The sequence below is a fragment of the Legionella sp. D16C41 genome (assembly GCF_048541585.1).
Lineage (GTDB): Bacteria > Pseudomonadota > Gammaproteobacteria > Legionellales > Legionellaceae > Legionella_C.
The window spans coordinates 2,905,001-2,962,671 of sequence record NZ_CP183303.1 but is presented as its reverse complement, the minus strand read 5'-3'; the positions used below and the strand labels follow the sequence as shown (position 1 = coordinate 2,962,671).

Genomic DNA, 57,671 nt, shown 5'->3' with positions numbered 1-57,671 from the left:
GTTGGGAACTTACCTTTTAGCAGTAAATTTAGCAGGAGCTTATACTGAGTGGTATCATGGTTCTGCAATAACTAATTTCGCAATCAATATGTATTGGCTTTTTGCAAAGCAAGGTATTCTTATGTTTATATTTGCTTTTGCTGGATTACCTTTGCTGTGGTTTGGTTTTTATGATTATATTCCTCTAAAATATCGCCCTATTCGTTATCTTACTTTTTTATATTTCTTAGGGTTACTTGGGGTAGGTTTGGTAGCAGAGGCTCGTATCTTTGCAGAAATTGTTGCTCTAATTTATTTGCCAGTATGCCTTGCTATAACTAATTGGTTGCAAGGTAAACAAATTGTTGAAACACAACCGAAAAGATTTATGTATTACTTAAATCGCTATCTCATTGTTTTATTATTAATTTTAATTCCAATGAGTAGTAAGTTTATTGATTATACGATAAAACAATGGATACCCGTATCTAGCGAGTAATAACTGCTATTTAGCGCGGGAATTTATCCTGGTTTTAATTTAAGGATTTACTTTTAAAACATTAGGGATTTATGACTAGAAATCAAAAAAAACTATTATTTGTCTCAAGCTTAGGTGGCGTTTTAGAATTTTATGATTTTATTATTTACGCCTTATTTGCTAGCTATCTCAGTGAAGCTTTCTTTCCGACGGTACATCCCTTAGTAAGCTTAATGATTACGTTCGCTACTTTTGCAATTGGCTATGTTGTAAGGCCGCTTGGCGGAATTATATTTGGCCATTTTGGTGATCGTCTAGGACGAAAAAGTATGTTTGTTCTTTCAATTTTATTGATGGCTATCGCAACTTTAGGAATTGGTTGTATTCCTTCTTATAACCAAATAGGTCTAAGTGCGCCAATCTTAGTATTAGCTTGTCGAATTTTACAAGGCTTATCGATTGGCGGTGAAATTCCAGGGGCTATTACTTATGTAAGTGAGTCCATCCCAGAGCAAAGAGGACTTGCCTGTGGAATAATTTTTTGTGCCCTAACTTTAGGTATCGTTATAGGCTCCGTTATGCATGCAGTTATTGTTAGCACGCTTACTAATGACCAAATACATACTTATGGCTTTAGATTGCCTTTTATTATCGGAGGAATTATGGGCCTATTTAGTTATAAATTGCGGCTTAAATTAAAGGAATCAGCACAATTTCAGGCCATTGAAAGTCACTTAGAAAAGTTTCCAGTTTTAACGGTTATAAAAGAACAAGGCAGAAATACGTTAAGTGGTATGCTAATCACAGCTTTATGTGCTGCAATTATTACCGCGCTTTTTTTGTTTATTCCTTCTTATTTTACTCAAATATTAAATTTACCGGCCACATCCTACATTTGGGAGCGCACAGGTGCTGTAGCACTAGGATCTTTTCTTGCTATTCCTTTTGGTTTTCTTAGTGATAAATTAAATCTTAAAAAAATGATTTTAATTCTTTGTTGCTTAGTTATCTTATTGGCTTATCCTATTTTTGTTATATATGCTTATTTTCCAAAATACTACCTTATCGCATTAGGATTAAGTTCACTTTTAATGGGAATGTCAGCTGGTATAATCCCCAGTTTCTTAAGCACATTATTTCCAACTTCTATTCGCTTTAGTGGTATTGCGGTAAGTTACAACTTAGGTTTTGCTTTGTTTGGAGGCTTTACTCCATTTATTTCATTTTCTCTCATTTACTATACCGGTATTAATACCGCTTCTGCTTTCTATTTACTTATAGTGGCTGTTCTTACTGGCCTATCATTAATTTTAGTAAAGCCACCAGCAAAAATTACCAGTGGCGAGAGAGTCATTAGTTGTTAAGCGAGGCCATATCAATGACGAACCGATAACGAACATCACTTTTAAGTACACGTTCATAGGCGTCATTGACCTCTTGAATAGGAATAAGTTCAATATCGGCTGCTATCTTATGTTGGCTACAAAAATCTAACATTTCTTGAGTTTCTGCAATGCCACCGACTAAGGAGCCAGCTAGGCTACGTCGGTTAGCAATAAGCGTCCCAGCACTAATTGGAATGTCTTTTTCTGGAATACCAACGACTACCATCGCACCATCTAATTTTAATAGTTGTAAATATTTATTCCAATTAATAGGGGCAGAAACTGTATTAATTAGAAGATCAAAGGAATTGTGTAGATGACGAAAATCTTGCTCACTATTTAAAACATAAAAATGATTAGCACCAAGACGTTTGGCATCTTCTTCTTTAGATGAGGAATGACTTAAAACAGATACCTCAGCGCCCATAGCTTGTGCTAGTTTAACACCGATATGTCCTAAACCGCCGAAGCCAACTATGGCGACCTTCTTATTAGGTCCTGCCTGCCAGTGACGCAATGGTGAATATAAAGTAATTCCGGCGCACAATAAGGGTGCTACTTCTGCCATAGGTAGATTATTAGGAATAGTTAGCACAAAATTTTCATCAACTACTATACAATTTGAATAGCCGCCTTGGGTAAGTCTACTGCCATCGCGTTCCATGCAATTATAAGTGGCTGTTGGTGATTCTATACAAAATTGTTCCAGCTGGTCTTTGCAAGGTTCACAACGTCTGCAAGAATCGACAAAACAGCCAACGCCAACCTTATCGCCTTCTTTAAATTTTGTAACTTCAGCACCAACTTGAGCGATAATCCCTACAATTTCATGCCCAGGCACCATAGGAAATAAAGCAGCTCCCCATTCTTCACGAGCTTGATGGATATCAGAGTGACAAATGCCGCAATAATGAATATTAATTAACACATCATGACTGCCAACCTCACGGCGCTCAAAAGAAAAAGGAGTTAAAGGGGCTTTTGCCGTTTGTGCAGCATAGCCTTTTGCTTTTATCATATGTCTTCCTATGCAATATCAATATGTTAATCAAGTATAAGGATTAACTTTCTACATTTAAAGGTCTAGCTTTTTAACTTGTCTATGACAGTCTAATAAATTTGGTAGTATGCAAAGTTTTATATTAAATTTGAATCGTGCTATTACATTTTGGTTATCTTTTGTAATCTAAACAATAATAGTATATATTGCGAGTCTATTTAAGCTGTAATTTTAAAGATGTTTATGCAAAAGATTATAGGTTTCTTAAGCCTAACTTTATTAATAATAGTTCTTCCTACTTTCGCTGCGGATAAACTTAGTGTCCCTGTTAATTTAACTATTAATATTAATGAAAAAGCTATTTCATTAGCGGAGCTAAAGAAAAGAATTAAGCCCGTTCGTGTTGTAATATACAATCCTACTTATAAAGCAGAAAAAGCATATTATGTTTTTCCTCTAAAAGAAATTTTAAGTGAGCTTTTAAACGTTGATTTCTCGAAAAATATTGCTAATCAGTTATTGTTAGTTGAAACCAAGGATCGTTATTTAGGCAAAATTCCTCTTTCTTATTTTAATTCAAAAGATAATGCTTATTTGGCCTATAGTGAAGACCCTAAAAATATTGCACCGGCGCTAAAGACTCCTGATGGAAATTGGAGCTACCTTTTTGCCCATCAAGAAAAAATTCACCCTGGCCCTTTCTATATTGTTTGGGATACTACAAAAACTTATCCGGTAGGCTGGCCATTTCAAGTTATATCCTTAAAAATAGCTGATCAAAAACAATTTATAGTTGATTTTTTAAGCCCTGATTCTGATGCAAAAAGCCTAAAACATGGACACGATCTCTTTCAAAACGTATGCTCTAGTTGCCATTCTCTTTACTACCATGGCAATATAGGCAGAGCTCCTGATTTAGGTATGGTGACAAACTATTTAACTGTTACTGATATTGCTAAGATTATAACGCATGGCCGAGGTTATATGCCCGCTATTGGCAGCCATTTCAGCGAGCAAGATATTAAAGATACCATTAGTTATTTATCCTGGGTAAGCAAGAAGGGTCCAAGCCTACACAATACACTTAAACCCTAAGTTAAACTTAAAGAATTTTAGGTAGAATTAGTTGCTTTTAATCCAACAATAGCCAAAAGGATAAGTAAAATGCAACTCATCCGCAACAAAGTTGTAGGCTCGCCAAAAAAATAAATACCGTAGATAACCGTGCCTACAGCACCAATACCTGTCCAAATTGCATAGGCTGTTCCAATAGGAAGCGATTTTAACGATTGGGCAAGCAATAAAAAGCTTAGCAGCATAGCTCCAAGCGTCATTAAGGAGGGATATAGTTTCGTAAAGCCTGCGCTATGTTTTAATCCTACTGCCCAAACTACTTCAAAAACACCAGCTAGCAGTAAGTATATCCATGCCATAATGGGTTCCTTCTTTAAAAATGCTAAACATTAGAGGTCTATTAAATAGAGTTGCTAATAAAAAGCATTGATTTCTTGTTCAAAAAAGATACCAAATTTATTGATGATTTGCTATAATGCGGAGCAATTTTTTGCAGACCATGCGAAGGAGCAGTTATTGTCTAGTTCAGTGACGATTGACACGAGTGTCGTTGTACCTCGTGGTGGTATAACGGCATGGCTTGTTTGTTTATCAGCCGGTCTATTTTTCTTTTATGAGTTCTTTCAACTTAATATCTTTGATGTAATCAATCAGCCTTTGCGGCAGGATTTTCAATTAGATGCAACGCAACTTAGTTGGATGTCTAGTGCTTATTTATGGGCTGATATTCTCTTTTTACTACCAGCCGGCTTGATCCTTGACCGATTCGCCACACGGACTGTTATTCTAATTGCTATGTTTTTATGTGTGATAGGCACTATTGGTTTTGCTATCACCCAATCTTTCTTAGGCGCTTGCTTTTTTCATTTTTTGTCTGGAATAGGTAACGCTTTTTGTTTTTTATCTTGTGTGGTTTTAGTCTCAAATTGGTTTCCACCGCGCAGACAAGCTTTTGTTATTGGCCTATTAGTTACTATGGCTTTTTTAGGTGGAATGATGGCTCATACGCCGTTTGCCCACTTAAATGATTTATATGGTTGGCGTAATTCATTATTGATTGATGGCGTTATAGGGATATTATTATTAGGTTGGATTGCTGTTACAGTTAAAGATAAACCTCATGCCGGGCTTCCAATAGCAAGCAAAAAACAAGAAAATATTTTAATAAGTTTTCTATTGGCTTTTAAAAATCCACAAAATTGGCTGGCAGGACTTTATACGTCTTTCCTTAACTTACCTATTATGGTTCTATGTGCACTTTGGGGAGCTAGCTATTTAGAAGTCGTTCATCATATAAAAGAGATTGCTGCAAGCAATATCATCAGCTTGATATTTATTGGCAGTATTATTGGCTGTCCACTTGCAGGGTGGTTATCTGATAAGCAAGGTAGGAGAAAACCACTGATGATTTTCGGTGCAATAGCTACCTTAATAACCGTATTACCTCTTTTCCTTGAATTTAAGCTTAATCAATGGCAATTAAGTGGCTTATTTTTCGCTTTAGGTTTTTTTACCAGTACACAGGTGATTAGCTATCCTTTAATTGCTGAAAGTAATAGAAAAGATAATACAGGTGCTGCGACAGGAATTTCTTCTGTATTGATTATGGGTGGAGCAGGTATTGGCCAAGTATTATTTGGTATGTTAATACAATATCATGCTGGTGGGTCTGGTAATCATTATACTAGTGCTGATTTTCAGTATGCTATGTGGATGTTTCCGTTAACAGCTATCGCGGCTTTAATAGCGGTTTTATTAGCTAAGGAAACCAATTGTAGAAGTAATATTTGATGTTTTTTAAAAGTACTTTTTAAGAAGTAAATAGATCAAAACTAATAAATTAGCAACGATAGAGGAAAATGCAATGCATGTCGTACAAGAATCTAAGCAAATAACTAATTTTGCGAGCAAGTTATTGCCCTGGATTGTTTGTTTTAGTGCCTCATTATTTTTCTTTTACGAATGTATTCAAGGTAATATGTTTGCGTCAATTGCTGACAATATTATGCAGGATTTTCATATTCAAGCTGATAAAATGGCTTACTTATCAAGTATTTATTATGTATCAAACGTCGTTTTTCTTCTCGTTGCTGGTATTGTATTAGATAAGTATTCTGCTAAATATACTATTTTAGTCGCAATGCTACTTTGCATCCTAAGCACTTTTATTCTGGCCCATGCCCATTCTTTTTATTTAGCGTTACTTTGTCGTTTTATAACCGGAATTGGTAGCGCTTTTTGCTTTCTTGGCCCTGTTCGCTTAGCATCCCGTTGGTTCCCACCGAGACGAATGGCAATGATTACTGGCGTTATTGTGACGATGGCTATGACTGGTGGTATGTTAGCTCAATATCCTTTAGCAAAATTAGTAGGTCAGATTGGTTGGCGAGAGGCGCTAATGCAAGTTGGTTGGTTGGGAGTAGCGATGCTCTTTATAATGTATTTTGGTATTGTTGATAAAAAGGAAGTTAATCACCCTGAAATAATTAAAAACAAAAAATCATTACTTGAAGTTGCTAAGCGAGCTTATTTAAACAGCCAAAATATTCGGGCGGCCCTTTATGCAAGCCTAATGAATATGGCTATTGCTGTTTTTGGGGCTATGATGGGCTCTTTATATTTAATGCAGCGTTTGCATATTACGAAGGAAGAAGCTGCTGTTATTAATTCAATGCTATTTTTAGGCGCAATTATTGGGGGCCCTTTAATTGGTTGGCTTTCTGATAAGTTGGGCTTAAGAATTTTACCTATGAAAGTATCAGCGCTTTTATCGTTATTGGCTCTTTGTTTAATATTGTATGTTCCTTTAAACCTTGAAGCGATGAAAATTCTTTTTCTATTGTTAGGATTTTTTACAGCAGCTCAAATTATCAGCTATGCAGTCGTAGCGGAAAGTAGCCCAAGCAGTATGACAGCTACGGCGGTGAGCTCTGTTTCTATTTTAGTGCAAGGCGGTTATATTCTTTATCAAAATTTATATAGCTATTTGTTAATTCAGCACGGCGAAGTTCAGTTTTTAAAAAATATTCCTATCTATTCTTTGGGTGACTATCAATTTGCAGCTCGCATTTTACCTATTGGCCTTATTGTTGCTATATTTTGTTTATTTGGCTTACAAGAAACGCATGGTAAGCATATGGAAGACTAATTCATGACAGAAAGACGAGTATGTATTTTATTAATGGATTCTTTTGGTATTGGGGCAAGCTTAGATGCCTCTCGTTATGGTGATAGCGGTGCAAATACCTTTGGTCATATCCATCTGGCTTGTGAGCGGGGCGAAGCTAATAATGACCTTCGCAAGGGACCACTTGTTATTCCTAATTTAACTAAATTAGGCTTATATCATGCGGCTTTAGCCAGCACAGGTCTTAAATTATTGTCGTTAGAAGAATTAGCAGAGCCTAAGGGCCACTATGGTTATGCAGTAGAGCAGAGCTTAGGTAAAGATACACCAAGTGGCCATTGGGAGCTCGCAGGTGTCCCGGTCACTTTTGAGTGGGGCTATTTTCCAGAAACTATCCCTTGTTTTCCAACAAAGCTTATTGATAATTTTTTAGCTGAGACGGGGCTGTCCGGCGTACTTGGCCAGAAACATGCGTCCGGTACTGTTATTATTGAAGAGCTTGGTGAAGAACATATTAAAACAGGTAAACCTATTGTTTATACTTCTGCTGATAGCGTTTTTCAAATTGCAGCGCATGAAGAACATTTTGGTTTAGAGAAACTTTACAAGGTTTGTGAAATCGCTCGTAAATTAGTAGATGAATATAATATCGGGCGGGTTATTGCGCGGCCATTTGTGGGCACGCCAGGCTCATTTAAACGTACTGGTAATCGTCATGATTATGCAACGTTACCTCCTGCACCAACCTTGCTTGACTTCTTAAAAAAGCAAGGCCGAGAAGTCATTGCTATTGGGAAAATAGCGGATATTTTTGCGCATCAAGGTTTAACAGAAACTATAAAAGCTGATGGCAATATGGCTTTATTTGATGCAACCTTAGAGGCCTTAGATAAAGCCCCCGGTGGCAGCTTAATTTTTACTAATTTCGTAGATTTTGATTCTTCTTATGGTCATCGAAGAGATATTGCAGGTTATGCTTATGCTTTAGAAAAATTTGATGAACGACTTCCTGAGTTATTGGCTAAGTTAAAATCTAATGATTTAGTTATCATTGCAGCTGATCATGGTTGTGATCCTACATTTCCTGGTTCAGATCATACACGTGAGCATATTCCTGTTTTAGCTTTTGGCCCAGAAATAGAAGGTAAATTTATTGGCCGGCGCGAGACATTCGCTGATATAGGCCAAAGCCTAGCTCAATATCTAGAAATTGAGCCCTTATTACATGGGGTATCATTTCTTGATGATTTAAAAAGTAATTCAATTGAAAAAGATAGTTAGTATTAATTAAATAGACTTCTTCGGAAATGCTTAGCGCTAAATTAAATTTAAGCAGGCCTGCGATGATAGTTTCCGAAGAATGCTAATATAAACTATCCTTAAAGAATGACTATAGCCTTAAGCTTACTGTGCAAATAGTGAAAATTTTTATCATACCTATTGAATTTTTATAATAAGCCCCCACTTGATGAATTTAACTTAATTAGAGGTAATAGTTTTGGAACAATATCGCGGTACAACTATCTTGTCTGTCAGGCGAGGGAATAAAGTAGTTATTGGAGGCGACGGCCAAGTTACCATGGGTAATACCGTTATGAAAGGAAATGCCCGAAAGGTAAGACGATTATATAAAGACAAGGTTATTGCAGGATTTGCAGGCGGTACTGCAGATGCTTTTACACTTTTTGAGCGTTTTGAACGAAAACTTGAAATGCATCAAGGCCATTTAGTTCGTGCTGCCGTCGAATTAGCTAAGGATTGGCGTACTGATAAAATGTTACGACGATTAGAGGCGCTCTTAGCTGTAGCAGATAATAAAGCCTCCTTAATTATCACCGGAAATGGTGATGTAATTGAGCCAGAAGAAGGTGGTTTAATAGCCATTGGTTCAGGCGGGCCTTTTGCGCAGGCAGCGGCAAGAGCGTTATTAAGAAATACAGATTTAACAGCCAGAGAAATAGTTGAAAGAAGCTTAAATATAGCAGGCGAAATTTGTATTTACACAAACGATCATTTAACTATTGAAGAATTGGAAAGTGACAGTGAATAATTTAATTACTACGATGACAATGACTCCGCGTGAAATTGTCGCAGAGTTAAACAAACATATAATTGGGCAGGACGAAGCAAAACGTGCTGTAGCTATTGCTTTACGTAATCGATGGCGTCGTATGCAAATTAAAGATGACGATTTACGTAATGAAATAATGCCTAAAAATATCTTAATGATTGGCCCCACAGGTGTAGGTAAAACTGAAATTGCTAGGCGGTTAGCCAAATTAGCCGAAGCCCCCTTTCTTAAAGTAGAAGCTACTAAATTTACTGAGGTTGGCTATGTAGGGCGTGATGTTGATTCAATTATGCGTGATTTAGTGGATATTTCCATTAAACAAGAAAGGCAAATGGCCATGAAGAAAGTGGAGCATTTATCAGAAGATGCTGCCGAAAATCGAGTTCTTGATGCGCTTCTCCCTCCACCACGCGGTGGCTTAACACCAGCTGAAAAAGACAGCACCACCAGACAAGTTTTTCGTAAACAATTACGAGAAGGCTTGCTAGACGATAATGAAATCGAAATTGATTTAGCTGTAAATCCTGTGGGAATAGAAATTATGGCTCCTCCAGGCATGGAAGAAATGACTAGTCAACTACAAGCCATGTTTCACCAGGTCGGTAGTAATCGCACTAAAACACGTAAATTAACTATTGCCAAAGCGATGAAATTATTACGCGAAGAAGAAGCAGCAAAGTTAATTAACGAAGAAGATATTAAATCCAGAGCTATCGAAAGCGTTGAGCAAAATGGTATTGTCTTTATTGATGAATTAGATAAGGTAGCTAAACGCGCTGAACATGGTAGCGGTGGGGATGTATCACGGGAAGGTGTACAACGTGATTTATTACCTTTAGTTGAAGGTACTACTATTTCTACTAAATATGGCCCAGTTAAATCGGATCACGTGTTATTTATAGCTTCAGGAGCTTTTCATGTCGCAAAGCCTTCCGATTTAATTGCTGAATTACAAGGACGATTACCTATTCGTGTGGAATTAAATGCACTTAGTGTAGATGATTTTGTACGTATCTTAACCGAGCCTAGTAATTCTCTAACAGAGCAATATATTGCTTTAATGGCTACCGAAGGATTGAGCTTAAGCTTTGACGAAACAGGAGTCAAACGCATTGCTGAAGTGGCTTGGCGAGTTAATGAGCGTACAGAAAATATTGGTGCTCGCCGGCTTTATACTGTGATGGAGCGGCTTTTAGAAGTAGTCTCCTTTGAGGCAACTGATAAAGCTGGTGAAACTGTTCACGTTGATAAAGCTTACGTTGATGCTCATTTAGGTAAACTAGTGGAAGATGAAGATCTAGCAAGATATATTCTATAATATCACCACTAAACTTCACCCTAGGTTTGTAAGCTCGCAAGGTTTAAGTTATATATTTCTATGTATACTCCTTTGCCTAACGAGCTTGCATCTTGGCTAAAACCTAGGGCGTGAGGCTTTCTAAACTAGGTTTCCAATTAGGTAGTTAATTTATCTTAATCATTCCAACGTATTTACTGTTTATCTATTGCCAGATGAATTAATTCTAACAATATCTTTATTGGCAGGAATACCGCTACTAAATAATTTAGCAAGACTGATAGATAAGGTTTGTTGCAGCAGCTTATCATTTTCTTTAAAAATTGTTTCCCAGGGATATATTGTAGCTGTACCTTCAAAATCATATTGATCAGGTAAGTTATACGGTAAATGTTTACTTAGCCAATATAAAGAAATTTCATTTAAATCTCGACTTAATAAGTAGCGCCCATCAGCACCTATATGAACTAAATTAATTTTTTGCAACTCACTAATCATATGATCACTGTCAATTTCAAAAGGTTGGGCGCTCGCCTGAATGAGTTCATCTAGACACAAGCCTTGTCCATCTTTTTGTTTTAGCCATAATAACTGGAGCCAAAGTAGCGCATGGGAACAGCCGTCTATTGGCTTACCGCTTCGCCTTTTATGGTGTACAGACAGAGCATAACTTACTTCAGCACCTAATAAAGTAATAAGCCAAACCCAATAAACCCAAATAAAGAAAATAGGCAAGATAGCAAAAGCGCCATAAAGTAATTGGTAAGTATTATAGTGTGATAAATAATAAGCAAAGCCTTGCTTAGCTGACTCAAATAAGATAGTTGCAAATAATCCACCGATAAATCCATGCTCAAACTGCACTGGGCGATTAGGGACAATCACATATAGGAAAGTAAACCCAGTCAACGAGAGTATAAAAGGCAATAAATTTAAAATAAAAGAGGGTGCTTGTTCATCTTTTAAAAAAGGAATAGAAACTAAATACGAACTTGCTGCTAGACTTAAGCCTAGCAAAATAGGACCAAGCGATAAAATTGCCCAATAAAGCAAAAATGCAGCAACTCCCTTTCTTGCACTAGATACACGCCATATTTTATTCATAGCGCGTTCAATAGTAACCATAACAAGTATGGCCGTTACAAATAAGAAAGTGACTCCCCATACTGGGAGTTTTACCACTTGGGTAGCAAAGTCTTGCACATAATTTTGTACGACTTTTCCAGTGGCAGGTACAAAATTTTCAAAAATAAAATCTTGTATAGGCCCACTAAAATTATGAAAAACTGGAAAAGAAGAAAGAATAGAGAAGCCTACTGTCATTAGTGGAACAAGGGCTAATAAAGTTGTAAAAGCCAGGGCGGAAGCACGATAAGCGCAGTCGTCTTCAATAAAGTGGTTAATGACAAAACGAATAAATCGCTCTATCTTTCCCCATCTTAAATTGACTTCTTTCTTCCAATCCATAGCGCTTTCCATGTTGAGAATAAATTAAAAATTTATTCTCTATTCGAATAAGTTCCTAATAAATCTATTAAATCTTACAAAGATTTAAAGCTTATTTGTTTTTAGAATAGTTTATAGCTACATTTTCTTCCTATGTGCTTCCTTGCGCTATAGGTTTACGCTTTTAAGCTGCTGGTGCAGAAAGGGATAGCTCTTCTTTCGACTGTAGCGATAGCGCAAAAACAATGACTAAGCCTAGTAGATATATTAATCCAATTATTGCACAGTATAAGCCAAAATAATTATTATTGTGATTAGCATAGATATGATTGGCTGTTTCTACACCTATAGCTTGTGCCACCATACTAATTAAACTAATCATAGCGTATGCTGTTCCTTTACTTACGGAAGTTGAGAATAAAACATATCTATTTAACGGCGCCGCCGTTACTCCTAAACCAAAGCCATATAAGGTTAAACCAGGTAAAAGCCATTCAAAATTGGTATTAATTAAACTAGGCAATAAAAAAGTAATAAGTAGGCCTGCTGTGGCTAAAATTGAGCCGAAGAAAATGATAAATTTGAGTCCTCTTTGGCGTGTCAAGCGATGTAAATACCAATTGCCTAATAAACCTGCACCAAAAATAGGTAATTGCCAAAGCGCATAAGCAATAACACTTAGTTTTGCATCAGCAACGATAATAATGGGAGAAATAGCAATCCAGGCAACACATGGCACGCCAACCAAACCAGCAACCCATGCCCCTACCATAAAACCAGGATTGGTGAGGAGCTTTAAATAATTTTTAAAGACAACTTTTGGTGCTAATGAAGTGCGTGGAATAACTTGGCCATCTTTTTTTTGTGCGCCTACAGGCTCTGGCATAAAACGCCATAAACCCCATAATGCTAACAAAGCAAACGCTCCAATAAGAACAAAAATACCACGCCAATTAAAATAAAGTATAAAGGTGGCACCTGCCAGTGGGCCCAATAAAGGCGCTAATGAAGCAACATTAGCCAAAGTTGCTACCAGGCGGACAGCATCCATCTCAGCAAAAAAATTTCCTGCAGTGTTGCATAACCAATCACACCAATGAAACAAAGGCCCATACCTTCAAAGTAGCGAGCTAATAAAAATTGGCCGATTGAATTAGAACAAGCAATAAACGCGGTAAAGACGAAGAATAATATAGCACCAGCCAGCATAACTGGTCGGCGGCCAATGCGATCTGAAATAGGGCCTAAAAATAACTGCAGACTTGCACCACCTAAAATATATGCTGTAAGTGAAGTAGCAATGGCTGATTCTGGTCCTTGAAAAGAAGTAACAACCTGAATCATGCCAGGCATAATCATGTCATTGGCAATATAAGTTAAAAATTGATAAAGCACGAGAAAGCTTGCAAAAGATAACGCTTGCTTGCGCGAAATATTAATCAACGGATGCGCCATGCTATTACTCCAATACAGCAAGGTGAAAAAAATAGAACTTTTATTGTACAGAAGGTTCTGTTAAATGTCATTAGCTTAATGAGAAAAATTATTAATACACAAGGCGTGTTAATTAGTATTTTTACCTATAGTTCAAACAAATTATTGCAATGTCACAGCAAAAAACTAATCGATAACCTGCATATAGGCAATAAAATTTTCTAAAAAGATTAAGGGTTTGACAGAATGATTATTTATACTCCTTTAATAGTAAGGAAGCAACTACTTATAAGTCTTAATGTGATATATATAAGGCTTAATGAACTAGCAGGCTTTTAAAGCTTTAAAACGAGGGAATTTAACTATTATGATGAATCCTTATATTCTTGTTTTATTTTACTCAAGATACGGTGCCACAGCTCAATTAGCAAACTATATAGCACGTGGTGTAGAAAGTGTTGCAGGAATTGAAGCTCGTATTCGAACTGTTCCACCAGTATCAACAGTTTGTGAATCAACGGAAAAAGAGGTGCCTGATGAAGGAGCCCCTTATGTGACCTTAGATGATTTACGTCATTGTAGTGGGCTTGCTTTAGGCAGTCCTACTCGATTTGGGAATATGGCAGCTCCGCTTAAATATTTTCTAGATACTACAACCTCGTTATGGTTAGCTGGCGATTTAGCTAATAAACCTGCTTGTGTGTTTACATCTACTGCTTCAACGCATGGTGGCCAAGAAACAACGCTAACCAGTATGATGTTGCCCTTAATGCATCATGGCATGATTCTCTTAGGTATTCCTTATACGCAGCCTTTATTAAACACAACTAAAACAGGTGGTAGCCCGTATGGTATGTCACATGTAGCTGGAATGACTAATGATAATCCAATTAGTGAAGATGAAATGACATTAGCAAAACAATTAGGTAAACGGCTTGGCACTATTGCTATGAAGTTATTAGAAAAATAGACACTGTTTTCTGCTATCTTGCTATCTTAAAGGTACATAAAATAGGTTGGGCCACTCGGTCCAACAACTATTTTGGTCATTTGTCGTGAAATTACAAAGAAAAGCTGCTTATCGTTAGCCTAACATCTTACGGTATTCATTAGCTTAGCTAGATTATTGAATTTTTTAAAAAAATAAAGCGTTAAGTATTTTAGTGTGCAGATTTGTGACTAATTTCAATCAGTTGCCCAATCGCTTTTCTTTTATGTTAAACTGTTTGAACTTTAATTAACATGCTAATTAAGCTGGTAGTATTATTATGGCAGGCGTTAATTTAGAAGATTTAAACATTATTGAGCTTGAAATTCTTTTAGGACATTTGCGCTTAGGAGCTGCTCATCTTAAAAAAAATTTAAGTAAAAGACAATTTAAAAATTTACTGCACTTAGGTTCATTAAATATTACCCAACATACTAATATTCAATCAGATGGTAAAGAAAAATCAGGTAATGTCGCTTTAGTTCTTAATTGTATTATTACGAGTACCTTTGGCGCATGGATGGGTTTCTCAGGCTTTATGGATCTTCGTCTAGGCTCTTTTATTACACTCGCAGGTATTACCTTTATTGCGCTTATTACAAGTAGTCTAGTTGGTTATTTTAGTTTTAAATTAACTGCTGAAAATGCCCAATCAGCTATCAATACTCAAAAAATACTTAATGTTCAGCTGCATGTTACTAAGTTAATTTTCAATAAAAAGCAGGAACAAATTGAGTCCTCGATTAAATATTTAAACCATTCACTGCATTATCTTTACAAAAATACGCCTAGTGTAGGCCGCATGCCTTCTACTGAATATTGTGATTTTAATGAAAATTGTGACTTTATTAAATGGATTAATGACTTATGTTTTGTAATTGGTAAAAAATGTGAGGAAGTAAAAATAGAAAAAATTTATGAATTTTATGCTGATAGGCTAAATGAAATTATAAATAGCTTAAACAGCTTATTAACTACTCATTGGATTACCAATACAGAAGGTGATATCACAGTTTGTGATTTGATGGAAAAAAAAGGTTGGAATTTATCATTGCCTGATGAAAATAGTTCCTTTATTCAAGTACTGTCTAATCCTGTTAATAAAAGTGGCTCCTTTATTAAGCAAAAATCTTGGGTTAGTAAAAATTTACTAGCATTAATCGCAGGTGTCATTCCCACGATAATGGGGGGATTTGCTTCGATGTTTGTATTTCTTGCTGGTGGACCTAACTTAGCAAGAGAATTAGGATTACATTCATTGGCGCAAGCATTAAGAAATCCGAGTGCTCGTTTAGTAGAATTTAGTATTGCAGTCTCTTTAACAATTTATTATGCCGTGTCCTATGCTTATAGTAATTACAAACTTTTTTTACGGGATGAAGAGGCTAAAAAAACTAAGGAGAAAATAGTTAAAAAAGAACAAGCCATTATTGATTTAACAACAAAATTAAATGTTTTAGAAAAAATGAAAGATCAAATGATGCGCATTATTAATATTTACACGGCGCTTGAAAAGATAGCTAATATCTGGGTTATTAAGAAAAAAGAACTTAATAGCTATATGAATTTAATAAAAATTAAAAAAATCAAAGAAGATAGTGAGAAATTTGAAAAGGAAGCTAATTTAAAAAATTAAAATTATAACAAGCTCAAGGAAATGAGTTATTAGCTATAACCTAATAGGTAGTTATTAAAGGACCATCATGAAGATAATTATGTCGCTTTTACTATTGGGGTTAAGCAATATAGCTTCCGCTATAGCGGGTAATTCATTGTTTCTTTTAACCTCTTCGGAAGCGACTATAGCGCCTTTACATAAAAATAACTATATCTTAAATTTAAGTCAGCCTGTTAAATATATTAGTTATTATACGCAGACGCCAAATGGTGTAGCAGGGGCTGCTTTATTTCCCTTAGAGAACTTTATATCGCTTTGGCGTAATCAAACAGTAAAAAATAATTTTTCTAATAATCCGCCGCAAGCGTTGCTTGCTACAGTGAACGAAGAAGGCGAAGGGCAGAAAACCGTATTAGTAATTGTCACGAATCCAAGTATGGTTAATGGAACACTAAGTTATCAAGTTTCTGTATTAAACGGCGAAAGCTTAATCACTGGTAAGTTAAAATTTGTAACGCTTATTTTTGACAAGATTGCTGATGATAATACTTTTTTAAATGCATTATCAGTTAATTCTAATTAAATAAAGCTCATTTACTCCCTAATCAGATATTGTTATAGTTCCTCTGCTTATAAATCACCTTCATCAATTTAAGACTTAAGAGCAAATTGTGCGAGTAATTACTTTTAATGCTAATGGTATACGATCAGCAGTTCGTAAAGGATTTTGTAATTGGTTAGAATCACAAGACGCTGATTTCATTTGTATTCAAGAAACAAAAGCACAAGTTCATCAATTATCTGAGGCAAGTTATTACCCTTGTGGTTACCACTGCGATTACTATGACGCTCAAAAAAAGGGCTATAGTGGCGTGGCCATTTATGCACGCCATAAACCACAGCAAGTTATAAAAGGGTTAGGCTTTGCTTTTTGTGATGAAGAAGGTCGTTATTTGCAATTTGATTATCCTAAATTAAGTGTAATCTCTCTTTATTTACCTTCAGGAACAAGTGGTCCACTACGTCAAGAAGTTAAATTTGATTTTCTTAAACGGCTTAGAGACCATTTAATAGAGCTAAAACAACAAGGCCGAGAATTAATTATTTGTGGTGATTATAATATTGCTCACAAGGCAATTGACCTTAAAAATTGGCGTGGCAACCAAAAAAATTCTGGTTTCTTACCTGAAGAAAGAGCTTGGATGGATGATTTATTTGATATTTTAGGGTTTGTTGACGCTTTCCGACTACTTAACCAAGAACAAGAACAATATACTTGGTGGTCTAATAGAGGTCGGGCTTGGGAGAAAAATGTGGGCTGGCGGATTGATTATCAAGTTATTACACCAGGTTTAACAGCTAGTGTAGCGGCTGTTGCCATTCATCGGGAAAATCGTTGGTCAGATCATGCTCCTTTAATTATTGATTACCATGGAGATTGGTGTGCTTAAATTAGCTACTTGGAATGTAAATTCACTTAAAATTCGCTTAGAGCAGGTATTAATGTGGTTTGAAGACAATCAAATCGATATTCTTGCACTGCAAGAAACTAAGCTTCCTGATGAAAAATTTCCGCTAAATGTTTTTACGGAGCGTGGTTATCATACAGTTTATGCAGGCCAGAAAACTTACAATGGTGTTGCTGTCATAAGTCGCGAACCTCTTAGTACAGCTTTAACTGATATTCCTAATTTAATTGATCCACAACGTCGTATTTTAATTACAACTATTGGCCAATTAAGATTAATTAATCTTTATGTGCCCAATGGGGCTGCTGTAGGATGTGATAAATATTTTTATAAATTAGATTGGCTGTCTAAAGTTAAAGAACATATTAAGCAAGAATTGGAAAGCTATCCAAAGTTAGCTGTAGTTGGCGATTTTAATATTGCACCTGAAGACCAAGATGTTCATGACCCAATTGAGTGGGAAGGAAGCGTTTTAGTTAGCCCAGAGGAGAGGCAGGCATTTGCTCAGTTATTAGATTTAGGCCTACATGATAGTTTTAGAATTTTTCCACAGGAAGAGAAATTATATAGTTGGTGGGACTACCGAGCAGCAGGTTTTAGACGCAATCGCGGTTTACGTATTGATCACATTTTATTAAGTACTGATTTAAAAGATTCATGTGTCGCTGCACGTATCGATAAGCAACCTCGGTCTGTAGAGCGCCCTTCTGATCATACGCCTGTAATTGTTGAATTAGATATAACTTAATTGCAAATATATATATAAACTATAGAGCAAATGGATTTTTTAAATTGCAATTTTTTAACCTCTTCAATACTAACTTCTAGTAAGTTAAGTTGTACTTCCTTCGAACATAAGCAGTTTGGACATATTATGAAGGTCTATCTTATCGCCTCAATAAACGCATTAAAGAATAAAATTTTAGTCTAAACTAAAAATAAGCTTAATTAATTAGATAAAGATTGGGCTTATTTATTATTGCTAGACTATGGTTAGTTAAATGTTGGTCGATATAAGTCAAGCTAAGATTATTGAAAAGTTAAATGCTTATTTAACTTATAACAATTCCTCTCTTAAGCTAAACCCCACCGGGGTGTGTAATGGCTTAGCGTATGTATACGCTAAATATGTTTTCGAAAATAAAGAGCAAGAATTTTTTAAAATTTTAGAACATATTTCTCAAGGTAGTAAGAGCAAGGACTTTAGTGATGATGAAATTAACTATTTTATTATGCAAGTTATGCTTGCTTATCTTCCGCAGGAATATGATCAAAAGCTTAGCCAGCAGTCTTCAGGACAGATATTAAAGGTTAATGATAAGCCACTAAATTCAATATTTAATTTTTCATTAGTAACCACAGATCAAAATTGGGCCGAGATTTTTAAAAGTATTGCTTTAGAAAAAGACGAGGTAATGATAATTACTGGGGTAGGTCATGCTGTTGCTGTTAGGAAAGTAAATGATCATTATCTACTTTATGATTCTAACAATCCTTCTGGCCTTAAAGAATTGTTTAATGAAGAGAAGTTAGCTATAGAACTACATAAACAATCGTTAAGATATACAAGCCAAAATATGGCATTAAATATCCATATTTTACCTCATCCTGAAAAGCAAGTAAAAAGAAGTCATCCATTCCCTGAGCCTATCCATTTATACGATTCTCATATTAAAAGTAATGAAGAGGCAACGGCTACTGCTACTAGTAGTACTGGTAAAATAGTTAATACATTATATTATGCAGCTCATAGTGGAGATAAAGATACTTTAGAGTATTTACTGCATTTTAAATGGACTTCAGATAATATAAAACAGGCCACTATAGTCGCTATTGAGGCAAATAATATTAACGCAATTAAGCCACTAGTGAAACAAGTAGAGCAAAGAGGATTTCCAGATTTTCATCCTTGGTTGTTAAGATTGGCACTTATAAGCGGACGTTATGAAGTATGTGACACGTTATTAGAAGATCCAGCATTTAAACACTATTATACAGACCGCTTGAATCTAAATATCTCTTCAACAAACATTTCTTTTAGAAAGGATTTACCATTTGCTATACAAGCAATTGATTTTGCAGCTCAAGGGGGTAATGAGAAATTACTTAAAGAGGTGCTAAATAATGCTAAAAACTTCTCTCAACTGCAGAACTTTTTAAATGCAGGGTCCGTAGATAAAACTAATTGCCTATACAGTGTTATTGATAGCACTATTAAAAATACTATTAATAGTGGTAGTGGAGAGTGTATGACATTATTAATGGAAGAAATAAAACCTTTGCAATTCTCAGCAGAAGATAAATTAGATTATTTGCTCTTAGCTATTCGCCAAAATAAATCGCAAGTTGCAGTAGCTTTAATAAAAGTAATAGAAATGGATGAAGGACCAGAATTAGCTAAAAAATTATTTTCCACTATTACTATCCCCGATCAGGCTGCGAAAAATATGAATTTAGCCTTCTTGCGGCGTTTAGAAAAACACGGCGTTAAATTATCACCAACAGTAAAACTTATAATACAAGATCGAGAACATAAAGAGGTAGGCTTAACAGGAACAGCAAGTCTTTTGTTTTCTAAATTTACTGGCTTCTTTAAAACAGAAGTTTTAAGCGGAACGCCTCCTATTCCAGAAATAGATCGAGAAAAACTTAAAATGTTTAAAGATGAATTAAAATCTATAAAATTAGAAATGAAAAGCTCTAGTGATTCTGGAACATACTTTCATAACTGAAGAGTGCGATTTACGCTAGCTATAAAAAATTACTTAAATAATGTCAAGACACTAATCTCTTATTATCTTCGTTGACTGAAAGAGCCACAACTGGATAATCTAAACCATTAAATATCTGCCAATTAATGGCAGATATTTATAATTTTGTTAGCTTAAGGTTTGCCTTTTAGGCTTTAAATAATTAGATTTTCTAATTTATCTAAGTAGACATAGTTTATTTATTATTTGTTAATGAGTTGACAGGAGGAGAGGGCTTCTTTGAATCATCGTTACCCTTTCCATCAAATAATTTTCCAGAGTAATTACTTTGTTCTGTCTTTTCTGATGATTGATTTGATTTTCTCTCACCAAATTTTGTGATACCAAGTTCTTTTAATTTTGGGCCAGCTGCCGTACTGAGAAGCACTGTAATATTTTCTTTTTCTATTTTTTTAACCTGTTCAGATGAGGTATCGACAATCTCTTTAGTTGATGAAAAAAGATAGAGCTCCCTATTAAGGTCAGAAAAACTTTCCTTAACAAGATTAATTAATCCGTGTAAACGCTCTTCTGCAGGTAACTTACCTGGAATACCTAAATTAACATCTGAAAAGAACCATATTGTTTTAACTTGCTCATATTCGCTATCTTCTTTTATTTTACTAAATTGCTCTAACAAAAAACTCTCTACTTGCTCAGTATTTTCATCATTATCTGCTATTTCACCAGTAAAGATACTTTTTGTATTATCATTAATATCTCGCTTTATACCTGTTATATTTGGCCTTACAGACAGTATATTTCCATTATATGCGCTCGATTTTAATGTGAATACCGTTGAACTACCATGAGAGCATAATACAAGTAGTAAATCATCTTTTAATATGGGGCTAAATTCAATTTTCATTACTAACTCTAAAATTTAAAGGTATTTATATTATACAAATTATTTATTAAGAGACCATTAATTTAATAAATTGTTCAAAATAATCAATTTTTTATCGTACAAAAATTTAAAAGACAGTCGCCCGTTGCATAAGTAAGTATTAAATAAGTTGAAGGAAATCTTTCAAAATTTTTAGAAAAAGTTGTTAGGAAATTGCGAAAATGATTTAATTTCTATCGGAAAAAGCTATTTTGTTTTTTTTTGCTTGTGTAATGTTTTAAGCGCTATGGGTTAACAGAGGCCCTTCATTCACCATTCTATTAGGATTTACGAAAAGCTTTTATTAAGGATTAAAAACTAATGTATTTAAGCAATATACTCGTTATTTAAATATACCAATGTTATTAAATTAAGTCTTAAAAATCTTTAGATTCGCTATAAAGAGTGGTTTACGAAGAGGCCTACTGAGTTTTTTACTTATTAATACACAATCAATTCTTTAAAGTAGAGTTTATATTTTTGATTTTCATTGATTTAAGAATAAGCTCTGAATAATTGTCTGCTATAGTTAATAAAACAGTGTTTTTAACTTAATTTAGTCAGTTTATGAAAAATTGATTTATAATACTATTTCTGCTAATCTCTGCCGTCATTTATTAAGAGTATGGTGCCCGGCATAGGTTCAGGTGGCGATATTCGTTTGTAAGAGAGATACATTTATGAAAGCTTCAGTTCATCCTAAATACGAAACTATCAAAGTTACTTGTAGTTGTGGCCATTCCTTTGAAACACGTTCAACATTATGTCATGATCTTAATGTTGAAGTATGCGCAGAATGTCATCCTTTCTATACTGGTAAACAAAAACTAGTGGATACAGGTGGTCGTGTACAAAAATTCCGTGATCGCTACAAAAAACGTGAATCAGAACGTGCTTAATAGTAAAAATAATTTAATTATATAGATAATAGTTAGCCATAAATTTACTCAAATAACGTTAATTAAAGTGGCCAGGTTGCTCAAGGTTACAGCATCAGTAGCTGTTTCTTGTAAGTTTTAATTGCATATATACTTAAAGGCACCATAAAATGTGCCTTTTTCCCTAAAATGACTGTTCATATTTATTATTTTTCTATATGATTTTTCGCTGAATTCCATGAAAAGAGAGTAGGCACTTTGGATAAAGATTTATTAACTCAACGTGCATTGCATTACCATGAATTCCCAAATCCAGGAAAACTCGGTATGCATATTACGAAACCCACAAATTCTCAAGATGATTTGTCGTTAGCATATACTCCCGGTGTTGCTGAGCCCGTATTGGCAATAGTTGATAATCCTGAAAATGCTTTCCGCTATACGTCAAAGGGTAATTTAGTTGCAGTTATTACTAATGGGACTGCCGTACTTGGCTTAGGTGATGTGGGTGCATTAGCCAGCAAACCTGTGATGGAAGGAAAAGCTGTATTATTTAAACGTTTCGCAGATATTGACGCTTTTGATATTGAAATTGAGGCTGCAAATCCGCAAGAATTTATTACCACCATCAAACGTATTTCGCCAACCTTTGGCGGTATAAATTTAGAAGATATTAAGGCACCTGAATGCTTTGAAGTGGAAAGAGCGCTTATAGAACAATTAGACATCCCCGTTTTTCATGATGATCAACATGGCACTGCTATTGTTGTTGCGGCAGGTTTACTAAATGCCTTGGATTTACAAAAAAAGTCACTAGAAGAAGCACATATCGTGTGTATTGGGGCGGGAGCCGCTGGAATTGCTTCAATGCAATTGCTCGTTGCTCTGGGTGCACGTAAAGAAAATATTTACCTTCTTGATACTAAAGGTGTAGTTCATGCCGGGCGCGAAGATTTAAATGCCTATAAATTTGCTTTTGCACGTACTACAGATAAGCGTACGCTTGCAGAGGCTTTAGTTGGCGCTGATGTATTTATTGGAGTTGCAAAACCTGACCTTTTAAGTGCTGAATTATTAAATTTAATGGCAGCAAGGCCTATTATTTTTGCTTTATCAAACCCTGATCCAGAAATTAAACCAGAATTTGCTTATCAAATTCGCAATGACTTAATTATTGCCACGGGACGCAGTGATTACCCTAACCAAGTTAATAATGTACTTTGTTTTCCTTATATTTTTCGCGGTGCACTGGACGTTCGGGCTACATGCATTAATCGTGCAATGCAAATTGCTGCTGTTGAAGCAATTCGTTCATTAGTTTTAGAACCTGTACCACAGAGTGTTAAAGATAATTACCCAGGCGTTACAGAATGGGAATTTGGTGCTAATTACATTATTCCAAAACCAATTGATCCGCGTTTAAGGGAACGAGTAACGCGGGCTGTAGCAAAAGCAGCTGTAGCAAGTGGCGTAAGCCGTCTTCTACAACAACCATAATTAGCTAAAGAAGAGCTAATTAAATTCGGTTTATTTTAATTTAAATAAAAGGATTTAGTACTTAACCTTAAGTTAAGGAGCTTATTTTGCATAGTAACAGTAATACAAGGTATTTTCTTTGTGCTTGGTTAATTTGTGCGCTTGGGGCCCTTTTTTATAGTTATGAATATTTGTTAAGAATATCGCCAAGTGTTATGGAGCATCCTTTAAGGCTTCATTTTAATTTATCAGCGACTGGGTTTGGATTTTTATCTGCTTTTTATTATTATGCTTATGTACCAATGCAAGTACCGGTAGGTGTTTTACTAGACCGATTTGGTCCTAGACGACTAATTACTTTTGCATGTCTTATTTGTGTTGTTGGAACCTTTCTTTTTGCGAACACATCTATTGTTTGGGTAGCTGCTATAGGCCGATTTTTTGTTGGTTTTGGTTCTGCCTTTGCTTTTGTAGGGGTATTAAAATTAGCTACTATCTGGTTGCCAGAAGATAGGCTAGCCATGGTATCTGGTCTTGCTGCGGCTTTAGGTACAATTGGTGCTATGTTAGGAGACAATTTATTAGGTGAGTTTGTAAATAAGATTGGCTGGCGTCCTACTGTCGAAATGACAGCTTATTTTGGATTATTTTTAAGTATAATTTTATGGTTTGGTATTCGCGATAAAAGCGATAAGGCTCAAGCTTCTAGTGGAACAATTTCAAGTTTCCATAAGAGTATGATTGATTTAGGCATTATAGTTAAAAATAAACAAGTTTGGATAAATGGCGCTATTGGCTGTTTAGTTTATTTACCAACCACTGTGTTCGCTGAATTATGGGGAATTCCTTATTTAAAACATGCTCATAACTTAACCTCTTCAGGCGCTGATTTTGCCAATTCTTTGCTTTTTCTTGGGTTTACTATTGGTGCTCCACTGATGGGTTTTATCTCAGACAAAATAAAAAGACGTAGGCTTCCATTATTAGTTGGTGCTTCGGGAGCCGCAATTATTATGATGATTATACTTTATATGCCTGATTTAAATCAGATGAGTATTAATTTTTTAATGTTTGCCTTAGGGCTCTTTTATAGTGCACAATGTATTGTTTTTGCTATTGGTAGAGAATTAAGCCCTGCTGAGGCAGCAGGGACTGCAATGTCTTTAACCAATATGACGGTAATGCTTGGCGCTATGTTTCTGCAGCCTTTAGTAGGCCGATTACTAGATTTTAGTTTAGCGTCACATAATGCAAATACTCTACCTAATCAATTGGGTTTTGATAAGTTGCAACAGTTGTACACAGCAGACGACTATCAATTCGCTTTATCGATTATACCATTGGGTATCATTATCGCTGCCATTTTAACCTTTTTTTTAAAAGAAACTTATGCAATTACAAATGATTAAATCTGTTAGTAGGAGCCAAGCTATTTTTGGCTGCTTCGTTTGTGCGGTAGGTGCACTTTTTTATTGTTATGAATTTGTTTTAAGAATTATACCGGGTGCCTTACAAAGTGAACTCAGTGCGGCATTTGGCCACATTTCGGCGACTACTTTTGGGCAGCTATCAGCTTTCTATTATTTTGCTTATTCGCCTATGCAGTTACCTGTAGGTATGTTAATGGATCGCTATGGGCCACATAAATTATTAACGTTCGCTTGTTTATGTTGTACTGTTGGTTCTTGGATGTTTACTAATATATCCTCTATGTTAATTGCAGGCTGTGGACGATTTTTGGTTGGCTTTGGGTCTTCTTTTGCTTTTGTTGGTGTTTTATCTTTGGCGTTAAGCTGGTTACCAAAAAAATATTTTAACATATAATTGGGCAGGACGAAGCAAAACGTGCTGTAGCTATTGCTTTACGTAATCGATGGCGTCGTATGCAAATTAAAGATGACGATTTACGTAATGAAATAATGCCTAAAAATATCTTAATGATTGGCCCCACAGGTGTAGGTAAAACTGAAATTGCTAGGCGGTTAGCCAAATTAGCCGAAGCCCCCTTTCTTAAAGTAGAAGCTACTAAATTTACTGAGGTTGGCTATGTAGGGCGTGATGTTGATTCAATTATGCGTGATTTAGTGGATATTTCCATTAAACAAGAAAGGCAAATGGCCATGAAGAAAGTGGAGCATTTATCAGAAGATGCTGCCGAAAATCGAGTTCTTGATGCGCTTCTCCCTCCACCACGCGGTGGCTTAACACCAGCTGAAAAAGACAGCACCACCAGACAAGTTTTTCGTAAACAATTACGAGAAGGCTTGCTAGACGATAATGAAATCGAAATTGATTTAGCTGTAAATCCTGTGGGAATAGAAATTATGGCTCCTCCAGGCATGGAAGAAATGACTAGTCAACTACAAGCCATGTTTCACCAGGTCGGTAGTAATCGCACTAAAACACGTAAATTAACTATTGCCAAAGCGATGAAATTATTACGCGAAGAAGAAGCAGCAAAGTTAATTAACGAAGAAGATATTAAATCCAGAGCTATCGAAAGCGTTGAGCAAAATGGTATTGTCTTTATTGATGAATTAGATAAGGTAGCTAAACGCGCTGAACATGGTAGCGGTGGGGATGTATCACGGGAAGGTGTACAACGTGATTTATTACCTTTAGTTGAAGGTACTACTATTTCTACTAAATATGGCCCAGTTAAATCGGATCACGTGTTATTTATAGCTTCAGGAGCTTTTCATGTCGCAAAGCCTTCCGATTTAATTGCTGAATTACAAGGACGATTACCTATTCGTGTGGAATTAAATGCACTTAGTGTAGATGATTTTGTACGTATCTTAACCGAGCCTAGTAATTCTCTAACAGAGCAATATATTGCTTTAATGGCTACCGAAGGATTGAGCTTAAGCTTTGACGAAACAGGAGTCAAACGCATTGCTGAAGTGGCTTGGCGAGTTAATGAGCGTACAGAAAATATTGGTGCTCGCCGGCTTTATACTGTGATGGAGCGGCTTTTAGAAGTAGTCTCCTTTGAGGCAACTGATAAAGCTGGTGAAACTGTTCACGTTGATAAAGCTTACGTTGATGCTCATTTAGGTAAACTAGTGGAAGATGAAGATCTAGCAAGATATATTCTATAATATCACCACTAAACTTCACCCTAGGTTTGTAAGCTCGCAAGGTTTAAGTTATATATTTCTATGTATACTCCTTTGCCTAACGAGCTTGCATCTTGGCTAAAACCTAGGGCGTGAGGCTTTCTAAACTAGGTTTCCAATTAGGTAGTTAATTTATCTTAATCATTCCAACGTATTTACTGTTTATCTATTGCCAGATGAATTAATTCTAACAATATCTTTATTGGCAGGAATACCGCTACTAAATAATTTAGCAAGACTGATAGATAAGGTTTGTTGCAGCAGCTTATCATTTTCTTTAAAAATTGTTTCCAGGGATATATTGTAGCTGTACCTTCAAAATCATATTGATCAGGTAAGTTATACGGTAAATGTTTACTTAGCCAATATAAAGAAATTTCATTTAAATCTCGACTTAATAAGTAGCGCCCATCAGCACCTATATGAACTAAATTAATTTTTTGCAACTCACTAATCATATGATCACTGTCAATTTCAAAAGGTTGGGCGCTCGCCTGAATGAGTTCATCTAGACACAAGCCTTGTCCATCTTTTTGTTTTAGCCATAATAACTGGAGCCAAAGTAGCGCATGGGAACAGCCGTCTATTGGCTTACCGCTTCGCCTTTTATGGTGTACAGACAGAGCATAACTTACTTCAGCACCTAATAAAGTAATAAGCCAAACCCAATAAACCCAAATAAAGAAAATAGGCAAGATAGCAAAAGCGCCATAAAGTAATTGGTAAGTATTATAGTGTGATAAATAATAAGCAAAGCCTTGCTTAGCTGACTCAAATAAGATAGTTGCAAATAATCCACCGATAAATCCATGCTCAAACTGCACTGGGCGATTAGGGACAATCACATATAGGAAAGTAAACCCAGTCAACGAGAGTATAAAAGGCAATAAATTTAAAATAAAAGAGGGTGCTTGTTCATCTTTTAAAAAAGGAATAGAAACTAAATACGAACTTGCTGCTAGACTTAAGCCTAGCAAAATAGGACCAAGCGATAAAATTGCCCAATAAAGCAAAAATGCAGCAACTCCCTTTCTTGCACTAGATACACGCCATATTTTATTCATAGCGCGTTCAATAGTAACCATAACAAGTATGGCCGTTACAAATAAGAAAGTGACTCCCCATACTGGGAGTTTTACCACTTGGGTAGCAAAGTCTTGCACATAATTTTGTACGACTTTTCCAGTGGCAGGTACAAAATTTTCAAAAATAAAATCTTGTATAGGCCCACTAAAATTATGAAAAACTGGAAAAGAAGAAAGAATAGAGAAGCCTACTGTCATTAGTGGAACAAGGGCTAATAAAGTTGTAAAAGCCAGGGCGGAAGCACGATAAGCGCAGTCGTCTTCAATAAAGTGGTTAATGACAAAACGAATAAATCGCTCTATCTTTCCCCATCTTAAATTGACTTCTTTCTTCCAATCCATAGCGCTTTCCATGTTGAGAATAAATTAAAAATTTATTCTATTCGAATAAGTTCCTAATAAATCTATTAAATCTTACAAAGATTTAAAGCTTATTTGTTTTTAGAATAGTTTATAGCTACATTTTCTTCCTATGTGCTTCCTTGCGCTATAGGTTTACGCTTTTAAGCTGCTGGTGCAGAAAGGGATAGCTCTTCTTTCGACTGTAGCGATAGCGCAAAAACAATGACTAAGCCTAGTAGATATATTAATCCAATTATTGCACAGTATAAGCCAAAATAATTATTATTGTGATTAGCATAGATATGATTGGCTGTTTCTACACCTATAGCTTGTGCCACCATACTAATTAAACTAATCATAGCGTATGCTGTTCCTTTACTTACGGAAGTTGAGAATAAAACATATCTATTTAACGGCGCCGCCGTTACTCCTAAACCAAAGCCATATAAGGTTAAACCAGGTAAAAGCCATTCAAAATTGGTATTAATTAAACTAGGCAATAAAAAAGTAATAAGTAGGCCTGCTGTGGCTAAAATTGAGCCGAAGAAAATGATAAATTTGAGTCCTCTTTGGCGTGTCAAGCGATGTAAATACCAATTGCCTAATAAACCTGCACCAAAAATAGGTAATTGCCAAAGCGCATAAGCAATAACACTTAGTTTTGCATCAGCAACGATAATAATGGGAGAAATAGCAATCCAGGCAACACATGGCACGCCAACCAAACCAGCAACCCATGCCCCTACCATAAAACCAGGATTGGTGAGGAGCTTTAAATAATTTTTAAAGACAACTTTTGGTGCTAATGAAGTGCGTGGAATAACTTGGCCATCTTTTTTTTGTGCGCCTACAGGCTCTGGCATAAAACGCCATAAACCCCATAATGCTAACAAAGCAAACGCTCCAATAAGAACAAAAATACCACGCCAATTAAAATAAAGTATAAAGGTGGCACCTGCCAGTGGGCCCAATAAAGGCGCTAATGAAGCAACATTAGCCAAAGTTGCTACCAGGCGGACAGCATCCATCTCAGCAAAAATTTCCTGCAGTGTTGCATAACCAATCACACCAATGAAACAAAGGCCCATACCTTCAAAGTAGCGAGCTAATAAAAATTGGCCGATTGAATTAGAACAAGCAATAAACGCGGTAAAGACGAAGAATAATATAGCACCAGCCAGCATAACTGGTCGGCGGCCAATGCGATCTGAAATAGGGCCTAAAAATAACTGCAGACTTGCACCACCTAAAATATATGCTGTAAGTGAAGTAGCAATGGCTGATTCTGGTCCTTGAAAAGAAGTAACAACCTGAATCATGCCAGGCATAATCATGTCATTGGCAATATAAGTTAAAAATTGATAAAGCACGAGAAAGCTTGCAAAAGATAACGCTTGCTTGCGCGAAATATTAATCAACGGATGCGCCATGCTATTACTCCAATACAGCAAGGTGAAAAAAATAGAACTTTTATTGTACAGAAGGTTCTGTTAAATGTCATTAGCTTAATGAGAAAAATTATTAATACACAAGGCGTGTTAATTAGTATTTTTACCTATAGTTCAAACAAATTATTGCAATGTCACAGCAAAAAACTAATCGATAACCTGCATATAGGCAATAAAATTTTCTAAAAAGATTAAGGGTTTGACAGAATGATTATTTATACTCCTTTAATAGTAAGGAAGCAACTACTTATAAGTCTTAATGTGATATATATAAGGCTTAATGAACTAGCAGGCTTTTAAAGCTTTAAAACGAGGGAATTTAACTATTATGATGAATCCTTATATTCTTGTTTTATTTTACTCAAGATACGGTGCCACAGCTCAATTAGCAAACTATATAGCACGTGGTGTAGAAAGTGTTGCAGGAATTGAAGCTCGTATTCGAACTGTTCCACCAGTATCAACAGTTTGTGAATCAACGGAAAAAGAGGTGCCTGATGAAGGAGCCCCTTATGTGACCTTAGATGATTTACGTCATTGTAGTGGGCTTGCTTTAGGCAGTCCTACTCGATTTGGGAATATGGCAGCTCCGCTTAAATATTTTCTAGATACTACAACCTCGTTATGGTTAGCTGGCGATTTAGCTAATAAACCTGCTTGTGTGTTTACATCTACTGCTTCAACGCATGGTGGCCAAGAAACAACGCTAACCAGTATGATGTTGCCCTTAATGCATCATGGCATGATTCTCTTAGGTATTCCTTATACGCAGCCTTTATTAAACACAACTAAAACAGGTGGTAGCCCGTATGGTATGTCACATGTAGCTGGAATGACTAATGATAATCCAATTAGTGAAGATGAAATGACATTAGCAAAACAATTAGGTAAACGGCTTGGCACTATTGCTATGAAGTTATTAGAAAAATAGACACTGTTTTCTGCTATCTTGCTATCTTAAAGGTACATAAAATAGGTTGGGCCACTCGGTCCAACAACTATTTTGGTCATTTGTCGTGAAATTACAAAGAAAAGCTGCTTATCGTTAGCCTAACATCTTACGGTATTCATTAGCTTAGCTAGATTATTGAATTTTTTAAAAAAATAAAGCGTTAAGTATTTTAGTGTGCAGATTTGTGACTAATTTCAATCAGTTGCCCAATCGCTTTTCTTTTATGTTAAACTGTTTGAACTTTAATTAACATGCTAATTAAGCTGGTAGTATTATTATGGCAGGCGTTAATTTAGAAGATTTAAACATTATTGAGCTTGAAATTCTTTTAGGACATTTGCGCTTAGGAGCTGCTCATCTTAAAAAAAATTTAAGTAAAAGACAATTTAAAAATTTACTGCACTTAGGTTCATTAAATATTACCCAACATACTAATATTCAATCAGATGGTAAAGAAAAATCAGGTAATGTCGCTTTAGTTCTTAATTGTATTATTACGAGTACCTTTGGCGCATGGATGGGTTTCTCAGGCTTTATGGATCTTCGTCTAGGCTCTTTTATTACACTCGCAGGTATTACCTTTATTGCGCTTATTACAAGTAGTCTAGTTGGTTATTTTAGTTTTAAATTAACTGCTGAAAATGCCCAATCAGCTATCAATACTCAAAAAATACTTAATGTTCAGCTGCATGTTACTAAGTTAATTTTCAATAAAAAGCAGGAACAAATTGAGTCCTCGATTAAATATTTAAACCATTCACTGCATTATCTTTACAAAAATACGCCTAGTGTAGGCCGCATGCCTTCTACTGAATATTGTGATTTTAATGAAAATTGTGACTTTATTAAATGGATTAATGACTTATGTTTTGTAATTGGTAAAAAATGTGAGGAAGTAAAAATAGAAAAAATTTATGAATTTTATGCTGATAGGCTAAATGAAATTATAAATAGCTTAAACAGCTTATTAACTACTCATTGGATTACCAATACAGAAGGTGATATCACAGTTTGTGATTTGATGGAAAAAAAAGGTTGGAATTTATCATTGCCTGATGAAAATAGTTCCTTTATTCAAGTACTGTCTAATCCTGTTAATAAAAGTGGCTCCTTTATTAAGCAAAAATCTTGGGTTAGTAAAAATTTACTAGCATTAATCGCAGGTGTCATTCCCACGATAATGGGGGGATTTGCTTCGATGTTTGTATTTCTTGCTGGTGGACCTAACTTAGCAAGAGAATTAGGATTACATTCATTGGCGCAAGCATTAAGAAATCCGAGTGCTCGTTTAGTAGAATTTAGTATTGCAGTCTCTTTAACAATTTATTATGCCGTGTCCTATGCTTATAGTAATTACAAACTTTTTTTACGGGATGAAGAGGCTAAAAAAACTAAGGAGAAAATAGTTAAAAAAGAACAAGCCATTATTGATTTAACAACAAAATTAAATGTTTTAGAAAAAATGAAAGATCAAATGATGCGCATTATTAATATTTACACGGCGCTTGAAAAGATAGCTAATATCTGGGTTATTAAGAAAAAAGAACTTAATAGCTATATGAATTTAATAAAAATTAAAAAAATCAAAGAAGATAGTGAGAAATTTGAAAAGGAAGCTAATTTAAAAAATTAAAATTATAACAAGCTCAAGGAAATGAGTTATTAGCTATAACCTAATAGGTAGTTATTAAAGGACCATCATGAAGATAATTATGTCGCTTTTACTATTGGGGTTAAGCAATATAGCTTCCGCTATAGCGGGTAATTCATTGTTTCTTTTAACCTCTTCGGAAGCGACTATAGCGCCTTTACATAAAAATAACTATATCTTAAATTTAAGTCAGCCTGTTAAATATATTAGTTATTATACGCAGACGCCAAATGGTGTAGCAGGGGCTGCTTTATTTCCCTTAGAGAACTTTATATCGCTTTGGCGTAATCAAACAGTAAAAAATAATTTTTCTAATAATCCGCCGCAAGCGTTGCTTGCTACAGTGAACGAAGAAGGCGAAGGGCAGAAAACCGTATTAGTAATTGTCACGAATCCAAGTATGGTTAATGGAACACTAAGTTATCAAGTTTCTGTATTAAACGGCGAAAGCTTAATCACTGGTAAGTTAAAATTTGTAACGCTTATTTTTGACAAGATTGCTGATGATAATACTTTTTTAAATGCATTATCAGTTAATTCTAATTAAATAAAGCTCATTTACTCCCTAATCAGATATTGTTATAGTTCCTCTGCTTATAAATCACCTTCATCAATTTAAGACTTAAGAGCAAATTGTGCGAGTAATTACTTTTAATGCTAATGGTATACGATCAGCAGTTCGTAAAGGATTTTGTAATTGGTTAGAATCACAAGACGCTGATTTCATTTGTATTCAAGAAACAAAAGCACAAGTTCATCAATTATCTGAGGCAAGTTATTACCCTTGTGGTTACCACTGCGATTACTATGACGCTCAAAAAAAGGGCTATAGTGGCGTGGCCATTTATGCACGCCATAAACCACAGCAAGTTATAAAAGGGTTAGGCTTTGCTTTTTGTGATGAAGAAGGTCGTTATTTGCAATTTGATTATCCTAAATTAAGTGTAATCTCTCTTTATTTACCTTCAGGAACAAGTGGTCCACTACGTCAAGAAGTTAAATTTGATTTTCTTAAACGGCTTAGAGACCATTTAATAGAGCTAAAACAACAAGGCCGAGAATTAATTATTTGTGGTGATTATAATATTGCTCACAAGGCAATTGACCTTAAAAATTGGCGTGGCAACCAAAAAAATTCTGGTTTCTTACCTGAAGAAAGAGCTTGGATGGATGATTTATTTGATATTTTAGGGTTTGTTGACGCTTTCCGACGACTACTTAACCAAGAACAAGAACAATATACTTGGTGGTCTAATAGAGGTCGGGCTTGGGAGAAAAATGTGGGCTGGCGGATTGATTATCAAGTTATTACACCAGGTTTAACAGCTAGTGTAGCGGCTGTTGCCATTCATCGGGAAAATCGTTGGTCAGATCATGCTCCTTTAATTATTGATTACCATGGAGATTGGTGTGCTTAAATTAGCTACTTGGAATGTAAATTCACTTAAAATTCGCTTAGAGCAGGTATTAATGTGGTTTGAAGACAATCAAATCGATATTCTTGCACTGCAAGAAACTAAGCTTCCTGATGAAAAATTTCCGCTAAATGTTTTTACGGAGCGTGGTTATCATACAGTTTATGCAGGCCAGAAAACTTACAATGGTGTTGCTGTCATAAGTCGCGAACCTCTTAGTACAGCTTTAACTGATATTCCTAATTTAATTGATCCACAACGTCGTATTTTAATTACAACTATTGGCCAATTAAGATTAATTAATCTTTATGTGCCCAATGGGGCTGCTGTAGGATGTGATAAATATTTTTATAAATTAGATTGGCTGTCTAAAGTTAAAGAACATATTAAGCAAGAATTGGAAAGCTATCCAAAGTTAGCTGTAGTTGGCGATTTTAATATTGCACCTGAAGACCAAGATGTTCATGACCCAATTGAGTGGGAAGGAAGCGTTTTAGTTAGCCCAGAGGAGAGGCAGGCATTTGCTCAGTTATTAGATTTAGGCCTACATGATAGTTTTAGAATTTTTCCACAGGAAGAGAAATTATATAGTTGGTGGGACTACCGAGCAGCAGGTTTTAGACGCAATCGCGGTTTACGTATTGATCACATTTTATTAAGTACTGATTTAAAAGATTCATGTGTCGCTGCACGTATCGATAAGCAACCTCGGTCTGTAGAGCGCCCTTCTGATCATACGCCTGTAATTGTTGAATTAGATATAACTTAATTGCAAATATATATATAAACTATAGAGCAAATGGATTTTTTAAATTGCAATTTTTTAACCTCTTCAATACTAACTTCTAGTAAGTTAAGTTGTACTTCCTTCGAACATAAGCAGTTTGGACATATTATGAAGGTCTATCTTATCGCCTCAATAAACGCATTAAAGAATAAAATTTTAGTCTAAACTAAAAATAAGCTTAATTAATTAGATAAAGATTGGGCTTATTTATTATTGCTAGACTATGGTTAGTTAAATGTTGGTCGATATAAGTCAAGCTAAGATTATTGAAAAGTTAAATGCTTATTTAACTTATAACAATTCCTCTCTTAAGCTAAACCCCACCGGGGTGTGTAATGGCTTAGCGTATGTATACGCTAAATATGTTTTCGAAAATAAAGAGCAAGAATTTTTTAAAATTTTAGAACATATTTCTCAAGGTAGTAAGAGCAAGGACTTTAGTGATGATGAAATTAACTATTTTATTATGCAAGTTATGCTTGCTTATCTTCCGCAGGAATATGATCAAAAGCTTAGCCAGCAGTCTTCAGGACAGATATTAAAGGTTAATGATAAGCCACTAAATTCAATATTTAATTTTTCATTAGTAACCACAGATCAAAATTGGGCCGAGATTTTTAAAAGTATTGCTTTAGAAAAAGACGAGGTAATGATAATTACTGGGGTAGGTCATGCTGTTGCTGTTAGGAAAGTAAATGATCATTATCTACTTTATGATTCTAACAATCCTTCTGGCCTTAAAGAATTGTTTAATGAAGAGAAGTTAGCTATAGAACTACATAAACAATCGTTAAGATATACAAGCCAAAATATGGCATTAAATATCCATATTTTACCTCATCCTGAAAAGCAAGTAAAAAGAAGTCATCCATTCCCTGAGCCTATCCATTTATACGATTCTCATATTAAAAGTAATGAAGAGGCAACGGCTACTGCTACTAGTAGTACTGGTAAAATAGTTAATACATTATATTATGCAGCTCATAGTGGAGATAAAGATACTTTAGAGTATTTACTGCATTTTAAATGGACTTCAGATAATATAAAACAGGCCACTATAGTCGCTATTGAGGCAAATAATATTAACGCAATTAAGCCACTAGTGAAACAAGTAGAGCAAAGAGGATTTCCAGATTTTCATCCTTGGTTGTTAAGATTGGCACTTATAAGCGGACGTTATGAAGTATGTGACACGTTATTAGAAGATCCAGCATTTAAACACTATTATACAGACCGCTTGAATCTAAATATCTCTTCAACAAACATTTCTTTTAGAAAGGATTTACCATTTGCTATACAAGCAATTGATTTTGCAGCTCAAGGGGGTAATGAGAAATTACTTAAAGAGGTGCTAAATAATGCTAAAAACTTCTCTCAACTGCAGAACTTTTTAAATGCAGGGTCCGTAGATAAAACTAATTGCCTATACAGTGTTATTGATAGCACTATTAAAAATACTATTAATAGTGGTAGTGGAGAGTGTATGACATTATTAATGGAAGAAATAAAACCTTTGCAATTCTCAGCAGAAGATAAATTAGATTATTTGCTCTTAGCTATTCGCCAAAATAAATCGCAAGTTGCAGTAGCTTTAATAAAAGTAATAGAAATGGATGAAGGACCAGAATTAGCTAAAAAATTATTTTCCACTATTACTATCCCCGATCAGGCTGCGAAAAATATGAATTTAGCCTTCTTGCGGCGTTTAGAAAAACACGGCGTTAAATTATCACCAACAGTAAAACTTATAATACAAGATCGAGAACATAAAGAGGTAGGCTTAACAGGAACAGCAAGTCTTTTGTTTTCTAAATTTACTGGCTTCTTTAAAACAGAAGTTTTAAGCGGAACGCCTCCTATTCCAGAAATAGATCGAGAAAAACTTAAAATGTTTAAAGATGAATTAAAATCTATAAAATTAGAAATGAAAAGCTCTAGTGATTCTGGAACATACTTTCATAACTGAAGAGTGCGATTTACGCTAGCTATAAAAAATTACTTAAATAATGTCAAGACACTAATCTCTTATTATCTTCGTTGACTGAAAGAGCCACAACTGGATAATCTAAACCATTAAATATCTGCCAATTAATGGCAGATATTTATAATTTTGTTAGCTTAAGGTTTGCCTTTTAGGCTTTAAATAATTAGATTTTCTAATTTATCTAAGTAGACATAGTTTATTTATTATTTGTTAATGAGTTGACAGGAGGAGAGGGCTTCTTTGAATCATCGTTACCCTTTCCATCAAATAATTTTCCAGAGTAATTACTTTGTTCTGTCTTTTCTGATGATTGATTTGATTTTCTCTCACCAAATTTTGTGATACCAAGTTCTTTTAATTTTGGGCCAGCTGCCGTACTGAGAAGCACTGTAATATTTTCTTTTTCTATTTTTTTAACCTGTTCAGATGAGGTATCGACAATCTCTTTAGTTGATGAAAAAAGATAGAGCTCCCTATTAAGGTCAGAAAAACTTTCCTTAACAAGATTAATTAATCCGTGTAAACGCTTTCTCTGCAGGTAACTTACCTGGAATACCTAAATTAACATCTGAAAAGAACCATATTGTTTTAACTTGCTCATATTCGCTATCTTCTTTTATTTTACTAAATTGCTCTAACAAAAAACTCTCTACTTGCTCAGTATTTTCATCATTATCTGCTATTTCACCAGTAAAGATACTTTTTGTATTATCATTAATATCTCGCTTTATACCTGTTATATTTGGCCTTACAGACAGTATATTTCCATTATATGCGCTCGATTTTAATGTGAATACCGTTGAACTACCATGAGAGCATAATACAAGTAGTAAATCATCTTTTAATATGGGGCTAAATTCAATTTTCATTACTAACTCTAAAATTTAAAGGTATTTATATTATACAAATTATTTATTAAGAGACCATTAATTTAATAAATTGTTCAAAATAATCAATTTTTTATCGTACAAAAATTTAAAAGACAGTCGCCCGTTGCATAAGTAAGTATTAAATAAGTTGAAGGAAATCTTTCAAAATTTTTAGAAAAAGTTGTTAGGAAATTGCGAAAATGATTTAATTTCTATCGGAAAAAGCTATTTTGTTTTTTTTTGCTTGTGTAATGTTTTAAGCGCTATGGGTTAACAGAGGCCCTTCATTCACCATTCTATTAGGATTTACGAAAAGCTTTTATTAAGGATTAAAAACTAATGTATTTAAGCAATATACTCGTTATTTAAATATACCAATGTTATTAAATTAAGTCTTAAAAATCTTTAGATTCGCTATAAAGAGTGGTTTACGAAGAGGCCTACTGAGTTTTTTACTTATTAATACACAATCAATTCTTTAAAGTAGAGTTTATATTTTTGATTTTCATTGATTTAAGAATAAGCTCTGAATAATTGTCTGCTATAGTTAATAAAACAGTGTTTTTAACTTAATTTAGTCAGTTTATGAAAAATTGATTTATAATACTATTTCTGCTAATCTCTGCCGTCATTTATTAAGAGTATGGTGCCCGGCATAGGTTTCAGGTGGCGATATTCGTTTGTAAGAGAGATACATTTATGAAAGCTTCAGTTCATCCTAAATACGAAACTATCAAAGTTACTTGTAGTTGTGGCCATTCCTTTGAAACACGTTCAACATTATGTCATGATCTTAATGTTGAAGTATGCGCAGAATGTCATCCTTTCTATACTGGTAAACAAAAACTAGTGGATACAGGTGGTCGTGTACAAAAATTCCGTGATCGCTACAAAAAACGTGAATCAGAACGTGCTTAATAGTAAAAATAATTTAATTATATAGATAATAGTTAGCCATAAATTTACTCAAATAACGTTAATTAAAGTGGCCAGGTTGCTCAAGGTTACAGCATCAGTAGCTGTTTCTTGTAAGTTTTAATTGCATATATACTTAAAGGCACCATAAAATGTGCCTTTTTCCCTAAAATGACTGTTCATATTTATTATTTTTCTATATGATTTTTCGCTGAATTCCATGAAAAGAGAGTAGGCACTTTGGATAAAGATTTATTAACTCAACGTGCATTGCATTACCATGAATTCCCAAATCCAGGAAAACTCGGTATGCATATTACGAAACCCACAAATTCTCAAGATGATTTGTCGTTAGCATATACTCCCGGTGTTGCTGAGCCCGTATTGGCAATAGTTGATAATCCTGAAAATGCTTTCCGCTATACGTCAAAGGGTAATTTAGTTGCAGTTATTACTAATGGGACTGCCGTACTTGGCTTAGGTGATGTGGGTGCATTAGCCAGCAAACCTGTGATGGAAGGAAAAGCTGTATTATTTAAACGTTTCGCAGATATTGACGCTTTTGATATTGAAATTGAGGCTGCAAATCCGCAAGAATTTATTACCACCATCAAACGTATTTCGCCAACCTTTGGCGGTATAAATTTAGAAGATATTAAGGCACCTGAATGCTTTGAAGTGGAAAGAGCGCTTATAGAACAATTAGACATCCCCGTTTTTCATGATGATCAACATGGCACTGCTATTGTTGTTGCGGCAGGTTTACTAAATGCCTTGGATTTACAAAAAAAGTCACTAGAAGAAGCACATATCGTGTGTATTGGGGCGGGAGCCGCTGGAATTGCTTCAATGCAATTGCTCGTTGCTCTGGGTGCACGTAAAGAAAATATTTACCTTCTTGATACTAAAGGTGTAGTTCATGCCGGGCGCGAAGATTTAAATGCCTATAAATTTGCTTTTGCACGTACTACAGATAAGCGTACGCTTGCAGAGGCTTTAGTTGGCGCTGATGTATTTATTGGAGTTGCAAAACCTGACCTTTTAAGTGCTGAATTATTAAATTTAATGGCAGCAAGGCCTATTATTTTTGCTTTATCAAACCCTGATCCAGAAATTAAACCAGAATTTGCTTATCAAATTCGCAATGACTTAATTATTGCCACGGGACGCAGTGATTACCCTAACCAAGTTAATAATGTACTTTGTTTTCCTTATATTTTTCGCGGTGCACTGGACGTTCGGGCTACATGCATTAATCGTGCAATGCAAATTGCTGCTGTTGAAGCAATTCGTTCATTAGTTTTAGAACCTGTACCACAGAGTGTTAAAGATAATTACCCAGGCGTTACAGAATGGGAATTTGGTGCTAATTACATTATTCCAAAACCAATTGATCCGCGTTTAAGGGAACGAGTAACGCGGGCTGTAGCAAAAGCAGCTGTAGCAAGTGGCGTAAGCCGTCTTCTACAACAACCATAATTAGCTAAAGAAGAGCTAATTAAATTCGGTTTATTTTAATTTAAATAAAAGGATTTAGTACTTAACCTTAAGTTAAGGAGCTTATTTTGCATAGTAACAGTAATACAAGGTATTTTCTTTGTGCTTGGTTAATTTGTGCGCTTGGGGCCCTTTTTTATAGTTATGAATATTTGTTAAGAATATCGCCAAGTGTTATGGAGCATCCTTTAAGGCTTCATTTTAATTTATCAGCGACTGGGTTTGGATTTTTATCTGCTTTTTATTATTATGCTTATGTACCAATGCAAGTACCGGTAGGTGTTTTACTAGACCGATTTGGTCCTAGACGACTAATTACTTTTGCATGTCTTATTTGTGTTGTTGGAACCTTTCTTTTTGCGAACACATCTATTGTTTGGGTAGCTGCTATAGGCCGATTTTTTGTTGGTTTTGGTTCTGCCTTTGCTTTTGTAGGGGTATTAAAATTAGCTACTATCTGGTTGCCAGAAGATAGGCTAGCCATGGTATCTGGTCTTGCTGCGGCTTTAGGTACAATTGGTGCTATGTTAGGAGACAATTTATTAGGTGAGTTTGTAAATAAGATTGGCTGGCGTCCTACTGTCGAAATGACAGCTTATTTTGGATTATTTTTAAGTATAATTTTATGGTTTGGTATTCGCGATAAAAGCGATAAGGCTCAAGCTTCTAGTGGAACAATTTCAAGTTTCCATAAGAGTATGATTGATTTAGGCATTATAGTTAAAAATAAACAAGTTTGGATAAATGGCGCTATTGGCTGTTTAGTTTATTTACCAACCACTGTGTTCGCTGAATTATGGGGAATTCCTTATTTAAAACATGCTCATAACTTAACCTCTTCAGGCGCTGATTTTGCCAATTCTTTGCTTTTTCTTGGGTTTACTATTGGTGCTCCACTGATGGGTTTTATCTCAGACAAAATAAAAAGACGTAGGCTTCCATTATTAGTTGGTGCTTCGGGAGCCGCAATTATTATGATGATTATACTTTATATGCCTGATTTAAATCAGATGAGTATTAATTTTTTAATGTTTGCCTTAGGGCTCTTTTATAGTGCACAATGTATTGTTTTTGCTATTGGTAGAGAATTAAGCCCTGCTGAGGCAGCAGGGACTGCAATGTCTTTAACCAATATGACGGTAATGCTTGGCGCTATGTTTCTGCAGCCTTTAGTAGGCCGATTACTAGATTTTAGTTTAGCGTCACATAATGCAAATACTCTACCTAATCAATTGGGTTTTGATAAGTTGCAACAGTTGTACACAGCAGACGACTATCAATTCGCTTTATCGATTATACCATTGGGTATCATTATCGCTGCCATTTTAACCTTTTTTTTAAAAGAAACTTATGCAATTACAAATGATTAAATCTGTTAGTAGGAGCCAAGCTATTTTTGGCTGCTTCGTTTGTGCGGTAGGTGCACTTTTTTATTGTTATGAATTTGTTTTAAGAATTATACCGGGTGCCTTACAAAGTGAACTCAGTGCGGCATTTGGCCACATTTCGGCGACTACTTTTGGGCAGCTATCAGCTTTCTATTATTTTGCTTATTCGCCTATGCAGTTACCTGTAGGTATGTTAATGGATCGCTATGGGCCACATAAATTATTAACGTTCGCTTGTTTATGTTGTACTGTTGGTTCTTGGATGTTTACTAATATATCCTCTATGTTAATTGCAGGCTGTGGACGATTTTTGGTTGGCTTTGGGTCTTCTTTTGCTTTTGTTGGTGTTTTATCTTTGGGCGTTAAGCTGGTTACCAAAAAAAAATATTTTTCTTTAATGGCCGGATTAATTACTACTTTAGGGATGTTAGGTTTAGTTTATGGAGAAGTGCAGATTACAGATATTGCTGTTGACCTTGGCTGGCTACATGTACTTCGGTTAATGATAGTTATTGGTGCTATTTTAACAGTAGGTATCTTACTTGTAGTAAGAGATGGGCCAACAGGTCATAGGAAGCATGGCTATCCATTACCAGAATTTTTTAAAAAAGTATGGCATGTTTTATCTTCTCCGCAGGTCTGGTTAATTGGGCTTGTAGGTGCATGTCTTTATACTTCGTTGTCAGTTTTTGGCGAGTTATGGGGTAAAAGCTACTTAGAACAGGCTCACCATTTAACTAAACTTGAAGCTGCAAAAACTGTTTCAGCCATGTTTTTAGGATGGGCTGTGGGGGCGCCCTTAGTTGGCTATTTCTCAGATCACAGTGGCCGGCGAGTATTGCCCTTGGTGATTGGAGCGATTATGGGGTTAATTTGCATAAGTATAGTCTTATATCATCCCGGTTTATCTTATTCAGCTCTCAATATTTTATTATTTTTATATGGCGTATTTAGCTCAACAGAAATTATTGTTTTTATTATGGCTAAAGAAAATAGCGGGGCTCAATTATCTGGAACTGTTTTTGCTGCAGTCAATATGATTGTTACTTTAGGAGGCGTTATATTTCAGCCGTTAGTCGGTAAGTTGCTTGATATGTTTGGTGATAGCAACGTTATTGCTGGTGAACATATTTATACGGTCGTTGATTATCAATTGGCTTTATCAGTTCTACCCATTTCACTTTTACTGGTAACGATTTTAGCTTTCTTTATGAAAGATTTTCGCTCTAATCTTATTTAAAATTTCTAAGCCTATTTAAGTGAACTTTTACTTTTTAGGCTATTAGAACCTCGCCTAATTTTTTATTTCGCGCTTTTTTACTTGCTTTACTTAAATACTAAAAGCTTATTACCTTTTAAACTAAAGGTACCTATTAAAAATAGCTATTAACTCTTGAGCGGGCTTACGATTAGTGGCATGACAGCTAATAAAGCGGTTAACTGGGAAGGAAATGATATCGCTGCCCTGATAATGATCGCGAGTAAATGCGGTATCATGATTGGAAATAATAACAGTAATACCTTGTTTAGCACTTTGTTTAGCTAACTGTGCGAGTTCTATATGATCTTGCTCATTAAATTTAAAGCGTGTATAAGAAGAAAAATTAGCACTAGGGGATAAAGGAACATAAGGTGGGTCGCAATAAACAATATCACCTGGCTTAGCCAATCTAAATGTCATTCTAAAATCACTTTGTAAAAACTCAACCTGTTGACTTTTTTGATGAAAAAATAGCATTTCTGCGCGAGGAAAATAAGGTTTAGTATATCGTCCAAAGGGAACATTATAAATTCCTTTTTGATTATACCGACACAGCCCATTATAACCATGACGGTTTAAATACAAAAATAAAGCAGCAGCCTTAAGCGTGAGTTCTTACAGTAATTGAATTGCTCTCGCAGCTGATAATATTGTTCAGCCGAATTATTTTCCTTGGTAAAAAATTGTTCACAATAGTTGATAAACGCTAATCCTTCCTGTTGTAATATTTGAAAAACTAAAACAAGATCTTGGTTTTGTTCCGCCAGTAGATAATTAATGTAATTAGAATTAATAAAAATTGCGCCCGATCCAGCAAAGGGTTCAATAAGGCGATTAGCCTTAGGAAGCATAGAAAGTATAGTATCAAGGCAGCGAAATTTACTGCCAGCCCATTTAAGGAAAGGCTTAACTTTTGTCATAAAAAATTCATTTACATTTAGAACAATTAAATACCGTAGATTCAAACTATTCTAATAAGTTTACTCTATAGCAGAGTTATAAAAATTACTTTCGTAAGCTTATTAGCAATAGTTTAATTTTTAAGAAAAATAGCATTTAATCTTTGCAAAATAAACCTAGTTTGCAAAGATAATGTTAAGCATAACAAACAATAGTTGACGCTCTTAATGTGCCATAGGTATTATGGCAGTTATTGCTCTTTTTAGGTAAACATTGTGGATGAACTAACTGAATTACTAAGGCCTTCTTGGGGCTCTGAGAAATGGATTTTAGAGGGCTGGGAGCAAATTACCCCTAAAGAAAAACAGCTTATTCAATCACGTGTTGATGAATTGTTTCAAAATGGTTTACCTTTTGAAGTTAAACAAGACAAGCTTTTATATATTTATGCTTTTTCTCTCTTAGCACAATTAGAGGTGCTTGCTATTCAAGTACCTTTGAAGTTTGAAGGGAAAATGCTCTCAATAAATCATAAAAAACGCATGCGGTTGCAATTACTTGATGAAATTTTTCATGGCATCGTTTTTACGAAGATTTTATACATGCTCTGCGCACCATATGCTTATCCTCCACCTTATAACAATAATATTGAAGTTATATGTAATTTTATTCGAAGTGAAGAATGCCCAAAAACTGCTGTTTGTACTGCTTAATTTAATTGGCGAGGGTTGGATTGAAGAAATATTTTATAGTTTAAAGCGTGCAGGTATCGCTCCTAAGGTTTTTGATACCATTATAGAAGACGAACACCGTCACGTTTGTGAGGCAGTTTTATATAGAAGTATTGGTTTACCAAATTTAAATAAAGTAAAAGAGAAGCTTGCTTTCTTAGAAGAGCAGTTATTTACCAACCTTTTTATGCAACATAAATATATCATCTCTTTACTCGCGTTATTAAATGTTCATGGAAGTATAAGTTTTATTGAATCTTTAAGTAAAAAACATAAAGAACAATTAGCCAAGTTGAATTTAGAGCCTAGTCAGAAATGGCAATTTTATATACATATTTTGCAATCTTTTATACCCAAAGTACGAACCTATAATCAAAAGAATCATGAAGTAGAAATGACACCTATTCGTAAGGTGTTTATGACACAATGGGATAATCCAACCGATCCCACCATGGCAGGCCAATTTAATATTAACGTTAGTTGTATAGATTTTTTTTTAATAAAAAATATCCTGCAGAGACCATAACGACTCTTATGTTACAAGCGGTGAGTTTGGTTTTATCTGAGAATGATTCACATCGTCATTACCTTAGTTATAAGCGATTATATCGTAGCCAAAGTGCTTATACAGGTTTAATTGTTAAATTACCTGATTGTGGCGATCATATCAGTACGATTGTTTTTGAAAACTGCCATTTACTTACTTTACAAGAGCTAGCCATTCGAATTCGTACGGCTTTAAAGATGATGGTTTACTGCTATAAGCGCAGAGAAGCCTTAGAAAAAAGCAATGAACAAATCCAAGCACTAGTAGAGAATGCTGCTTATGAATATGTAAATGATACTTATGGGTTTCCGGTAATAGGTAGTCCTGTTACTTCAGTAAGTAATATTGGTGCTTTTGGTTATACCCAATGTAAATCGCCACTGCGTCGCAATGAAGTTATGAAATTTACTTTAATGGAATAGAACGTAAATTAGTTTGGAATAAAAAAGTACAAGAGTTTGAAGCGCAAGATTTATTACCCGTTTCGGTTAGTGCTGATCATCGTATTTTTGATGGGAATACGCCAGTCCCACGTATGGTAGCTGATGGTTTCCATAGAGTATTTGCTAAAATGCTTACTGATGAAAATAAGCCTATAAAAACAGTTGATAAGACGCAGGATATGAAACTAACTTTATTATTAGATCAATTAATTAATCAAAATGTAGAAATGGGTTTTAAAATGCTATCTTTTTTACAAACTTATTGGAATGATTTTCTTACCATTGAAGATATTTTTGACCCCAGTTTTTTAACAAATCAGCTGGAAATAGCATAAGCCTAAACAAATTGTAACCGTTTAAATAAACTTTATTAGCTTACAAAGAAATCGTAATAGCTCAGGTAGGATAAATTGAATCTTGAGAGGTTGGTCTGAGTGCAGTTTGGACGAAAATTATGTATTCAAAATGCACTCAGTAAGCCTTTCGGTAAACAGGGATAAGCTCTCACAAGAAATCTTTGAAGTTCAAACAGCAATTGTAAGCAAAAAAATTGCGATAGTCATGATTAACGTTAAAGTTAGATTACCACCTGGTACAATATGTCCGCTTGAGTCAGCGTCTAACTGTCGGGCTCGCCATGTCATTATTGAGGGAAGTAATAATAAAAGTATGACACAGCAAACCCCAGCATAACTTAGGGCATGTAAATAGATACCTGGGTTGATTAAAACAATTGCTAGAGGTGGCAGAAAAGTAAGGGCTAGTACCCACTTACCCTGCATGCCTTTTTTTTGTAACGTTAAGCCATCAGCTAGGAAATCAAATAATCCTATTGATACCCCTAAAAAGGCTGTAATCATACAGATAGAGGTAAAAAAACCAAAAAAACCGGTAATCCAAGAGCTGTGTATAACATCACTTAAAGCATTAGTAAGGCCACTCGTAGCATGGCCATTATTCATAAGAGCTAAGAGGCATTATTACCGAATCTTTCTACTACACCCATAATGACAGCATCCCAGACAATGTAGCAAACTAGAGGAACTAGTGATCCAATTAAAATAACTCGCCTTAGGGTCTTAATATCATCTTTAAAGTAATCACGTAAGCTAGGTACAATTGAAGCAAAACCAAATGAGGTTACTAAAATCATGAGACTACCCGTGATAGCCTTTACTGAACCACCTCTTAGAGCACTAATATCAACATGAGGGCTAATAATAATAATTAATAGTAAATAAACACCTAACTTTCCAAACATTAGACCACGATTAACATAATCAACAGCGCTAATTCCTGCATAAACAATCAAACTAAAAAGGAAGGTAAATAATAATGATGTAAACCAAGTGGGTAATGAAAAATTCATCCGCTGTAAAAGGCCGTTAAAGACATCACTACCACCGGAAATATAAGCAGATAATAAGGTATATAATAAAAATAGATAAGTGGCCCAAGCAATCACTTCACTTGCCCCGTAAACCTAGCGTGGCTTTTGCCATTGATACCATATTACTACCAGCTGGCAGACGTAAGTTAACTTCTAAAATTAATAAAGCGCCAATGGTCATAATTAACCAACAAAATATTAAAAAAAAGATAGAGTTGGTAAATCCTGCTGCTGCTGTTGAAACAGGTAAAGCTAACATGCCGCCACCGATAGACGTACCAACGATAAGTAAAGTTCCACCAATGAACTTTGAATTTGACACTAAATTAATCTCTTTGTTTAACATTAGATCAATATCCTACCTTTTATTTATTCTATTGTCAATTTATTGACATCCCTGAACTGCGCAAATCTATTTAAAATAACTGTATTATAGCATTGGCTAAAAGAAGTATTGAGATAACTACAATGACCCATGGCATATACAAACCACCTGGAGCTAGGTAGCGCGACACAAATTTTTTTCTTCCATAAGCAACCATTAAAGCTGGTAATAGAAGTAATAAAATGACGCAGATTATTCCAGCATAGTTTAGGGCATGGATATAAGCACCAGGATAATAGATCACAATAATAAGAGGAGGTAAAAAAGTTAAACAAAATAATAAGAAGCCATTACGACCCTTCTGTTCCATTTTAAAGCCATCGGCTAAAAAACTAATTAAACAAAGTGAAACACCTAAAAAGGCAGTCAGCATACAGATAGAGGTAAAAAAATTAAAAAAAGTACTAATAACTGTATTTTGTACAGTATTTGATAAGACATTAGCCAAATCACTAGTAGTATGTTCGCTTTGCATTAAAGCAGCTAAACCTTTCTCGCCTTGAGAAGGCAACGAGCCTATGATTACTGCATTCCAGGCTAAATAACAAAGGAGAGGAATTAAAGAGCCAATGAAAATAACTTTTCGCAGGGTAACTAAATCATCATTAAAGTAATCTCTTAAGTTAGGTACAATAATGGCAAAACCAAAAGAGGTAATTAAAATCATAATACTAGCCGTAATATAATGATAATTACCATGACCTAAATTTAGTATATGCACGTGTGGCGCAATTAGAATAATTAAAATAGAGTAAACAGCTAACTTGCCAAACATCAGCGCTCGATTTAATAAATCTACCTTATGTATACCGCTATAAACCACTAAACCAAATAATAGAGTAAATAAGAAGCTACTTTGCCATTCTTTTAAGGGTATGCCCATTCTTAAAAATAAACTACCCATAACATCAGCACCGCCTGAAATATAAGCGGATAAAAGCGTGTAGAGCAGGAAAAGATAGCTAAGCCAAGCGATTAATAGACCTTTATTGCCAAGGGTTGCTGCGGCCATAGAAACCATGTGTTTACCAGGAGGTAAATATAAATTGGCCTCTAGGATAAACAAAGCACCTAAAGTCATGACTGCCCAGCATAGCAATAAAAAAATAGAAGAAGACCAAAATCCTGCTGCTGCAGTTGCAACAGGTAGCGCTAGCATTCCTCCACCAATAGATGTTCCAACAATAAGTAGAATGCCGCCAATAAACTTTAAATTCATTTAATTCTCAAAACACTTATATCTACTATATTAGCAAATCCTTTTATGCGTCCATTTTTCACCTCATTATTTAATATATAAGTATTAACTAATTAATACTCACTTTTAAGATTGAAGTTTAAATAGAAATCAACAGACTAAAGACAAACCGTGTCATTTAGCAAGCAGTATGGCTTGGTCTTTACCTTAACAGCCTTACTATCTAAATGCCAGAAGGATTGTTAAATTTATTTTGTCATACCTGTGTAAGTAGGCGCAGGCGTTGATACCACTGGTGTTTTGAAACATTGAATTTCGAGTCGTCTATTTTGGGCACTACCATGAATTAATCGATTATCTGATACAGGATATTTTTCACCATATCCCTCAGCGCCTAGACGTCTGGCTTGAATATTATTTGCCCATAAAAAGGTTAGCATAGCTTCAGCTCTTGCTTGAGAAAGCATAGTTTTATGGTGTCGCGAACCTACACTGTCAGTGAACCCAGCAACATATACAGGTCCAATGGGGCAAGACATCGTAATAACTCTTGCTATTAGCATTAAGCCACGGTAGCAAAGTTCGTTTAAACGGGCAGAGTTAAAGTAAAAATATCTATCAGTAGGTACAATTAAAGTTACTGTATCACCATACTCAATATATTGAACATCAGCACGTTGCAATTCTCTAAAGATATTAAGCTTACTATCTTTGTAAATACCATGGGAAACCATAGCTGCTGCACCAATGGCAGTTCCTGCTAACGTTGTGCTTAAGGTACCGCCAACAACAGAGCCGACTATAGTACCAGCTGTTGCCCCTACAACGAAATCATTAACAGTATGATTATAAGGTTGAAAATTATTATATGGTGGTTGATAGCGAGCACAACCATTAATTAATAAAGATATAAGGCTCAATGCAGCTAGTTGTTGGGAAAAGAACCTAGGTAACATCCCCACTCCTTGTACAGGTGAATTTTTCCATTATTAAGCATTGTTGGTGATTTCGCAATCAGAAGCTTAATTTAGACAAAATCACCTCAGTTAGATAAACGGCAGCCATTATTTAATGGCGCTGACGGTGCAATCACTTGAATATTAATGCCTTTAATCGTAGGACTTTGTAGAGTATTTTTTAAATAGCTAATTAAAGGAACTTCAGTGACTTTGCCATATTCAGAAGAAGCTTGCCTAAAAACAAGCTGGCCACCTTTCCAGAAAACAAGCCCTAAATGAGAAATATTAAGATGTGTACCTATTTTAGTACTTAAGTCCCAGTTGGGGCGAACGATTTCAACGATCGCTGCATTAGGAATTTGATTAAAGAGCGCATAGTTAGGCTCACCTTGAGCATTGAATAAAGCACTAAGCGGTACATAAGGAACGCGTTCTTCGCTACGCGGTAGCTGGTTGCCCATCTTTTTTAAAATTTCTAAGCGCTTTGCTTGCTCTGTGGTATTATTTTGCTTTAAACGAATGGTTTGCGGTTGCATATGTTGATACCAGGATGGCTTATCAATTACTGCTATTGCTGTTTGCGCTACGGGACGATTATTTTTATCTTTAATAGTTGTAGTTATATCTTTAACAAATCCTTGCTGTTGATTATTGCCGTTCCAATCGAGGCCTGTAAAATGGTTACGTGCTAAATAATCTACTTGCCCTTGATAATAGCGAATTTTGCTTAGGCACTGAGTAAAATCTGTTAATTGATTTGCAAGGGCTAGCGCAATGACAGTAGTTACATACGTCTCACAATCAAAGCCATCTGTACGGTAACGAGGAAATTGATCAAAAGGTGCTGTAGAGCCTTCTCCAAGGGAGCCTAATATATAAGGTCTATCTAAAAAATAGGCACTGATTTTGTCAATACGCGTAGCCATTTCCAAGTTTAGGTTATCATTTAAGCTGTGATATAGTTCGCTAATAGCTAAATTAGCTTGGGTTTCTATAAGATCATCTGCAGCTAACGGCAAGGAAATAAATAAGAATATAAAGAAGTAGATGAGACGTTGGATTTTTAAGAATTTGTAAATAAGTGGCATAATTTAGCAGAGTAGATAGTAAAGTAAAAAGTTTATACCCAAGTTCTGTAAAAATGCTAGGTTTTAGACGATCAAAAATAGCATTTCTACAGAACTTGGATATATCTTAACGGCATTAAGTTAATATCCTACGTCCTGTGGCTTGTCCACAGGATCCAGTGCTCTAGTTTTAATGTGAGATTTCTGGATCCCTCGGACAAGCCGAGGGACGTAGATTTAATCAAGATAGGTAAAAAACTTAACTAGGTGCCACTAGGAGGTACGCAAGTTTCGTAGATGATTAAAAATAATATTTCTACAGAACTTGGGTATATCTTAACGGCACTAAGTTAATATCCTACGTCCTGTGGCTTGTCCACAGGATCCAGTACTCTAGTTTTAATGTGAGATTTCTGGATCCCTCTGACAGGCCGAGGGACGTAGATTTAGTTAAGATAGGTAAAAAACTTAATTTGGTGCTACTAGGAAGTACTGTGGATTAATCTGGAGGGTAAGAATGCTGAATGTAATATGGCTAAGTATGATTTTACTTTCAGTCATTGTAGGGGTTATACAGGGGCGCCTTGATCAAGTTGTGCAAGCTGTAACAGATTCAGCTAAACTTGGTTTTGAGATTGCTCTAGGCCTTGCCGGTATTATGGCTTTTTGGCTAGGGATTATGGAAATTGCTGCGCAATCTGGATTAGTTAATAAATTTGCTCGTTTACTTAAACCTATTATGCGTCCTTTGTTCCCCGATGTTCCCGTCGAACATCCTGCTATGGGCGCCATGATTTTAAATATTGCTGCTAATATGTTGGGACTTGCTAATGCGGCTACTCCCTTTGGCTTGCGAGCAATGAAAGAATTACAGCGCTTAAATGTTCATCTTGAAGAGGCCTCAGATGCAATGTGTACTTTCTTAGCTATTAATACCTCCAGTGTACAGCTCATTCCAGCTACGGCCATAGCTTTTCTTGCTGCTAATGGGAGTTTACACCCCAGCAGCGTCATTATTAGCTCTTTACTTGCAACTACTTGCTCGACCATTGTGGGCATTGTCGCTGTTAAACGATTAGCACGTCTTCCTGTTTATCAAATAAAAGGGTTAAAGATAAATGACTAATCTAGCTAATCAACTATCTAATGGTTTATTTTTAGCATTTATTGCAGGTATCCCGTTGTATGCTGCAATAAAAAAAATTAACGTTTTTGATGCTTTTGTTAAAGGGGCTAAACAAGGTTTTGACACCAGTGTCAATATTATTCCTTATTTAATTGCCATGATTGTAGCGATTGGCATGCTTAGAGCATCAGGTTTCTTTACGTTGCTAAATACGTTACTTGCGCCTGTATTAGAAAAATTAGGGATGCCTACAGAACTGTTGCCTTTGGCGATAATTAGACCATTTTCTGGCAGTGCTGCAACAGGTATTATGGCTGAATTAATTCATCAGTATGGAGGCGATTCATTCATTGCCAAAGCTGCAGCAACAATGATGGGAAGTACTGAAACAACCTTTTATGTTATTGCGGTTTATTTTGGAGCCATTGGCATTAAACGAACCCGCCACGCTATTTTAGCCGGTTTGCTTGCTGATTTAGCGGGTGTTATAGCAAGTGTTACAGTGTGTCGTATTTTATTTACTTAATTACTAGATTACATCTTAGCTCCAGGATTAATCCAGTCGGTATTTAAGTTTAGTAGCTACTGCAGTAGACCTCTTGCATAACCTACTTATTTTATGCGATTGCTATGTAAGGTTTTCTCCGGTGCTCATTTACGCCCTGTAAACTCCGCTCCTCAAAACCCTGGTACCTTGCACTCACACAAAATAAATAGGTTATGCAAGAGGTCTAATAAGTAATAAACTGCCAATTTACCTATTGATATCTACTGTAGAAAGAAGATAATTCTAAGTTAGATAGTAACGAAGGTGTGAACGTATGCTGATGATAAGCATTTAGTAGGAGAGAAATTTTATGAGCAGTATTTATAATCTTAAACCTGCATTTCAAAATCTATTAAGACCTTCTTCAAATTGGCTAGCTAAACAAAGTATAACACCCAATCAAGTCACAGTTGCCGCAGTATTATTATCGTTGTTTTGTGGTTTATTAATAAATTTCTATCCTCAAGCACATCGATTATGGTTATTAATTCCTTTAGTATTGCTGCTGCGTATGATTTTGAATGCAATAGACGGCATGTTAGCACGTGAGCATCAAATGCAAAGTGCGTTTGGAACCTTCCTCAATGAGTTAGGTGATGTATTATCTGATACATTTCTTTATCTACCTTTCGCCTTGGTGCCAGGTATTGTTCCTTTACTTATTATCAGTATTGTTGTGCTTGCTATTATTTCTGAAATGACCGGGGTTATCGCTATTCAAATTGGTGCAAAGCGTCGTTATGATGGCCCTATGGGTAAGAGCGATCGTGCCTTTGTTTTTGGAATGATAAGCTTACTAGTTGGTTTTGGCATTCAAGCTTCCTGGGTTATAAATTTATTATTGTACGCCATGCTTATTATGCTCATATTGACTATTAGGAATCGTATTAATCAAGCTTTAATAGAGGTGCAATTGTGAATATTAGTATGGATAATAATATTATTGTTGCCATTATGGCCGCATGGGGATTACTTATAACAGCTTCGGCAACCGTAGGTGTTTTAGCCAAAGTCTATTCTAAATCTAATTTTCAAGAGCTAGTACAGCGCACCAGAAGTTGGTGGATCATGCTAGGTGTTTTTACACTTGCCATGACCATTCATCGCAGTATCTCTTTTGCTTTTCTTGGTATGCTAAGTTTTCTTGCCTTAAAAGAATATTTTTCAATGATTCCAACGCGCGAGGTAGATAGAAAAGTACTTTTATGGGCCTATCTAGCTATTCCTATACAATATTATTTAGCTGCAATTGGTTGGTATAGGATGTTTATTATCTTTATTCCTATCTATATGTTTTTATTTATTCCTTTTAGATTATTAATAAATCAGCAACCACAAGGTTTTCTTAAGGCAGCTGGAACGATTCAATGGGGATTAATGATTACGGTATTCGCTTTAAGCCATATGGCCTATTTGCTAGCACTACCTAATATTCCGCAAACTGCGAGCACAGGAGCAGGATTACTTTTTTATTTAGTATTCCTGACTCAATTTAATGATGTTGCTCAATATACTTGTGGAAAATTATTTGGAAAATATAAAATTATGCCAACCATTAGTCCTAAAAAAACCTGGGAAGGATTTATTGGTGGCATGATCATGACCATTGGCTGCGCAATACTGCTGTATCCATTGCTTACACCGTTTACCTTATACATTGCTATCTATTCAGGATTGATTATAAGTGCTGCCGGTTTTGTTGGGGACGTCACTATTTCAGCTATTAAACGTGATTTATCCATTAAAGATACTGGGAATTTAATACCCGGCCATGGTGGGATCCTTGATAGAATAGACAGCTTAACTTATTCAGCTCCTATATTTTTTCATTTGGTGTACCGATTATATTTTTAAGGAGTAAATAGGTGAACTTTATTGTTAAGTGCTTACGCTATTTATTTTTTGCAATCTTTGTAAGATTCATCATATTTTTTCTTATAGGAGCAAAAGTTAGAGGCCGAGAAAAACTACCCAGAAAGGGCCCGGCAGTTATTGTAGCAAACCATAATAGTCATTTAGACACATTAATGTTAATTAGTTTGTTTAAATTAAAATTACTAGACAAAATTCATCCTGTGGCTGCTGCTGATTATTTTATGAAAACAGGTTTTTCTACTTGGTTTTCTAAAAAAATTATTGGCATTATTCCAATTAATAGACAAAGAAAAACTAAAAAAGAAAATCCTTTAATTCCGTGCTATCAGGCTTTAGATAACAATGAAATATTAATTTTATTTCCTGAAGGAACACGCGGCGATCCGGAAAAAATGTCTGAATTTAAAAAGGGCATTTCATTTATAGCTGAACGTTATCCTCATGTTCCTATTACATCCGTTTTTATGTATGGACTCGGTAAGGCGCTTCCTAAAGGTAAACGGTTATTAGTGCCATTTGCATGTGATGTTTTAGTAGGAGATCCTATTTATTGGCAAGGTGATAGGACACAATTTATGAACCAGCTTAATAGGGAATATGAGATATTATCTGCAGCAGTAATTAAACCAGATTTCAACACTTTTTAAACATAAATCAAGAAATAGTTGAACCTATTTTTTTGGTGCTAAATGTATCACAAGATTTACATAAAGGAATGAACTTAACAACAGTTTTATCATTCCCGCCTGCGCGGGAATGTCAACGCTATGCTTAGGTTGGCGACATTATATGAAGTACTCCTACACTAAACGATTAATACCTATATCAAACAAACCAATTGCTGTAATCCAAATCAGCATGAGTATTAACGCCATTCTAGCAGGATATTGAGCGCTAAAAGATTTTGTATAGTAACGTATAACACTTGTTACCCCCAGCACGAAACTAAAACGAATAAATCGAGATAGTAAGCCTACTATGATGAACTTGGTAAGTGCAACGCCTCCTATGGCGCCAATGCCAACAAATAACTTATATGGAATGCCACTCCAGGCGCCAATAATAATGGTTAGGGGATCATTAATAGTTTTATTCACAAAATTAATATTGTGTAATGTATGAAAAGGCATTGTTTTAACATAAGCAAGCCAATCTATGGGAAGTTCCCTTGCCCAAAAAAAAGTAGTAAGGGTACCCAGAAGTGAACCCAATATGCCTATTATTATAAACCGTCGCCAATATTGCGGAAAATAAATAAAGGCAATTCCGATACTAATATCGGGAGCCACCCACCAGAATGTTGCCTCAAGGAATGTCCAACAAAGAATGCTGCAATATAGAAAAAAAATCATACCTGATGCTCACTTTCTCTACGTTCAATTTTGCCTATTCTTGCTAAGTTGTGGTGAGCTTTAGTGAAGGTATCTGTCGCCATTGCAGCACTAATGGAGAGTTCACCTGCTAAACACAAAGCTGCTGCCACTTCTGCAAATGCATTAGCATTGCCTGCGCCACTTAACCCCAATAGATCAAGGCAAGCCTTTTGTGTAGGAAGTTGAGTGCCGCCGCCAACAGTACCAACCATGATATTGGGTAAAGTTACAGAGGCATATAATTCGCCATTTTTAGTTTTTTCAAATCGAGTTAGACCGATTGATGATTCAGAAACACATGCGGCATCTTGTCCGCAAGCAATGTATAACGCAGCAAGAGCATTAGCATAATGTCCCTGTATTCCAATTGTTCCTGACAATTTAGCACCAGTAGAAGTAGTCGCAAAGAAACGAACCATCTCATCTACAGTAATATGCAATTGCTTTTGCAAGAGTGAATCAGGAATTGTCACTTCCACTACAACCTTACGTCCGCGTACATTTTGAAACGCTTGCATCGATGCCTTTTTATCTCCAGACATATTCGATTCAATAAAAGCATATTGTGGTTGTACAGGTGAATTATTACGAATGTAATCAAATGCGGCTTGCGTTGCAATGGTAACCATATTTTGACCTGAGGCATCTCCCGTTTCGTAATCAAAACTCATGAATACATGATTGCCTTCTATGGTGTATCTTAAATCGACAAGTTTTCCAAAGCGGGTAGTTAGTTCTGCTTTAGTTTTTATATCGGAGTAATTGTTATTCATCCATATTAAAAACTGTCCAACTTGGGTTAGATTTTCAAAAGCAAAAACAGGACAGCGATTTACTAACGCATTTATTAAGACAGCTCTGCAGCCACCTGCATCGCTGATTATTTTTGTGCCTCTATTATAGGATGCAACTAGTGCAGCTTCAGTGGTGGCAAGAGGTATTAAATAATCACCATTTGCAAATAATCCATTTACGCGAATAGGTCCTGCAAGGCCAATGGGAACCTTAACAAAACCCAAAAAATTTTCAATGTTTTTTGAGTAGGTAGCGAGGTCGTGTTCAACGTTATTACTCATGAGAAGAGATTTTGTTTCTGCAGGTAAATTAATACTTTCCCAGCGTCCAATATACGCTGCAAGATCATTGCCAACGGGCGGCCTAAGTTGATTAATATGTTTGGAATTTAAACGTTCTTTTAAACTATTTTCTTCATGGCTTAATATAAATTTTTCAAGAAAGGCGCTGGTGTGGTGGTAGTTGGTTGGCATAGTTGATTTCTCATATTTATAATTTGTCTTTTAAATACAGGAAACCTATGCCGGTGTCAATTTAGAGAGCTTGTATTTATATTTAAGATTAGTTTTCCTTGCCAGCTATACTATAGTTTTTATTTCAATGAGATTAGCTTACTGCAACTATACTCAATGGCTATTCATTATTTTTAATTTCATCACGCAATGCCAAACATGTTTACCAGCATAAAATTAAGTTTCTTAAATATTTAAGCTTTACTTGATTTTGCATGTGATGATGTTGGTTTGGTTAAACTCGCAAGTCTTGCTTCCTCAAAAAGTTTTAATTGAGCGAGCATTGTAGACGCTTTAGAGCGAAATGCTGCTAATTCTTTCCCGGTGATAGGGTTACCTCGTGGTAAGTCTACTGTAGCTGGATTCTTAGGTTGGTTATTAATATGAAATTCGTAGTGACAATGTGGGCCTGATGCTAATCCTGTTTGTCCAACATAACCAATTACCTGGCCACGCTTAACAAAATCGCCTTTACTTAATCCTTTTTGAAATTTTAACATGTGCCCATAAATCGTACTAAATTTTTTGTTATGATTAATTTTAATCATATTTCCATAACCGCTTTGGCGACCAATGATTTCTATGCGGCCATCCCCAGTAGCTTGGATAGGTGTACCAATACGTGCAGCTAAGTCAATTCCTTTATGAGCACGATTATAATGTAAAATGGGATGGTAACGAGCTAGACTAAATGTAGAGCTAATATGGCTAAATTTTAAAGGATAACGCGTAAAGGCTTTTTTAAGACTCATACCTTGCGGCGTATAATAATCTGTTTGACTTGAACTACTAGTATGTCGGATTGCTTGAAAGGTCTTATTGCCGTTTCTATAGGAAACAGCAATAATATCACCTGTTCCAACCAGCTTATTTTCAACATAAAAGGCTTTATACATAATAGTAAATTGATCACCTGTTTTTACGTCTTTAGCAAAATCAATATCCCAGGTAAAAATCTCTGTCATTTGCTGAATTAGCTTATAGGGAATATTCTGCTTTTTTGCTGTGCTGTATAAGGAATCTCTCACCGTTGCGGTTAAAAAATGATTGTAGCTATTCATCTTACGTAATTTTATTTTACTTTTATAATGCTTATCATCACGATAAATAACTAAGTATTGTGTATCTGTATAAGGAAGAATTAACTTTTCCAATAACTGGTTTTTAATTAAAAATTGTAATTCTTGATTTGGTTTTAATCTGGTTAATGCTTGCTTCTGTTTTACCTCTTGCATAATAGTATGCAGTGTTTTAGCGCTTAATCCGACTCGACTAAACACATTAGCTAGTGAGTCTCTATCACGTGTTTTTACAATTTTCCATTGCGGTTGTTTTACCTCAGCCTCTACTTTTTTAGACGTTTGCACGGTAATTTTTTTAGGTAATACATTTAATGAAGGTATTTTAACAGCCTCTCTATTAACTGTATTAATAATAATATTTTTCGCTTCAGCTTCACTTGCTTTAGGTATGCTATCAGTAGGAAACGCTATAGAAAGTATCCTTTGCGTTATTAATTTATTGGTTTCTTCAAAAATAGGTTCTCTAGCCGGAGGTAGAGGTAAATTCATTTTATCTTCAGTAGCGCTAACTAATCTCTGCTTATTATGAAATGTTTTTACTAAAATAAAAGGTAATGCAAACGCTATTAAGATTGCTACTGTCGCCAAAATTTTTGAAGGCTTACTTGAGTTATCTAATGAGACACTGGGTTGTTGATCCATGTTTCGCCTTTACTACTATCTTCTTAATGG

General features: G+C 35.3%; 53 protein-coding genes and 3 pseudogenes (1 of these 56 cut by a window edge). 38 read left to right on the top strand and 18 right to left on the bottom strand.

Annotation, left to right across the window (positions count from 1 at the left end):
* Positions 1 to 478, top strand: partial view of a hypothetical protein gene (locus ACNVED_RS12835; protein WP_419419387.1) — the 3' portion only. The gene continues 644 nt to the left of window position 1, outside the view; 478 of the gene's 1,122 nt are visible here — the last part of the coding sequence; its start codon lies beyond the left edge, outside the window; it ends in the stop codon at positions 476 to 478.
* Between the two features lie 71 nt (positions 479 to 549).
* Positions 550 to 1,821 (top strand): MFS transporter, encoded by a 1,272-nt coding sequence (locus tag ACNVED_RS12830; protein WP_419419386.1) that lies wholly within the window; start codon positions 550 to 552, stop codon positions 1,819 to 1,821.
* Here ACNVED_RS12830 and ACNVED_RS12825 read toward each other — a convergent pair.
* On the bottom strand, positions 1,811 to 2,860 hold the full coding sequence (locus ACNVED_RS12825; protein WP_419419385.1) for an NAD(P)-dependent alcohol dehydrogenase: 1,050 nt from the start codon (positions 2,858 to 2,860) through the stop codon (positions 1,811 to 1,813). The genes ACNVED_RS12830 and ACNVED_RS12825 overlap by 11 nt on opposite strands.
* Before the next feature lie 225 nt (positions 2,861 to 3,085).
* Here ACNVED_RS12825 and ACNVED_RS12820 point away from each other — a divergent pair, with 225 nt between their 5' ends.
* Positions 3,086 to 3,937 carry a c-type cytochrome gene (locus ACNVED_RS12820; RefSeq protein ID WP_419419384.1) on the top strand — a complete coding sequence of 284 codons (852 nt, stop codon included), beginning with the start codon at positions 3,086 to 3,088 and terminating at the stop codon, positions 3,935 to 3,937.
* Positions 3,938 to 3,954: 17 nt separating this feature from the next.
* Here ACNVED_RS12820 and sugE read toward each other — a convergent pair whose 3' ends face one another.
* On the bottom strand, positions 3,955 to 4,275 hold the full coding sequence (gene sugE, locus ACNVED_RS12815) for a quaternary ammonium compound efflux SMR transporter SugE (protein ID WP_419419383.1): 321 nt from the start codon (positions 4,273 to 4,275) through the stop codon (positions 3,955 to 3,957).
* A 157-nt stretch (positions 4,276 to 4,432) separates the two neighbouring features.
* On the opposite strand from sugE, the gene ACNVED_RS12810 reads away from it, so the two are divergent.
* The 5 genes from ACNVED_RS12810 (at position 4,433) to hslU (ACNVED_RS12790) (ending at position 10,432) form a co-directional block, all read left to right on the top strand.
* The gene (locus ACNVED_RS12810; protein WP_419419382.1) at positions 4,433 to 5,707 is read left to right on the top strand and encodes an MFS transporter; all 1,275 of its coding nucleotides are present in this window, start codon (positions 4,433 to 4,435) and stop codon (positions 5,705 to 5,707) included.
* A 73-nt stretch (positions 5,708 to 5,780) separates the two neighbouring features.
* Positions 5,781 to 7,064 (top strand): MFS transporter, encoded by a 1,284-nt coding sequence (locus tag ACNVED_RS12805; RefSeq protein WP_419419381.1) that lies wholly within the window; start codon positions 5,781 to 5,783, stop codon positions 7,062 to 7,064.
* A 3-nt stretch (positions 7,065 to 7,067) separates the two neighbouring features.
* On the top strand, positions 7,068 to 8,324 hold the full coding sequence (locus ACNVED_RS12800) for a phosphopentomutase (protein WP_419419380.1): 1,257 nt from the start codon (positions 7,068 to 7,070) through the stop codon (positions 8,322 to 8,324).
* Between the two features lie 217 nt (positions 8,325 to 8,541).
* Positions 8,542 to 9,093, top strand: coding sequence for an ATP-dependent protease subunit HslV (hslV, locus tag ACNVED_RS12795; protein WP_419419379.1), 552 nt, complete (start codon positions 8,542 to 8,544; stop codon positions 9,091 to 9,093).
* Positions 9,094 to 9,106: 13 nt separating this feature from the next.
* Positions 9,107 to 10,432 (top strand): ATP-dependent protease ATPase subunit HslU, encoded by a 1,326-nt coding sequence (hslU, locus tag ACNVED_RS12790; protein WP_419421194.1) that lies wholly within the window; start codon positions 9,107 to 9,109, stop codon positions 10,430 to 10,432.
* Between the two features lie 180 nt (positions 10,433 to 10,612).
* On the opposite strand, the gene ACNVED_RS12785 is transcribed toward hslU (ACNVED_RS12790), so the two are convergent.
* The 3 genes from ACNVED_RS12785 to ACNVED_RS12775 all read right to left on the bottom strand — a co-directional run bounded on the left by ACNVED_RS12785 (position 10,613) and on the right by ACNVED_RS12775 (position 13,312).
* Entirely contained in the window at positions 10,613 to 11,878 is a 1,266-nt protein-coding gene (locus ACNVED_RS12785) for a YihY family inner membrane protein (protein ID WP_419419378.1), read from the bottom strand.
* Positions 11,879 to 12,041: 163 nt separating this feature from the next.
* A complete protein-coding gene (locus tag ACNVED_RS12780) occupies positions 12,042 to 12,962 on the bottom strand; it encodes an MFS transporter (protein WP_419419377.1) in 921 nt (306 codons plus the stop codon).
* Positions 12,887 to 13,312, bottom strand: coding sequence for an MFS transporter (locus ACNVED_RS12775; RefSeq protein ID WP_419419376.1), 426 nt, complete (start codon positions 13,310 to 13,312; stop codon positions 12,887 to 12,889). The genes ACNVED_RS12780 and ACNVED_RS12775 overlap by 76 nt, the downstream gene beginning before the upstream one ends.
* 346 nt (positions 13,313 to 13,658) lie before the next feature.
* On the opposite strand from ACNVED_RS12775, the gene wrbA (ACNVED_RS12770) reads away from it, so the two are divergent.
* From wrbA (ACNVED_RS12770) to ACNVED_RS12745, 6 genes are all read left to right on the top strand, one after another.
* Positions 13,659 to 14,261 (top strand): NAD(P)H:quinone oxidoreductase, encoded by a 603-nt coding sequence (wrbA, locus tag ACNVED_RS12770; protein ID WP_419419371.1) that lies wholly within the window; start codon positions 13,659 to 13,661, stop codon positions 14,259 to 14,261.
* Between the two features lie 298 nt (positions 14,262 to 14,559).
* The gene (locus tag ACNVED_RS12765) at positions 14,560 to 15,915 is read left to right on the top strand and encodes a hypothetical protein (RefSeq protein ID WP_419419370.1); all 1,356 of its coding nucleotides are present in this window, start codon (positions 14,560 to 14,562) and stop codon (positions 15,913 to 15,915) included.
* 67 nt (positions 15,916 to 15,982) lie between these two features.
* Complete coding sequence (locus tag ACNVED_RS12760) at positions 15,983 to 16,480, top strand: hypothetical protein (RefSeq protein WP_419419369.1); 498 nt, start codon at positions 15,983 to 15,985, stop codon at positions 16,478 to 16,480.
* Between the two features lie 88 nt (positions 16,481 to 16,568).
* The gene (locus tag ACNVED_RS12755) at positions 16,569 to 17,348 is read left to right on the top strand and encodes an exodeoxyribonuclease III (RefSeq protein WP_419419375.1); all 780 of its coding nucleotides are present in this window, start codon (positions 16,569 to 16,571) and stop codon (positions 17,346 to 17,348) included.
* Entirely contained in the window at positions 17,341 to 18,114 is a 774-nt protein-coding gene (gene xth / locus ACNVED_RS12750) for an exodeoxyribonuclease III (RefSeq protein ID WP_419419367.1), read from the top strand. The genes ACNVED_RS12755 and xth (ACNVED_RS12750) overlap by 8 nt, the downstream gene beginning before the upstream one ends.
* A 253-nt stretch (positions 18,115 to 18,367) precedes the next feature.
* Positions 18,368 to 20,098: a hypothetical protein gene (locus ACNVED_RS12745; protein ID WP_419419366.1), complete on the top strand. Its 1,731-nt coding sequence runs from the start codon at positions 18,368 to 18,370 to the stop codon at positions 20,096 to 20,098.
* A 214-nt stretch (positions 20,099 to 20,312) separates the two neighbouring features.
* On the opposite strand, the gene ACNVED_RS12740 is transcribed toward ACNVED_RS12745, so the two are convergent.
* On the bottom strand, positions 20,313 to 20,984 hold the full coding sequence (locus tag ACNVED_RS12740; protein ID WP_419419374.1) for a hypothetical protein: 672 nt from the start codon (positions 20,982 to 20,984) through the stop codon (positions 20,313 to 20,315).
* A 698-nt stretch (positions 20,985 to 21,682) separates the two neighbouring features.
* On the opposite strand from ACNVED_RS12740, the gene rpmE (ACNVED_RS12735) reads away from it, so the two are divergent.
* The 5 genes and pseudogenes from rpmE (ACNVED_RS12735) to hslU (ACNVED_RS12715) all read left to right on the top strand — a co-directional run bounded on the left by rpmE (ACNVED_RS12735) (position 21,683) and on the right by hslU (ACNVED_RS12715) (position 26,457).
* Entirely contained in the window at positions 21,683 to 21,901 is a 219-nt protein-coding gene (rpmE, locus tag ACNVED_RS12735) for a 50S ribosomal protein L31 (RefSeq protein WP_419419363.1), read from the top strand.
* Positions 21,902 to 22,138: 237 nt separating this feature from the next.
* Positions 22,139 to 23,377, top strand: a complete 1,239-nt coding sequence (locus ACNVED_RS12730) for a malic enzyme-like NAD(P)-binding protein (protein ID WP_419419362.1) — start codon at positions 22,139 to 22,141, stop codon at positions 23,375 to 23,377.
* 86 nt (positions 23,378 to 23,463) lie between these two features.
* Complete coding sequence (locus tag ACNVED_RS12725; RefSeq protein ID WP_419419361.1) at positions 23,464 to 24,765, top strand: MFS transporter; 1,302 nt, start codon at positions 23,464 to 23,466, stop codon at positions 24,763 to 24,765.
* Positions 24,758 to 25,177 (top strand): annotated as a pseudogene (locus tag ACNVED_RS12720) (MFS transporter); the annotation flags it as partial. The gene ACNVED_RS12725 and the pseudogene ACNVED_RS12720, both read left to right, overlap by 8 nt.
* Complete coding sequence (gene hslU, locus ACNVED_RS12715) at positions 25,177 to 26,457, top strand: ATP-dependent protease ATPase subunit HslU (protein WP_419421193.1); 1,281 nt, start codon at positions 25,177 to 25,179, stop codon at positions 26,455 to 26,457. The pseudogene ACNVED_RS12720 and the gene hslU (ACNVED_RS12715), both read left to right, overlap by 1 nt.
* A 173-nt stretch (positions 26,458 to 26,630) precedes the next feature.
* Here the strand turns inward: hslU (ACNVED_RS12715) and ACNVED_RS12710 are convergent, their stop codons facing one another.
* Complete coding sequence (locus ACNVED_RS12710; protein ID WP_419419373.1) at positions 26,631 to 27,902, bottom strand: YihY family inner membrane protein; 1,272 nt, start codon at positions 27,900 to 27,902, stop codon at positions 26,631 to 26,633.
* 161 nt (positions 27,903 to 28,063) lie between these two features.
* Positions 28,064 to 29,332 carry an MFS transporter gene (locus ACNVED_RS12705; RefSeq protein ID WP_419419372.1) on the bottom strand — a complete coding sequence of 423 codons (1,269 nt, stop codon included), beginning with the start codon at positions 29,330 to 29,332 and terminating at the stop codon, positions 28,064 to 28,066.
* Positions 29,333 to 29,678: 346 nt separating this feature from the next.
* On the opposite strand from ACNVED_RS12705, the gene wrbA (ACNVED_RS12700) reads away from it, so the two are divergent.
* The 6 genes from wrbA (ACNVED_RS12700) (at position 29,679) to ACNVED_RS12675 (ending at position 36,121) form a co-directional block, all read left to right on the top strand.
* On the top strand, positions 29,679 to 30,281 hold the full coding sequence (gene wrbA, locus ACNVED_RS12700; RefSeq protein WP_419419371.1) for an NAD(P)H:quinone oxidoreductase: 603 nt from the start codon (positions 29,679 to 29,681) through the stop codon (positions 30,279 to 30,281).
* Between the two features lie 298 nt (positions 30,282 to 30,579).
* A complete protein-coding gene (locus tag ACNVED_RS12695; RefSeq protein ID WP_419419370.1) occupies positions 30,580 to 31,935 on the top strand; it encodes a hypothetical protein in 1,356 nt (451 codons plus the stop codon).
* A 67-nt stretch (positions 31,936 to 32,002) separates the two neighbouring features.
* Complete coding sequence (locus tag ACNVED_RS12690; RefSeq protein WP_419419369.1) at positions 32,003 to 32,500, top strand: hypothetical protein; 498 nt, start codon at positions 32,003 to 32,005, stop codon at positions 32,498 to 32,500.
* Positions 32,501 to 32,588: 88 nt separating this feature from the next.
* Positions 32,589 to 33,371 (top strand): exodeoxyribonuclease III, encoded by a 783-nt coding sequence (locus ACNVED_RS12685; RefSeq protein ID WP_419419368.1) that lies wholly within the window; start codon positions 32,589 to 32,591, stop codon positions 33,369 to 33,371.
* A complete protein-coding gene (gene xth / locus ACNVED_RS12680; RefSeq protein ID WP_419419367.1) occupies positions 33,364 to 34,137 on the top strand; it encodes an exodeoxyribonuclease III in 774 nt (257 codons plus the stop codon). Before ACNVED_RS12685 ends, xth (ACNVED_RS12680) begins: the two co-directional genes overlap by 8 nt.
* A gap of 253 nt (positions 34,138 to 34,390) precedes the next feature.
* A complete protein-coding gene (locus ACNVED_RS12675; RefSeq protein WP_419419366.1) occupies positions 34,391 to 36,121 on the top strand; it encodes a hypothetical protein in 1,731 nt (576 codons plus the stop codon).
* A 214-nt stretch (positions 36,122 to 36,335) separates the two neighbouring features.
* On the opposite strand, the gene ACNVED_RS12670 is transcribed toward ACNVED_RS12675, so the two are convergent.
* Positions 36,336 to 36,527 (bottom strand): hypothetical protein, encoded by a 192-nt coding sequence (locus ACNVED_RS12670; protein WP_419419365.1) that lies wholly within the window; start codon positions 36,525 to 36,527, stop codon positions 36,336 to 36,338.
* 118 nt (positions 36,528 to 36,645) lie between these two features.
* Entirely contained in the window at positions 36,646 to 37,008 is a 363-nt protein-coding gene (locus ACNVED_RS12665; protein WP_419419364.1) for a hypothetical protein, read from the bottom strand.
* A gap of 699 nt (positions 37,009 to 37,707) precedes the next feature.
* Here ACNVED_RS12665 and rpmE (ACNVED_RS12660) point away from each other — a divergent pair.
* From rpmE (ACNVED_RS12660) to ACNVED_RS12645, 4 genes are all read left to right on the top strand, one after another.
* Complete coding sequence (gene rpmE, locus ACNVED_RS12660) at positions 37,708 to 37,926, top strand: 50S ribosomal protein L31 (protein ID WP_419419363.1); 219 nt, start codon at positions 37,708 to 37,710, stop codon at positions 37,924 to 37,926.
* 237 nt (positions 37,927 to 38,163) lie between these two features.
* Positions 38,164 to 39,402 (top strand): malic enzyme-like NAD(P)-binding protein, encoded by a 1,239-nt coding sequence (locus ACNVED_RS12655; protein WP_419419362.1) that lies wholly within the window; start codon positions 38,164 to 38,166, stop codon positions 39,400 to 39,402.
* 86 nt (positions 39,403 to 39,488) lie between these two features.
* Positions 39,489 to 40,790 carry an MFS transporter gene (locus tag ACNVED_RS12650; RefSeq protein WP_419419361.1) on the top strand — a complete coding sequence of 434 codons (1,302 nt, stop codon included), beginning with the start codon at positions 39,489 to 39,491 and terminating at the stop codon, positions 40,788 to 40,790.
* The gene (locus ACNVED_RS12645; protein ID WP_419419360.1) at positions 40,783 to 42,048 is read left to right on the top strand and encodes an MFS transporter; all 1,266 of its coding nucleotides are present in this window, start codon (positions 40,783 to 40,785) and stop codon (positions 42,046 to 42,048) included. Before ACNVED_RS12650 ends, ACNVED_RS12645 begins: the two co-directional genes overlap by 8 nt.
* Before the next feature lie 120 nt (positions 42,049 to 42,168).
* Here ACNVED_RS12645 and ACNVED_RS12640 read toward each other — a convergent pair.
* Positions 42,169 to 42,989: pseudogene (locus tag ACNVED_RS12640) on the bottom strand (Dam family site-specific DNA-(adenine-N6)-methyltransferase).
* A gap of 255 nt (positions 42,990 to 43,244) precedes the next feature.
* On the opposite strand from ACNVED_RS12640, the gene ACNVED_RS12635 reads away from it, so the two are divergent.
* The 4 genes from ACNVED_RS12635 (at position 43,245) to ACNVED_RS12620 (ending at position 45,025) form a co-directional block, all read left to right on the top strand.
* Complete coding sequence (locus tag ACNVED_RS12635) at positions 43,245 to 43,682, top strand: hypothetical protein (protein ID WP_419419359.1); 438 nt, start codon at positions 43,245 to 43,247, stop codon at positions 43,680 to 43,682.
* Complete coding sequence (locus ACNVED_RS12630; protein WP_419419358.1) at positions 43,645 to 44,226, top strand: hypothetical protein; 582 nt, start codon at positions 43,645 to 43,647, stop codon at positions 44,224 to 44,226. The genes ACNVED_RS12635 and ACNVED_RS12630 overlap by 38 nt, the downstream gene beginning before the upstream one ends.
* Positions 44,227 to 44,234: 8 nt before the next feature.
* Positions 44,235 to 44,669, top strand: coding sequence for a hypothetical protein (locus ACNVED_RS12625; RefSeq protein ID WP_419419357.1), 435 nt, complete (start codon positions 44,235 to 44,237; stop codon positions 44,667 to 44,669).
* A gap of 149 nt (positions 44,670 to 44,818) precedes the next feature.
* Positions 44,819 to 45,025, top strand: coding sequence for a hypothetical protein (locus ACNVED_RS12620; RefSeq protein ID WP_419419356.1), 207 nt, complete (start codon positions 44,819 to 44,821; stop codon positions 45,023 to 45,025).
* Between the two features lie 189 nt (positions 45,026 to 45,214).
* On the opposite strand, the pseudogene ACNVED_RS12615 reads toward ACNVED_RS12620, so the two are convergent.
* The 4 genes and pseudogenes from ACNVED_RS12615 to ACNVED_RS12600 form a co-directional block, all read right to left on the bottom strand.
* Positions 45,215 to 46,402: pseudogene (locus ACNVED_RS12615) on the bottom strand (amino acid permease).
* Positions 46,403 to 46,496: 94 nt separating this feature from the next.
* Positions 46,497 to 47,684 carry an amino acid permease gene (locus ACNVED_RS12610; protein WP_419419355.1) on the bottom strand — a complete coding sequence of 396 codons (1,188 nt, stop codon included), beginning with the start codon at positions 47,682 to 47,684 and terminating at the stop codon, positions 46,497 to 46,499.
* A gap of 227 nt (positions 47,685 to 47,911) precedes the next feature.
* Positions 47,912 to 48,619 (bottom strand): C-OmpA-like family protein CmpA, encoded by a 708-nt coding sequence (gene cmpA, locus ACNVED_RS12605; RefSeq protein ID WP_419419354.1) that lies wholly within the window; start codon positions 48,617 to 48,619, stop codon positions 47,912 to 47,914.
* 86 nt (positions 48,620 to 48,705) lie between these two features.
* The gene (locus ACNVED_RS12600; protein ID WP_419419353.1) at positions 48,706 to 49,710 is read right to left on the bottom strand and encodes an N-acetylmuramoyl-L-alanine amidase-like domain-containing protein; all 1,005 of its coding nucleotides are present in this window, start codon (positions 49,708 to 49,710) and stop codon (positions 48,706 to 48,708) included.
* Positions 49,711 to 50,206: 496 nt separating this feature from the next.
* Here ACNVED_RS12600 and ACNVED_RS12595 point away from each other — a divergent pair, with 496 nt between their 5' ends.
* The 5 genes from ACNVED_RS12595 to ACNVED_RS12575 all read left to right on the top strand — a co-directional run bounded on the left by ACNVED_RS12595 (position 50,207) and on the right by ACNVED_RS12575 (position 53,884).
* Entirely contained in the window at positions 50,207 to 50,815 is a 609-nt protein-coding gene (locus ACNVED_RS12595; RefSeq protein WP_419419352.1) for a nucleoside recognition domain-containing protein, read from the top strand.
* On the top strand, positions 50,808 to 51,341 hold the full coding sequence (locus tag ACNVED_RS12590; protein WP_419419351.1) for a spore maturation protein: 534 nt from the start codon (positions 50,808 to 50,810) through the stop codon (positions 51,339 to 51,341). Before ACNVED_RS12595 ends, ACNVED_RS12590 begins: the two co-directional genes overlap by 8 nt.
* A gap of 331 nt (positions 51,342 to 51,672) precedes the next feature.
* A complete protein-coding gene (locus ACNVED_RS12585; RefSeq protein WP_419419350.1) occupies positions 51,673 to 52,281 on the top strand; it encodes a CDP-alcohol phosphatidyltransferase family protein in 609 nt (202 codons plus the stop codon).
* Positions 52,278 to 53,216: a phosphatidate cytidylyltransferase gene (locus ACNVED_RS12580; protein WP_419419349.1), complete on the top strand. Its 939-nt coding sequence runs from the start codon at positions 52,278 to 52,280 to the stop codon at positions 53,214 to 53,216. The genes ACNVED_RS12585 and ACNVED_RS12580 overlap by 4 nt, the downstream gene beginning before the upstream one ends.
* Before the next feature lie 11 nt (positions 53,217 to 53,227).
* Positions 53,228 to 53,884: a lysophospholipid acyltransferase family protein gene (locus ACNVED_RS12575; RefSeq protein ID WP_419419348.1), complete on the top strand. Its 657-nt coding sequence runs from the start codon at positions 53,228 to 53,230 to the stop codon at positions 53,882 to 53,884.
* A gap of 153 nt (positions 53,885 to 54,037) precedes the next feature.
* Here the strand turns inward: ACNVED_RS12575 and ACNVED_RS12570 are convergent, their stop codons facing one another.
* From ACNVED_RS12570 to ACNVED_RS12560, 3 genes are all read right to left on the bottom strand, one after another.
* The gene (locus ACNVED_RS12570; protein ID WP_419419347.1) at positions 54,038 to 54,589 is read right to left on the bottom strand and encodes a hypothetical protein; all 552 of its coding nucleotides are present in this window, start codon (positions 54,587 to 54,589) and stop codon (positions 54,038 to 54,040) included.
* The gene (locus ACNVED_RS12565; RefSeq protein WP_419419346.1) at positions 54,586 to 55,878 is read right to left on the bottom strand and encodes a hydroxymethylglutaryl-CoA reductase; all 1,293 of its coding nucleotides are present in this window, start codon (positions 55,876 to 55,878) and stop codon (positions 54,586 to 54,588) included. The genes ACNVED_RS12570 and ACNVED_RS12565 overlap by 4 nt, the downstream gene beginning before the upstream one ends.
* A 233-nt stretch (positions 55,879 to 56,111) precedes the next feature.
* Entirely contained in the window at positions 56,112 to 57,641 is a 1,530-nt protein-coding gene (locus ACNVED_RS12560) for a peptidoglycan DD-metalloendopeptidase family protein (protein WP_419419345.1), read from the bottom strand.
* Positions 57,642 to 57,671 lie beyond the last annotated feature (30 nt).

What these genes read in the sequence shown, in the direction of transcription:
- ACNVED_RS12675 (WP_419419366.1), top strand. Translation starts at nt 34,391, where the DNA reads ATGTTGGTCGATATAAGTCAAGCTAAGATTATTGAAAAGTTAAATGCT.
- ACNVED_RS12595 (WP_419419352.1), top strand. Translation starts at nt 50,207, where the DNA reads ATGCTGAATGTAATATGGCTAAGTATGATTTTACTTTCAGTCATTGTA.
- ACNVED_RS12585 (WP_419419350.1), top strand. Translation starts at nt 51,673, where the DNA reads ATGAGCAGTATTTATAATCTTAAACCTGCATTTCAAAATCTATTAAGA.
- ACNVED_RS12590 (WP_419419351.1), top strand. Translation starts at nt 50,808, where the DNA reads ATGACTAATCTAGCTAATCAACTATCTAATGGTTTATTTTTAGCATTT.
- ACNVED_RS12745 (WP_419419366.1), top strand. Translation starts at nt 18,368, where the DNA reads ATGTTGGTCGATATAAGTCAAGCTAAGATTATTGAAAAGTTAAATGCT.
- rpmE (WP_419419363.1), top strand. Translation starts at nt 21,683, where the DNA reads ATGAAAGCTTCAGTTCATCCTAAATACGAAACTATCAAAGTTACTTGT.
- ACNVED_RS12570 (WP_419419347.1), bottom strand. Translation starts at nt 54,589, where the DNA reads ATGATTTTTTTTCTATATTGCAGCATTCTTTGTTGGACATTCCTTGAG.
- ACNVED_RS12620 (WP_419419356.1), top strand. Translation starts at nt 44,819, where the DNA reads ATGCTTACTGATGAAAATAAGCCTATAAAAACAGTTGATAAGACGCAG.
- wrbA (WP_419419371.1), top strand. Translation starts at nt 29,679, where the DNA reads ATGATGAATCCTTATATTCTTGTTTTATTTTACTCAAGATACGGTGCC.
- cmpA (WP_419419354.1), bottom strand. Translation starts at nt 48,619, where the DNA reads ATGTTACCTAGGTTCTTTTCCCAACAACTAGCTGCATTGAGCCTTATA.
- ACNVED_RS12830 (WP_419419386.1), top strand. Translation starts at nt 550, where the DNA reads ATGACTAGAAATCAAAAAAAACTATTATTTGTCTCAAGCTTAGGTGGC.
- ACNVED_RS12600 (WP_419419353.1), bottom strand. Translation starts at nt 49,710, where the DNA reads ATGCCACTTATTTACAAATTCTTAAAAATCCAACGTCTCATCTACTTC.
- ACNVED_RS12825 (WP_419419385.1), bottom strand. Translation starts at nt 2,860, where the DNA reads ATGATAAAAGCAAAAGGCTATGCTGCACAAACGGCAAAAGCCCCTTTA.
- ACNVED_RS12665 (WP_419419364.1), bottom strand. Translation starts at nt 37,008, where the DNA reads ATGAAAATTGAATTTAGCCCCATATTAAAAGATGATTTACTACTTGTA.
- ACNVED_RS12625 (WP_419419357.1), top strand. Translation starts at nt 44,235, where the DNA reads ATGTTACAAGCGGTGAGTTTGGTTTTATCTGAGAATGATTCACATCGT.
- rpmE (WP_419419363.1), top strand. Translation starts at nt 37,708, where the DNA reads ATGAAAGCTTCAGTTCATCCTAAATACGAAACTATCAAAGTTACTTGT.
- ACNVED_RS12645 (WP_419419360.1), top strand. Translation starts at nt 40,783, where the DNA reads ATGATTAAATCTGTTAGTAGGAGCCAAGCTATTTTTGGCTGCTTCGTT.
- ACNVED_RS12565 (WP_419419346.1), bottom strand. Translation starts at nt 55,878, where the DNA reads ATGCCAACCAACTACCACCACACCAGCGCCTTTCTTGAAAAATTTATA.
- ACNVED_RS12820 (WP_419419384.1), top strand. Translation starts at nt 3,086, where the DNA reads ATGCAAAAGATTATAGGTTTCTTAAGCCTAACTTTATTAATAATAGTT.
- hslU (WP_419421194.1), top strand. Translation starts at nt 9,107, where the DNA reads ATGACAATGACTCCGCGTGAAATTGTCGCAGAGTTAAACAAACATATA.
- ACNVED_RS12800 (WP_419419380.1), top strand. Translation starts at nt 7,068, where the DNA reads ATGACAGAAAGACGAGTATGTATTTTATTAATGGATTCTTTTGGTATT.
- wrbA (WP_419419371.1), top strand. Translation starts at nt 13,659, where the DNA reads ATGATGAATCCTTATATTCTTGTTTTATTTTACTCAAGATACGGTGCC.
- ACNVED_RS12690 (WP_419419369.1), top strand. Translation starts at nt 32,003, where the DNA reads ATGAAGATAATTATGTCGCTTTTACTATTGGGGTTAAGCAATATAGCT.
- ACNVED_RS12765 (WP_419419370.1), top strand. Translation starts at nt 14,560, where the DNA reads ATGGCAGGCGTTAATTTAGAAGATTTAAACATTATTGAGCTTGAAATT.
- ACNVED_RS12610 (WP_419419355.1), bottom strand. Translation starts at nt 47,684, where the DNA reads ATGAATTTAAAGTTTATTGGCGGCATTCTACTTATTGTTGGAACATCT.
- ACNVED_RS12760 (WP_419419369.1), top strand. Translation starts at nt 15,983, where the DNA reads ATGAAGATAATTATGTCGCTTTTACTATTGGGGTTAAGCAATATAGCT.
- ACNVED_RS12560 (WP_419419345.1), bottom strand. Translation starts at nt 57,641, where the DNA reads ATGGATCAACAACCCAGTGTCTCATTAGATAACTCAAGTAAGCCTTCA.
- ACNVED_RS12805 (WP_419419381.1), top strand. Translation starts at nt 5,781, where the DNA reads ATGCATGTCGTACAAGAATCTAAGCAAATAACTAATTTTGCGAGCAAG.
- ACNVED_RS12740 (WP_419419374.1), bottom strand. Translation starts at nt 20,984, where the DNA reads ATGAAAATTGAATTTAGCCCCATATTAAAAGATGATTTACTACTTGTA.
- sugE (WP_419419383.1), bottom strand. Translation starts at nt 4,275, where the DNA reads ATGGCATGGATATACTTACTGCTAGCTGGTGTTTTTGAAGTAGTTTGG.
- ACNVED_RS12695 (WP_419419370.1), top strand. Translation starts at nt 30,580, where the DNA reads ATGGCAGGCGTTAATTTAGAAGATTTAAACATTATTGAGCTTGAAATT.
- ACNVED_RS12710 (WP_419419373.1), bottom strand. Translation starts at nt 27,902, where the DNA reads ATGGATTGGAAGAAAGAAGTCAATTTAAGATGGGGAAAGATAGAGCGA.
- ACNVED_RS12705 (WP_419419372.1), bottom strand. Translation starts at nt 29,332, where the DNA reads ATGGCGCATCCGTTGATTAATATTTCGCGCAAGCAAGCGTTATCTTTT.
- ACNVED_RS12785 (WP_419419378.1), bottom strand. Translation starts at nt 11,878, where the DNA reads ATGGATTGGAAGAAAGAAGTCAATTTAAGATGGGGAAAGATAGAGCGA.
- ACNVED_RS12775 (WP_419419376.1), bottom strand. Translation starts at nt 13,312, where the DNA reads ATGGCGCATCCGTTGATTAATATTTCGCGCAAGCAAGCGTTATCTTTT.